Source organism: Tessaracoccus zhenghani, from assembly GCF_055326325.1.
The window spans coordinates 764,838-822,508 of sequence record NZ_JBUZNQ010000001.1; the positions used below are offsets into that span (position 1 = coordinate 764,838).

General features: G+C 69.0%; 48 protein-coding genes (1 of these 48 only partly in view). 35 read left to right on the forward strand and 13 right to left on the reverse strand.

Annotated features, from left to right (window positions below; genetic code table 11):
• The 5 genes from uxaC to ACZK4S_RS03480 all read left to right on the forward strand — a co-directional run.
• Window positions 1–912 carry the 3' portion of a glucuronate isomerase gene (uxaC, locus tag ACZK4S_RS03460; protein WP_463643361.1) on the forward strand. It extends 510 nt beyond the left edge of the window, so 912 of the gene's 1,422 nt are visible here — the last part of the coding sequence; its start codon lies off the left edge, out of view; its stop codon occupies window positions 910–912.
• Complete coding sequence (locus ACZK4S_RS03465) at window positions 909–2,309, forward strand: mannitol dehydrogenase family protein (protein ID WP_076061244.1); 1,401 nt, start codon at window positions 909–911, stop codon at window positions 2,307–2,309. The genes uxaC and ACZK4S_RS03465 overlap by 4 nt, the downstream gene beginning before the upstream one ends.
• Before the next feature lie 9 nt (window positions 2,310–2,318).
• Window positions 2,319–4,259, forward strand: a complete 1,941-nt coding sequence (locus tag ACZK4S_RS03470; protein WP_463643362.1) for a glycosyltransferase — start codon at window positions 2,319–2,321, stop codon at window positions 4,257–4,259.
• A gap of 48 nt (window positions 4,260–4,307) precedes the next feature.
• Window positions 4,308–4,907: a histidine phosphatase family protein gene (locus ACZK4S_RS03475; RefSeq protein WP_083665481.1), complete on the forward strand. Its 600-nt coding sequence runs from the start codon at window positions 4,308–4,310 to the stop codon at window positions 4,905–4,907.
• Between the two features lie 165 nt (window positions 4,908–5,072).
• Window positions 5,073–5,819, forward strand: a complete 747-nt coding sequence (locus ACZK4S_RS03480; RefSeq protein ID WP_076061250.1) for a GntR family transcriptional regulator — start codon at window positions 5,073–5,075, stop codon at window positions 5,817–5,819.
• On the opposite strand, the gene ACZK4S_RS03485 is transcribed toward ACZK4S_RS03480, so the two are convergent.
• On the reverse strand, window positions 5,816–6,331 hold the full coding sequence (locus ACZK4S_RS03485; protein WP_076061252.1) for a DUF6328 family protein: 516 nt from the start codon (window positions 6,329–6,331) through the stop codon (window positions 5,816–5,818). The two genes, ACZK4S_RS03480 and ACZK4S_RS03485, sit on opposite strands and share 4 nt — an antisense overlap.
• A gap of 95 nt (window positions 6,332–6,426) precedes the next feature.
• Here ACZK4S_RS03485 and ACZK4S_RS03490 point away from each other — a divergent pair, with 95 nt between their 5' ends.
• Entirely contained in the window at window positions 6,427–6,852 is a 426-nt protein-coding gene (locus tag ACZK4S_RS03490) for a hypothetical protein (protein ID WP_143570939.1), read from the forward strand.
• 45 nt (window positions 6,853–6,897) lie between these two features.
• Here the strand turns inward: ACZK4S_RS03490 and ACZK4S_RS03495 are convergent, their stop codons facing one another.
• Entirely contained in the window at window positions 6,898–8,067 is a 1,170-nt protein-coding gene (locus ACZK4S_RS03495; protein WP_233120760.1) for an MFS transporter, read from the reverse strand.
• A 116-nt stretch (window positions 8,068–8,183) separates the two neighbouring features.
• Between ACZK4S_RS03495 and ACZK4S_RS03500 the strand changes: the two genes are divergently transcribed.
• From ACZK4S_RS03500 to scpA, 4 genes are all read left to right on the forward strand, one after another.
• Window positions 8,184–9,611: an alpha-amylase family glycosyl hydrolase gene (locus tag ACZK4S_RS03500; protein ID WP_463643363.1), complete on the forward strand. Its 1,428-nt coding sequence runs from the start codon at window positions 8,184–8,186 to the stop codon at window positions 9,609–9,611.
• 10 nt (window positions 9,612–9,621) lie between these two features.
• Complete coding sequence (gene folP, locus ACZK4S_RS03505) at window positions 9,622–10,500, forward strand: dihydropteroate synthase (protein WP_076061260.1); 879 nt, start codon at window positions 9,622–9,624, stop codon at window positions 10,498–10,500.
• A gap of 185 nt (window positions 10,501–10,685) precedes the next feature.
• Window positions 10,686–12,563 (forward strand): methylmalonyl-CoA mutase small subunit, encoded by a 1,878-nt coding sequence (gene mutA / locus ACZK4S_RS03510; RefSeq protein WP_463643364.1) that lies wholly within the window; start codon window positions 10,686–10,688, stop codon window positions 12,561–12,563.
• Window positions 12,560–14,740 (forward strand): methylmalonyl-CoA mutase, encoded by a 2,181-nt coding sequence (gene scpA / locus ACZK4S_RS03515; protein WP_463643365.1) that lies wholly within the window; start codon window positions 12,560–12,562, stop codon window positions 14,738–14,740. The genes mutA and scpA overlap by 4 nt, the downstream gene beginning before the upstream one ends.
• A gap of 97 nt (window positions 14,741–14,837) precedes the next feature.
• On the opposite strand, the gene ACZK4S_RS03520 is transcribed toward scpA, so the two are convergent.
• Window positions 14,838–15,494, reverse strand: coding sequence for a ThuA domain-containing protein (locus ACZK4S_RS03520; protein WP_463643366.1), 657 nt, complete (start codon window positions 15,492–15,494; stop codon window positions 14,838–14,840).
• Window positions 15,495–15,593: 99 nt separating this feature from the next.
• Here ACZK4S_RS03520 and rfbB point away from each other — a divergent pair, with 99 nt between their 5' ends.
• On the forward strand, window positions 15,594–16,592 hold the full coding sequence (gene rfbB / locus ACZK4S_RS03525; RefSeq protein ID WP_463643367.1) for a dTDP-glucose 4,6-dehydratase: 999 nt from the start codon (window positions 15,594–15,596) through the stop codon (window positions 16,590–16,592).
• 7 nt (window positions 16,593–16,599) lie between these two features.
• Here the strand turns inward: rfbB and ACZK4S_RS03530 are convergent, their stop codons facing one another.
• On the reverse strand, window positions 16,600–19,017 hold the full coding sequence (locus tag ACZK4S_RS03530) for a DUF2207 domain-containing protein (RefSeq protein WP_463643368.1): 2,418 nt from the start codon (window positions 19,015–19,017) through the stop codon (window positions 16,600–16,602).
• Between the two features lie 103 nt (window positions 19,018–19,120).
• On the opposite strand from ACZK4S_RS03530, the gene meaB reads away from it, so the two are divergent.
• From meaB to ACZK4S_RS03570, 8 genes are all read left to right on the forward strand, one after another.
• Window positions 19,121–20,143, forward strand: coding sequence for a methylmalonyl Co-A mutase-associated GTPase MeaB (gene meaB / locus ACZK4S_RS03535; RefSeq protein WP_463643369.1), 1,023 nt, complete (start codon window positions 19,121–19,123; stop codon window positions 20,141–20,143).
• Window positions 20,144–20,283: 140 nt separating this feature from the next.
• Window positions 20,284–20,979 carry an FHA domain-containing protein gene (locus tag ACZK4S_RS03540; protein ID WP_076061280.1) on the forward strand — a complete coding sequence of 232 codons (696 nt, stop codon included), beginning with the start codon at window positions 20,284–20,286 and terminating at the stop codon, window positions 20,977–20,979.
• Entirely contained in the window at window positions 20,980–21,441 is a 462-nt protein-coding gene (locus tag ACZK4S_RS03545; protein ID WP_076061282.1) for an FHA domain-containing protein FhaB/FipA, read from the forward strand.
• Window positions 21,441–22,964, forward strand: a complete 1,524-nt coding sequence (locus ACZK4S_RS03550) for a PP2C family protein-serine/threonine phosphatase (protein WP_076061284.1) — start codon at window positions 21,441–21,443, stop codon at window positions 22,962–22,964. Before ACZK4S_RS03545 ends, ACZK4S_RS03550 begins: the two co-directional genes overlap by 1 nt.
• Window positions 22,964–24,379 (forward strand): FtsW/RodA/SpoVE family cell cycle protein, encoded by a 1,416-nt coding sequence (locus ACZK4S_RS03555; protein ID WP_463643370.1) that lies wholly within the window; start codon window positions 22,964–22,966, stop codon window positions 24,377–24,379. Before ACZK4S_RS03550 ends, ACZK4S_RS03555 begins: the two co-directional genes overlap by 1 nt.
• Entirely contained in the window at window positions 24,376–25,803 is a 1,428-nt protein-coding gene (locus tag ACZK4S_RS03560; protein ID WP_463643371.1) for a peptidoglycan D,D-transpeptidase FtsI family protein, read from the forward strand. The genes ACZK4S_RS03555 and ACZK4S_RS03560 overlap by 4 nt, the downstream gene beginning before the upstream one ends.
• A 67-nt stretch (window positions 25,804–25,870) precedes the next feature.
• Window positions 25,871–27,781, forward strand: coding sequence for a Stk1 family PASTA domain-containing Ser/Thr kinase (gene pknB / locus ACZK4S_RS03565; RefSeq protein ID WP_463643372.1), 1,911 nt, complete (start codon window positions 25,871–25,873; stop codon window positions 27,779–27,781).
• Between the two features lie 150 nt (window positions 27,782–27,931).
• A complete protein-coding gene (locus ACZK4S_RS03570) occupies window positions 27,932–28,573 on the forward strand; it encodes an aminodeoxychorismate/anthranilate synthase component II (RefSeq protein WP_076061290.1) in 642 nt (213 codons plus the stop codon).
• 99 nt (window positions 28,574–28,672) lie between these two features.
• Here ACZK4S_RS03570 and ACZK4S_RS03575 read toward each other — a convergent pair whose 3' ends face one another.
• The 3 genes from ACZK4S_RS03575 to mmsA all read right to left on the reverse strand — a co-directional run bounded on the left by ACZK4S_RS03575 (window position 28,673) and on the right by mmsA (window position 32,836).
• Entirely contained in the window at window positions 28,673–29,818 is a 1,146-nt protein-coding gene (locus tag ACZK4S_RS03575; RefSeq protein ID WP_463643373.1) for a substrate-binding domain-containing protein, read from the reverse strand.
• A 101-nt stretch (window positions 29,819–29,919) separates the two neighbouring features.
• The gene (locus ACZK4S_RS03580) at window positions 29,920–31,242 is read right to left on the reverse strand and encodes a sugar ABC transporter permease (RefSeq protein WP_076061294.1); all 1,323 of its coding nucleotides are present in this window, start codon (window positions 31,240–31,242) and stop codon (window positions 29,920–29,922) included.
• 31 nt (window positions 31,243–31,273) lie between these two features.
• Window positions 31,274–32,836 carry a multiple monosaccharide ABC transporter ATP-binding protein gene (gene mmsA, locus ACZK4S_RS03585; protein ID WP_463643374.1) on the reverse strand — a complete coding sequence of 521 codons (1,563 nt, stop codon included), beginning with the start codon at window positions 32,834–32,836 and terminating at the stop codon, window positions 31,274–31,276.
• A gap of 147 nt (window positions 32,837–32,983) precedes the next feature.
• Here mmsA and ACZK4S_RS03590 point away from each other — a divergent pair, with 147 nt between their 5' ends.
• On the forward strand, window positions 32,984–34,168 hold the full coding sequence (locus tag ACZK4S_RS03590; RefSeq protein ID WP_463643375.1) for an ROK family transcriptional regulator: 1,185 nt from the start codon (window positions 32,984–32,986) through the stop codon (window positions 34,166–34,168).
• Entirely contained in the window at window positions 34,161–34,919 is a 759-nt protein-coding gene (locus ACZK4S_RS03595) for an ATP-binding cassette domain-containing protein (protein ID WP_463643376.1), read from the forward strand. The genes ACZK4S_RS03590 and ACZK4S_RS03595 overlap by 8 nt, the downstream gene beginning before the upstream one ends.
• Window positions 34,920–34,949: 30 nt before the next feature.
• On the opposite strand, the gene ACZK4S_RS03600 is transcribed toward ACZK4S_RS03595, so the two are convergent.
• The gene (locus tag ACZK4S_RS03600; protein WP_463643377.1) at window positions 34,950–35,966 is read right to left on the reverse strand and encodes a LacI family DNA-binding transcriptional regulator; all 1,017 of its coding nucleotides are present in this window, start codon (window positions 35,964–35,966) and stop codon (window positions 34,950–34,952) included.
• A 110-nt stretch (window positions 35,967–36,076) separates the two neighbouring features.
• Between ACZK4S_RS03600 and ACZK4S_RS03605 the strand changes: the two genes are divergently transcribed.
• Window positions 36,077–38,956, forward strand: a complete 2,880-nt coding sequence (locus ACZK4S_RS03605; RefSeq protein ID WP_463643378.1) for a GH32 C-terminal domain-containing protein — start codon at window positions 36,077–36,079, stop codon at window positions 38,954–38,956.
• 60 nt (window positions 38,957–39,016) lie between these two features.
• On the opposite strand, the gene ACZK4S_RS03610 is transcribed toward ACZK4S_RS03605, so the two are convergent.
• Window positions 39,017–39,790 (reverse strand): DUF881 domain-containing protein, encoded by a 774-nt coding sequence (locus ACZK4S_RS03610; RefSeq protein WP_463643379.1) that lies wholly within the window; start codon window positions 39,788–39,790, stop codon window positions 39,017–39,019.
• A 128-nt stretch (window positions 39,791–39,918) separates the two neighbouring features.
• On the opposite strand from ACZK4S_RS03610, the gene ACZK4S_RS03615 reads away from it, so the two are divergent.
• Both ACZK4S_RS03615 and ACZK4S_RS03620 read left to right on the forward strand, forming a co-directional pair.
• Complete coding sequence (locus ACZK4S_RS03615; RefSeq protein WP_076061306.1) at window positions 39,919–40,203, forward strand: cell division protein CrgA; 285 nt, start codon at window positions 39,919–39,921, stop codon at window positions 40,201–40,203.
• Window positions 40,200–40,847 (forward strand): HAD family hydrolase, encoded by a 648-nt coding sequence (locus ACZK4S_RS03620; RefSeq protein ID WP_463643380.1) that lies wholly within the window; start codon window positions 40,200–40,202, stop codon window positions 40,845–40,847. Before ACZK4S_RS03615 ends, ACZK4S_RS03620 begins: the two co-directional genes overlap by 4 nt.
• 5 nt (window positions 40,848–40,852) lie before the next feature.
• Here ACZK4S_RS03620 and ACZK4S_RS03625 read toward each other — a convergent pair whose 3' ends face one another.
• Window positions 40,853–41,365 (reverse strand): YbjQ family protein, encoded by a 513-nt coding sequence (locus ACZK4S_RS03625; RefSeq protein ID WP_463643381.1) that lies wholly within the window; start codon window positions 41,363–41,365, stop codon window positions 40,853–40,855.
• Between the two features lie 58 nt (window positions 41,366–41,423).
• On the opposite strand from ACZK4S_RS03625, the gene lysS reads away from it, so the two are divergent.
• From lysS to ACZK4S_RS03660, 7 genes are all read left to right on the forward strand, one after another.
• On the forward strand, window positions 41,424–42,947 hold the full coding sequence (lysS, locus tag ACZK4S_RS03630; protein WP_076063993.1) for a lysine--tRNA ligase: 1,524 nt from the start codon (window positions 41,424–41,426) through the stop codon (window positions 42,945–42,947).
• A gap of 107 nt (window positions 42,948–43,054) precedes the next feature.
• On the forward strand, window positions 43,055–44,041 hold the full coding sequence (locus tag ACZK4S_RS03635; RefSeq protein ID WP_463643382.1) for a DMT family transporter: 987 nt from the start codon (window positions 43,055–43,057) through the stop codon (window positions 44,039–44,041).
• A complete protein-coding gene (locus tag ACZK4S_RS03640; protein ID WP_463643383.1) occupies window positions 44,038–45,330 on the forward strand; it encodes an ABC transporter substrate-binding protein in 1,293 nt (430 codons plus the stop codon). The genes ACZK4S_RS03635 and ACZK4S_RS03640 overlap by 4 nt, the downstream gene beginning before the upstream one ends.
• Window positions 45,327–46,250 (forward strand): carbohydrate ABC transporter permease, encoded by a 924-nt coding sequence (locus ACZK4S_RS03645; RefSeq protein ID WP_463643384.1) that lies wholly within the window; start codon window positions 45,327–45,329, stop codon window positions 46,248–46,250. Before ACZK4S_RS03640 ends, ACZK4S_RS03645 begins: the two co-directional genes overlap by 4 nt.
• 3 nt (window positions 46,251–46,253) lie before the next feature.
• A complete protein-coding gene (locus ACZK4S_RS03650) occupies window positions 46,254–47,147 on the forward strand; it encodes a carbohydrate ABC transporter permease (RefSeq protein ID WP_463643385.1) in 894 nt (297 codons plus the stop codon).
• A gap of 25 nt (window positions 47,148–47,172) precedes the next feature.
• Window positions 47,173–48,744 (forward strand): MGH1-like glycoside hydrolase domain-containing protein, encoded by a 1,572-nt coding sequence (locus ACZK4S_RS03655; protein ID WP_463643386.1) that lies wholly within the window; start codon window positions 47,173–47,175, stop codon window positions 48,742–48,744.
• A 190-nt stretch (window positions 48,745–48,934) separates the two neighbouring features.
• Window positions 48,935–49,816 carry a hypothetical protein gene (locus tag ACZK4S_RS03660; protein WP_463643387.1) on the forward strand — a complete coding sequence of 294 codons (882 nt, stop codon included), beginning with the start codon at window positions 48,935–48,937 and terminating at the stop codon, window positions 49,814–49,816.
• 58 nt (window positions 49,817–49,874) lie between these two features.
• Here the strand turns inward: ACZK4S_RS03660 and ACZK4S_RS03665 are convergent, their stop codons facing one another.
• From ACZK4S_RS03665 to ACZK4S_RS03675, 3 genes are read right to left on the reverse strand one after another with little or no spacing between them, the layout of a single operon-like run.
• Entirely contained in the window at window positions 49,875–51,386 is a 1,512-nt protein-coding gene (locus ACZK4S_RS03665) for an amino acid permease (RefSeq protein ID WP_463643388.1), read from the reverse strand.
• Window positions 51,387–51,409: 23 nt separating this feature from the next.
• A complete protein-coding gene (locus ACZK4S_RS03670) occupies window positions 51,410–51,862 on the reverse strand; it encodes a NanQ anomerase/TabA/YiaL family protein (RefSeq protein WP_463643389.1) in 453 nt (150 codons plus the stop codon).
• 1 nt (window position 51,863) lies between these two features.
• On the reverse strand, window positions 51,864–54,839 hold the full coding sequence (locus ACZK4S_RS03675) for a glycoside hydrolase family 2 TIM barrel-domain containing protein (protein WP_463643390.1): 2,976 nt from the start codon (window positions 54,837–54,839) through the stop codon (window positions 51,864–51,866).
• 190 nt (window positions 54,840–55,029) lie between these two features.
• On the opposite strand from ACZK4S_RS03675, the gene ACZK4S_RS03680 reads away from it, so the two are divergent.
• From ACZK4S_RS03680 to ACZK4S_RS03695, 4 genes are read left to right on the forward strand one after another with little or no spacing between them, the layout of a single operon-like run.
• The gene (locus ACZK4S_RS03680) at window positions 55,030–56,040 is read left to right on the forward strand and encodes a LacI family DNA-binding transcriptional regulator (RefSeq protein WP_463643391.1); all 1,011 of its coding nucleotides are present in this window, start codon (window positions 55,030–55,032) and stop codon (window positions 56,038–56,040) included.
• 15 nt (window positions 56,041–56,055) lie between these two features.
• Window positions 56,056–56,439 (forward strand): DUF2218 domain-containing protein, encoded by a 384-nt coding sequence (locus tag ACZK4S_RS03685; protein ID WP_463643392.1) that lies wholly within the window; start codon window positions 56,056–56,058, stop codon window positions 56,437–56,439.
• Window positions 56,440–56,441: 2 nt separating this feature from the next.
• Entirely contained in the window at window positions 56,442–56,996 is a 555-nt protein-coding gene (locus tag ACZK4S_RS03690; RefSeq protein ID WP_463643393.1) for a dihydrofolate reductase family protein, read from the forward strand.
• 26 nt (window positions 56,997–57,022) lie between these two features.
• Window positions 57,023–57,670, forward strand: coding sequence for an alpha/beta hydrolase (locus ACZK4S_RS03695; protein WP_463643394.1), 648 nt, complete (start codon window positions 57,023–57,025; stop codon window positions 57,668–57,670).
• Window position 57,671: the final 1 nt, after the last annotated feature.

Sequence of the window (57,671 nt, forward strand, 5' to 3'; positions counted from 1 at the left end):
ACCGACGACCCCTGCAGCCCGCTCGACGCGCACCAGCGCCTGGCGGCTGACCCCACGTGGGACGGCCGCGTCGTGCCGACCTTCCGGCCGGACCAGTACCTCGAGCCGGCCCGCCCCACCTGGCGCACGCTGACGCAGAACCTGGCGGCCGTGACCGACGTGGAGATCGACGGGTACGCCGCCCACGTCGAGGCCATGCGGGTGCGCCGCCAGTTCTTCAAGGACAACGGAGCGGTCTCCACCGACCACTCGCACGCCGACGCCGGCACCCAGCGCCTCTCTGACGCCGAGGCCGAGCGGCTTTTCCGCGAGGCGCTGGCCGGGACGATCACCCCGCCCGATGGTGACGCCCTGCGGCGCCACATGATCAACGACCAGGCCAGGCTCGCCGTCGACGACGGGCTCGTCATGACGCTGCACCCGGCCGTCCACCGCAACCACGACTCGGCGACCTTCGAGCGCTTCGGAGCCGACGTCGGCGGGGATGTCCCGCACGCCGTCGAATTCACCCGTGCGCTGCAGCCCATGCTCGATGCCTACGGCAATGCCGAGGGCTTCCATCTGGTGGTCTTCACCATGGACGAGACCGCGTTCTCGCGCGAACTCGCGCCGCTGGCCGGCTGGTACCGCGGCCTGTTCGTCGGCGCCCCCTGGTGGTTCATCGACGAGGCCGACGCCATCATGCGGTTCCGCCGCTCCGTCACCGGCTACGCCGGCTTCGCCAAGACCTCCGGCTTCATCGACGACACCCGCGCGTTCTGCTCCATCCCCGCCCGGCACGACGTCTCGCGCCGCGTCGACTCCGCCTTCCTCGCCAGCCTCGTCGCCGAACACCGGCTGGCGATGGACGAGGCCCTCGAAACCATCGTCGACCTCACCTCGACCCAGCCCAAGAAGGTGTTCAAGCTGTGACCACGCTCACCCGCGCCGATTTCGGCCGCCCCGCCGCCCCCGTCCGCATGGTCCACCTCGGCCTCGGCAACTTCACCCGCGCCCACCAGGCCTGGTACACCGAACACGCCTCGGACGCGGCCGAATGGGGGATCGCGGCCTTCACCGGGCGTCGGCCCACGATGTCGGACCTGCTCACCCCGCAGGACGGGCTCTACACGCTCATCACCCAGGGCGCAGACGGCGACCACTTCGAGGTCATCTCGTCGGTCGTGGCCGTGCACCCGGCGTCGGAGTTCCGGGCGCTGATGGACTACTTCGCCTCCCCCGCACTCGCCGTCGTGACCTCGACGGTGACCGAGGCCGGCTACTACCGGCTCCCGTCCGGGGCCCTCGATGTCGCCGATGAGGCGGTGGCCTCCGACCTCGCAGCGCTGAAGACGCTGGTGGAGGAGAGCCGGGTGACCGTCGACTCCATCGCGGATCTGGCCATCTCCACTCCCCCGGCGCGCATCCTGGCCGGTCTGCTGGGCCGCCGCGCCGCCGGCTCGGGCGCGCTCACCGTGCTGCCGTGCGACAACATCCCGGACAACGGCACCGCCTTCGGGCAGGTCGTGCGGGACGCCGCCCAGCAGGTGGACCCCACCCTCGTGGGGTGGATGGACGAGAACGTGGCATGGGCCACCTGCATGGTGGACCGCATCACGCCGGCTACCACGGAGGCCGAGGTGCGGCTCGTGGCGGAGACGCAGGGCTACTCCGACGCCTCCCCCGTGCCCACCGAGCCGTTCTCCGAATGGGTCATCTCGGGCGAGTTCCCCGCGGGCCGCCCCGACTGGGAGTCGGCCGGCGCGCAGCTCGTGACCGACGTGGAACCCTACGAGCAGCGCAAGCTGTGGATGCTGAACGGTTCGCACTCGCTGCTGGCGTACGCGGGCCCCATCCTGGGCGTCGAGACCGTCGCCGAGGGCATCGCACACCCCGTCCTGCGCGAATGGGTGCTGACGTGGTGGAACGAAGCCGGCCCCGGCCTCCAGGTGCCGTGGGAGGACTACGCCCGGGCCCTCGTCGAGCGCTACCAGAACCCCAACATCCGGCATCTGCTGGCGCAGATCGCCTCCGACGGTTCGCTGAAGCTGCCGGTGCGGATCGCCCCGACGCTGCGCGCCTGGCGCGGCCGCGGTGAGATGCCGGTGGCCGCGGTGAAGGCCGTCGCCGCGTGGCTGCTGCACCTGCGTGGCCTGGGCGCCCCGGTGAAGGACGCCCAGGCGGACGTGGTGCTCTCCCTGGCCGCCGGTGAGCTCCCCGAGGCCGCATCCCGCGTCGTCGGCTTCGTGGCGCCGGATCTGGCCCAGGACCGCGCGCTCATCGACGCGGTGGTCGCCGCTGCGGAGGACCTGGGGGCGCGCCGGCAGTAGGCTCGCTCCATGCGGGTCGCCTTCATCTCCATGCACACCTCACCGGCCGAGCGGGCGGGCACCGCGGACGCCGGGGGGATGAACGTGCTCATCCGCGCCCTCGCCACCGCCCTGCAGAAGACGGCGGGCGTCGACGTCGAGTTCTTCACCCGCCGCTCGTCGGCGGAGCAGCCCGACGTCGACACGCTGGACGACGGCATCATCCTGCACCACGTGACGGCGGGCCCGGCGCGGCCGCTGCCGAAGAGCGAGATCGACCAGTACATCGACTCATTCCGCAGCAACCTGGAACCCCTCCTGGCCGCAGGACGCTTCGACCTGGTCCACTCACACCACTGGATGTCCGGCGTCGCGGCCATCCCTCTGGCCCGGGCGGCCGGCATCCCCCACGTGATGACCTACCACTCCGTCGCCGCGCACCCGAACTCCCCGCTGCGCGACGGCGAGCCGCCGGAGTCGCCGGCGCGGCTCGACGGCGAGGTCCAGTGCGCGCGGGAATCCGACCTGATCCTGGCCGTCTCACACCACGAGGCCGCCGTCGTGATCGGGCGTTGCCAGGCTGACCCGGAGCGCGTCGCGATCGTGCAGCCCGGCGTCGACATCAGCCTCTTCCACCCCGCCACCCCCGGCGACACCTGGACGCCCGCCCCTGGCGTGGATCCCGGTTACCTCCTCTTCGCCGCCCGGCTTCAGCCCCTCAAGGCGCCGGACATCGCCATCCGCACGCTGGCGCTCCTGCCGGCCGACGAGCGGCCCAGCCTGGTCGTCGTGGGCCAGGTGTCGGCTGATTTCGCCGTCTACGAGGCCGAACTCCACTCACTGGTGTCGGAACTCGGGCTGGAGGGCAGGGTCACCTTCCTGCCCGGCCAGGACCGCGAGTCCTTCGCGCAGATCATGCGCCACGCCTCCGTGCTGCTCGTCCCGTCGCACTCCGAGACGTTCGGCCTGGTCGCGCTGGAGGCGTCGGCCTCCGGCATCCCTGTCCTCGCCGCGGCTGCGGGCGGCCTGACCGAGGCCATTTGCAACACCCACACCGGCCTGCTGCTGCCCACCCACAATCCGCACGACTGGGCCGCGGCCCTCCGCCCGCTGCTGCGTGACGCGGCCGGGCGCGACAAGCTCGGCCGCACCGGCCGCGAACGCGCGGAGACGATGACGTGGGCGCACACGGCCCAGCACACCGTCGACAACTACCGCCGGGTGCTGGCGGAACGGTGCGTCAAGCGGGTCACCTTCGTGCACGCGCATCCCGACGACGAGACGCTGGCCTCCGGTGCCCTCATCGCCCACCTGGCCGACGAAGGGGTGAAGGTCTCCCTGCTCACCGCCACGCGCGGCGAGATGGGCGGCGTGGTGCCCGGCCCCCTGTCCGTCCTGGCCGGCACGCCGGAACTCGAACGGCGCCGTGAGGCGGAGCTCGCTGGCGCGATCGACGAGCTCGGTGTGGCGGCGCACGCGTATCTCGGGATGCCCCCGGCCCGCGCGGCGGGGGAAGAGCCGCGCCGCTACCTCGATTCGGGGATGCAGTGGATCAACGACACGGTGGCGGGCCCGGGCGACACCGCGGACGCTCGCTCACTCTTCGCCGCGGACGAGGCCGAGGCGGTGGCCGACATCGCCGCGTTCCTGCGCCGCTCCAACGCCGACCTTGCCGTCAGCTACGACGCCGACGGCGGCTACGGCCACCCGGACCACGTCCGCCTGCACCACCTGACCAGGGCGGCGGCCGACGAGCTCGGGATCCCCTACGCCTCCCTGACGGCCGACCGTTCGAAGGCCGACGTCTGGGTGGAACTCGAGCGCTACCGCCCCCGCGTCGCCACGGCCCTGCGGCACCACCGCACGCAACTGACGGTGCACGACGAGCACAACATCACCCACAGCGGCGGCCAGGCCGACACCATCGTGACCTCCACCGGTCTTCGGGGCGACGTCCCCCGGTTGCCCTGACCCCTCCGCAATTTCAGGGTCGCTGCCCGGCTGGCTAGGCTTCGGCTCATGCGCCTGATCCTGATTCGTCACGGGGAGACCGATTCCAACGTCAACCGTCAGCTCGACACCGCCCACCCCGGCGCCCCGCTCAACGAGACCGGTCTGGCGCAGGCTGAGGCCCTCGTCGAGGCGATTGCGGACGAGAAGATCGACGTGCTGTACGCCTCCACGCTGATCCGCGCGCAGCAGACCGCCGCACCCTTGGCGGAGGCCAGGGGCCTGGAGCCCATCATCGTCGACGGCATCCACGAGATTGCGGCCGGCGTCGAGGAGATGAACACCGACTGGACCGCGTACGTGGGGATCCTCAACACGTGGCACCCGGAGAACATGGACATCGGCCTGGAGGGTGGCGAGACCGCCCGCGAGTTCATGACCCGCTTCAGCAACGCCGTCGCGGCGATGGAGCAGGCGGGCGATGACCACGTCGCGCTCGTCAGCCACGGTGCCGCCCTGCGCGTGTGGGCGATCTGGCAGGACCCGGAGTTCGGCTTCGACAACGCACCGCCGCTGAAGAACACCCAATGGATCGTGCTGAACGGTTCGACGGCGGACGGCTGGCGGATCGAACGCTGGGGCGACTTCACCGTGGCTGCCACCAACTGACAATGACGCCCCTGAGCGGTGGACGCAGCCGCGTGGACGCTCATGTCACCGGACAAAGATCAGCACATATCCGCGTCTTAATACGTCGCTGCATCTAGACTGTCATCAACCAGCCCAACGGCGGGCTGCCCCAGGGGAATCACGGGAAGCAGGGTCGGACGCACCATGCCGAGCACCAAACCATACGTAGTGGACATCACGATCGACCGCGACAGCACGGTCCCACTGCACGCGCAGATCGCCGAACCCCTCGCCAGCCTCATCGAGACGGGCGAGATCGCGCCGGGCACCCGCCTGGAGGACGAGGTCTCCATGGCCGCACGCCTCCGCGTCTCGCGGCCCACCGCCCGGCGCGCGATGGAGACCCTCACCAACCGGGGTCTCATCGTGCGTCGACGGGGCGCCGGCACCCAGGTCACCCCCATGCGCGTGCACCGCCCCATGTCGCTGACCTCCCTCAACGACGACCTCGAGAAGTCCGGCGTGGACCCCAGCACCACCGTGCTGTCGTGGCTGCAGGAATCGTCGACGCCCGGGGTCGCGGCCGCGCTCAACCTCGATCCCGGCACGGAGGTGGTCTACTTCAAGCGCCTGCGCATGCTCCGCGACGAGCCGCTCGCCGTGATGCAGAACTGGTTGCCCGCCACCATCGCCCCCAACCGCGAGGAACTCGAGGAGAAGGGCTTCTACGCCTGCCTGAGGGAGCGCGACATCAAGGTGACCGTCGGCTACCAGCAGATCGGCGCCAGGCTGGCCACCGCGGAGGAGGGCCGGCTGTTGAACGAACCTGCGGGCAGCGCGCTCCTGACGATGCAGCGCACGGCCTACGACGAGCAGCACCGCGCCGTCGAATTCGGCATGCACGTGTACCGGGCGTCGATGTACTCCTACGACCAGACGGTGCTGGCCTAGACCTTCGGCTCGCCCTCCTTCTCGGGCGAACCCCTGGACCAGCCCAGCGGCAATGCCAACCACACCACCGAGAAGAAGAGGACGGCGACCCCGCCGCTGACGGCCGCGGCCACCCAGCCCGCCACCACACTGAACACCAGCACCGACACCAGGGTCAGCGACAGCGCGAGCAGCGCCAGGCCCAGCTTGGTGACGGTGGCGGAGACCCGGATGAGGTTCTGCCGGAGCCGACGGCGGAACAGCGCCCGGTGGAAGGCCACCGGCGCGATCAGCAGCGCAGCGCTCAGCGTGGCGAACGACACGGCCCCGAGGTAGACCCAGCGTTGCGCCTGGTCGACGGCCTCGAACCGGGCCTGGAACGGCAGCGTGTAGAGCAGGCCGGCGAGAATCTGCACGCCCCCCTGCGTGACCCGCAACTCCTGGAGAAGCTCGTTCCAGTGCCGGTCCAGCCGCTTGTGGGGCGGTTCCTGGTCGCGCCCGATGTCGTCGGGCCTGGGCTGCTCGTTCGCCATCCGAGAAGCGTACTTCGCGCTGGGTCGATGAGGGCCGAGCGCGCGTCCACAAGATCCGGAACCGGCAGTTGGGGCGCCACCGTAAAATGTCCGGCATGAGCAAAATCCGCCTCATCGTGACCACGGCCTCCGGCGTCATCGCCGCGACAGCCACGCTGCTGTCCGCGCTGCGCGACAACCCCCAGATCTCCGAGAGCATCGACGGTGCCGTGGCCAAGCTGAAGGAGGCCACGAACTCGGAGAACCCGAAGCTCCGCTTCGAGGCCAAGCTCAACGCGATCGAGGTGGCCGCCGAGGCCGTCTCCGAGACCTTCCCCCAAGCTGTGGAGCCCACCGGTTGGCGACGACAGGCCCAGGCGCTGCGGATGCGCGGTGAACTGGCGTGGCACGCCAACAGCGGCGCCACCCGCCGCAAGGCGATGAAGTCGCTGAACGCGGAGACCGCCGAGGTGCTGGCCCAGGTCAACGAACGCCTGACGCAGTTGCAGACCTCCCCCACCGAGGTGACGGACGGCCTCTGAGCCGGCCGCCTCCAGAGAAACCGAAGACTTCGCCCGACGCGAAGCTCAGAGCCGCGACTCCGCCGAGACGAGCGTGAGCGCCCCGCCCACTGCGGCGATCCCGGTGCCCACCAGCAACATCAGCGGCACCCCGCTCGCATCCAGCAGCAGGCCGCCCAGCAGCGAGCCCACCACCGAGCCAGCGGTCGCCGTCATGGTCATGTAGGCCTGGCCCTTGATCCGGTCGCGCGCCGGCAGCATCCGCTCCACGTAGTACACCGAGGCCATCACCATCGCCGCGAAGGCGCCGATCTGAAGCGTCTGTGCCCCGTAGATGCCCAGCACGCTGGGCGCGAGCCAGGTCAGCGCCGTCTTCACCACGAAGAAGACGCCGGACAACTGCAGGAGGCGTCCCGGCGACCAGCGGCCCATCACCCTGCCCCAGAGCACCATCACGGGCAGTTCCATCAGCGCCGCGATCATCACGGCGGTGCCCATCTCGCCGGTGTCACCGCCGTGGTGGCGCATGACCTGCAGCATGTAGTTGTTGATCATCGCGTGGGAGGTCATGAGCACCGTGATGCCCGCCAGCAGGACGAAGAAGCGCTGCCACCGGGCGCGCGTCATCGGCTGGGTGGGCGCCGCCACCGGTGCGTCGGGGGCTCCCGACACGACGGCGATCCCGCCCCGGTGCACGAAGGTCACCGTCGCCACGAGGAAGGCGATCTGGAACGCGATGATCAGGAGCGGCACCATCACGCTTCCGGCCACGGCCACGACCCAGCCGGCCCCCACCGACACGAGCGCGAAGACGCCGGAGCCCGCCGCCCGCGCCACCCCGAAGTTCAGCCTCACGCCGCGCGCCATCGCCGCGATCCCCAGGGCGTTGACCAGGGGCTGCAACAGCTGCACGGTGAGCACCAACAGGCCGAAGAACACGGCGGTGAGCAACCAGTGCAGCCCGGGGATGAGGAGGATCGCCCCCACGGCCACCAGCAACGCCGAGAGGGCAGCGGCCCACATGCGGAGCGGCACGCGTCGCGACCTGTCCGCAGCCCCGGCCACGACGGGCTGCAGCACCGCTGACAGCGCGCCTCCGGCGGCGATCACCAAGCCGATCTGGGAGTTGGTCAGCCCCGCGTCGAGGAGGTAGGCGCTGGCGAAGAGCAGCACCATGCAGAAGCCGCTCCAGTAGGCGGCCTGGATCACGCCGTAGCGGGTGGTGGGGGCGTGCATCACCCTCGCATCCTACGGCCGCCGCTCGCCTGAGCTCGCCGTCGCTGCCTGGGACCGGGGTTCGGCGCCCGTTCCATGAGCAATTGGATGGGGTCAGGGTGAGCGATAATCGACGCATGCGACGCGTCCTCGGCATCCTCCTCACGGCGACTCTTGCGTTCAGCGCCTGTTCGCCTGCCTCCGAAGCGCCCTCTGACACCACACCGTCGACGACGACCTCGGTGGCTCCGGCGCCCGCCACGCCCCACGTCGGGGTGCAGCTGTTCCAGTGGAACTGGAAGTCGGTCGCCCGCGAGTGCACCGACGTGCTGGGGCCCGGCAAGTTCAGCTTCGTGCTCCTCTCCCCCGCCCAGGAACACATCGAGGGTGAGCAGTGGTGGACCTCCTACCAGCCGGTGAGCTACCGGATCGAGTCCAAGCTGGGCACCCGCACCGAGTTCCACCAGATGGTGAAGGACTGCCACGAAGTCGGGGTCAAGGTGATCGCCGATGCCGTCATCAACCACATGGCCGGCATCGACGGCGGCACCGGCGTCGCCGGCAGCGCGTTCACCCACTACGACTACCCCGGCCTCTACACCGAGGCGGACTTCCACCAGTGCGCCACGCCCTCGGGCGACATCGAGAACTACCTCGACCAGCAGGAGATCCAGGAGTGCGAACTCAGTAACCTCGCGGACCTCCGGACGGGAGAGCCCGCGGTCCAGCAGAGGATCTCGGCCTACCTCGACGACCTCCTGAGCCTCGACGTCGACGGCTTCCGCATCGACGCCGCCAAGCACCTTCCCGCCCGCGACGTACAGGGCATCGTCGATTCCCTCGACGGCGACCCCCTCATCATCTCGGAGGTCATCCGCGGCTCCGGCGAGCCCATCCAACCGGAGGACTACCTCGACGCCGGCTCGGTGTTCGCGTTCCAGTTCGCCAAGGACATCGCCGGCATCGTCCCCGGCGGCGCCGTCCACCGGGCCCTCGAGATCCGCGACGGCGAGGTGCCGTCCGAGCAGGCGTACACGTTCGTCACCAACCACGACACCGAACGCAACCGCCAGACGCTGTCGTACAAGGACCCGGAGCAGTACCACCTGGCCAACATCCTGCTGCTGGCGGTGCCGTACGGCACCCCGGTCCTCTACAGCGGGTACGCCTTCACCGACCGCGACGCCGGCGCGCCCCAGTCCGACGGCGTGGTCACCGACACCGAGTGCGCCCAGCCGACGCCCACGGACAAGCCCGAACCGGGCACCTGGCTCTGCCTCCACCGCAGCTACGCGGGGCTGGTGGAGTGGGCCGCCATCGTGGGCGATGCCGAGCCGGAGAACCTGTGGCAGGAGGGCTACGCCGTCGCCTTCGACCGCGGTGACCTCGGCCTGATCGCGATCAACGGGAACTCCACCAAGGCCATCGAGCCGGAGCTGACCACCAACCTCCCTGACGGCACGTACTGCGACGCCCTGGTTCCCGAGGACTGCACCTTCGAGGTGAAGGGCGGGAAGGTGAAGGTCACCGTGGAACCCATGACCGCCGTCGCGCTGCACGCCTAGACTCGGCGCCATGTTCTCCTCGCCTGCGCCCCTCGTCCTCGGAGGCCGGCGCTTCGATGCGTCCCGCCCAGCCGTCATGGGCATCATCAACCGCAACAGCGACTCCTTCTACACCGCAGCCCGCTACGCCGACACCACCGCAGCCGTCGAACGCGCCAAGCAGATGATCGACGAGGGCGTGGACATCATCGACATCGGCGGCGTCCGCGCGGGTCAGGAAGGCGAGTGGGTCAGCGGCACCGAGGAGATCCAGCGCGTGCTGCCGGTGCTAGAGGCCCTGCGTGAACTGCCGGTGCTCACCTCCGTCGACACCTGGCGCACCGAGGTCGCCCAGGCGTGCGCCGGCCTGGTGGACCTCATCAACGACACCTGGGCGGGGGCCGACGCCGACCTCGTCCACGTCGCCGCCGAGACCGGCGCCGGTTACGTCATCTCCCATACGGGCGGGCTCCCGCCGCGCACAGATCCCACCAGCATCGACTACGGCCCGGGCGACGCCGTCGTCGAGCACGTGTTGGACGGGCTGCAGGAGGGCGCCCGCCGCGCCGAGGAAGCGGGGCTCCCCCGGGAGCGCATCCTCATCGACCCCACCCTCGACTTCGGCAAGACCACGCTGAACTCGCTGGCGCTGGTGGCCAACACCCACCGCATCGTCGCCCTGGGCTACCCCGTCCTCCAAGCGATCTCCCGGAAGGACTTCGTGGGCGAGACCCTCGACCTGCCCACCGACGAACGCCTGGAAGGCACGCTGGCGGCCACCGCGATCTCAGCCTGGCAAGGGGCGACGGTGTTCCGCGCGCACGACGTTCGGGCCACCCGGCGGGTGCTGGACATGGTGGCCTCCATCCGCGGGGACCGCGCGCCGGTCCGCGCCGACCGGGGACGCTGAGCCCTGGCGCCACATCCGGAGGGAGAATTCTGCCGCATCCCTCCGCAGCTGCGCCGATCCGGCAGAAAAGTCCCTGCAATTTTAGCCGCACCGATTTTCGTTCAATCTCTGGCCTCGGGTTATGAGCGAAAAGCGCTGGTCTAGGGTTGAAACGTGGGTTTCACCCCCTAGAAAGACGGAGAGCTATGAGCGATCAAGCCACCAGTGCGGCCGATCTCAGCCTGGCCGCGGACTTCGATACTCCTTCCCAGGCGGACTGGGAGAAGGAGGTCCTGAAGGTCCTCAACCGCAGGCGCCCCGAAGGGACGGAGCTGAACATTGAACAGGCGTACAAGCGTCTGACCAGCACCACCGTCGACGGCCTGACCATCAAGCCGCTGTACGTGAAGAGCGACGGCACGGACGACCTGGGCTTCCCCGGCGTCGCCCCGTTCGTGCGCGGCACGACCGTGCGCGACGGAAGCATGGATGCCTGGCACGTCGCCCAGCTCCACGAGGACCCTGACGCGACGGAGACCCGCCGCTTCATCCTGCAGGACCTGGAGCGCGGTGGCACCGCCGTCTACCTCCGCGTCGACCCCGACGCCATCCAGGCCGAAGACCTCCCCACCGTGCTCGCCGACGTCCTCCTGGACCTCGCGCCGGTCTACCTCACCTCGAAGACCCGGCAGCTGGAGGCGGCCAAGGCGCTGGCCGCCGTGTTCGAGGCGTCGGACAAGGACAACTCCTCCTTCACCGGCAACTTCGGCATCGATCCCATCGGCGCGGCCGCCCTGGCCGGCACCGAGCCCGACCTCAGCGTCCTCAAGGATGCCGTCGAGCTGGCCAAGCCGTTCCCGGGCGTGCGCCCGGTGGTCGTGGACGCCACCATCTACCACAACGCCGGCGCCGGCGACGTGCACGAGCTGGCCTACGCCGCCGCGGTGGGCGTCGAGTACGTCCGCGCGCTGACCGACGCCGGGCTCAGCGTCGACGATGCCTTCGACGCCATCCTCTTCCGCGTCTCCGCCACCACGGACCAGTTCGCGACCATCTCGCGGCTGCGTGCCCTCCGCGGGGTGTGGAACCGCGTCGGCGAGGTGCTCGGCGTGACCGACACCAAGCGCGGCGCCGTCCAGCACGCCGTCACGTCGGAGCGTCAACTCTCCCGCGACGACGCCTACGTCAACCTGCTGCGCGGCACCATGTCGTCGTTCGCGGCGGCTGTCGGTGGCGCCGAGGTGCAGACGGTCCAGCCCTTCGACACCGCATGGGGTCTCCCGTCGGAGTTCTCCCGCCGGACCGCCCGCAACACGCAGATCCTCCTCGCCGAGGAATCCAACGTGGGCCGCGTCAACGACCCGGCCGGCGGCGCCTGGTTCGTCGAGTCGATGACCCGCCAGATGAGCGAGAAGGCGTGGGCCGTCTTCCAGACGCTCGAGGCCGACGGCTTCTCCAAGGCCCTGGCCGACGGCACGGTGGCGGCGCGGCTCGATGAGCTCAACGCGTCCCGCAAGAAGCTGCTCGCCACCCGCAAGCTGCCGCTGACCGGTGTGTCGATGTTCCCCAACCACACGGAGAAGCCGGTCGAGGCCAAGCCCCGCCCTGCCGCCCCCGAGTTGGGCGGCCTGAAGCTGGTGCGCGACTCGCAGGACTTCGAGAACCTCCGCGACCGCGCCAACAAGGCCCGCGCAGCGGGCAACGCCCCGAAGGTCCTGCTGGCCTGCCTGGGCCAGCGTCGCGACTTCGGGGCCCGCGAGGGCTTCACCGGCAACCTGTTCCACGTCGGCGGCATCGACACGCCGCTGGCCGAGGGCACCTCGCCGGAGGACTTCGCACGTCAGTTGAAGGAGCAGGGCACCACCGTTGCGGTGCTGTGTTCCTCCGGCAAGGTCTACGCCGATCAGGGTGTCGCCGTCGCTGAGGCCCTCCGGGCCGCCGGCGCGCAGACGGTGCTCGTCGCAGGACAGATCAAGGAGCTGGGCGAGGGCGGGGAGACCGCCGTCGACGGCAACGTGTTCGACGGCATGAACGTGGTCGAGCTGCTCACCACCACCCTCGACCAGTTGGGAGCTGAGAAGTGACTATCCCCCGCTTTACCGATATCGACTTCGCGTCGGCCGTACCGGCCAACGCGGAGGAGACCTTTGACGCGATCAACCACGAGGTCGGCCACTCCGCCGGATGGCAGACGCCGGAGCACATCCTGGTGCCGCCGCTGTTCCGCGGTGCAGACCTGGACAAGCTCGACTTCCTCGAGACCGCGCCGGGCATCCCACCGTTCCTGCGCGGCCCGTACGCCACGATGTACGTCAACCAGCCCTGGACCGTGCGCCAGTACGCGGGCTTCTCCACCGCTGAGGAGTCGAACGCCTTCTACCGCCGCAACCTCGCGGCCGGCCAGAAGGGCCTGTCCATCGCGTTCGACCTCGCCACGCACCGTGGCTACGACTCCGACCACCCGCGCGTGGCCGGCGACGTGGGCATGGCTGGTGTCGCCGTCGACTCGATCCTCGACATGCGGCAGCTGTTCGACGGCATCCCGCTGGACCAGATGTCTGTGTCGATGACGATGAACGGTGCGGTGCTTCCGGTGCTGGCCCTGTACGTCGTCGCCGCCGAGGAGCAGGGCGTCAAACCCGAGCAGTTGGCCGGAACCATTCAGAACGACATTCTGAAGGAGTTCATGGTCCGCAACACCTACATCTACCCGCCGTCGCCGTCGATGCAGATCATCGCCGACATTTTCGCCTACACCTCCAACAACATGCCGCGGTTCAACTCGATCTCCATTTCGGGTTACCACATGCAGGAGGCCGGCGCGACGGCCGACATCGAGATGGCCTACACCCTGGCCGACGGCGTGGAGTACATCCGCGCCGGCGAATCGGTGGGCCTCAACGTGGACCAGTTCGCACCCCGTCTGTCCTTCTTCTGGGCGGTGGGCATGAACTTCTTCATGGAGGTCGCCAAGATGCGCGCCGCCCGCATGCTGTGGGCGCGTCTGGTGCGCGATTTCGGCCCGAAGAACCCGAAGTCGATGTCGCTGCGGACGCACTCGCAGACCTCCGGCTGGTCGCTGACCGCGCAGGACGTGTACAACAACGTGGGCCGCACCTGTATCGAGGCGATGGCCGCGACGCAGGGCCACACCCAGTCGCTGCACACCAACGCGCTCGACGAGGCCATCGCGTTGCCGACGGACTTCTCCGCCCGCATCGCCCGCAACACCCAGCTGTTCATCCAGCAGGAATCCAAGACCACCCAGACGGTCGACCCGTGGGCCGGCTCCGCCTACGTCGAGAAGCTCACCGAGCAGCTCGCGCGTCGCGCCTGGGAGCGGATCCAGGAGGTGGAGCAGGCCGGCGGTATGGCCAAGGCCATCGAGCAGGGCATCCCGAAGATGCGCATCGAGGAGGCGGCTGCCCGCACCCAGGCGCGCATCGACTCCGGCCGCCAGCCGGTCATCGGCGTCAACAAGTACAACCTCGACAGCGAGGACGCGCTCGACGTGCTGAAGGTCGACAACCGCGCGGTGCGTGGGGCGCAGATCGCCAAGCTCGAACAGCTACGCGCCGAGCGCGACGAGACTGTCACGCAGGAGATGCTGGAGCGCCTCACCTGGGTCGCAGCCAACCCGGATTCGACGGACCCTGATCGCAACCTGCTGAAGGTGGCGATCGACGCGGCCCGCGCCAAGGCGTCGCTGGGCGAGATCTCCGACGCGTTGGAAAAGGTCTACGGGCGCTACACCGCGCAGATCCGTACGATCTCTGGTGTGTACAGCAAGGAGACCGGCAACAACGAGGCCGTGGACAAGGCACGCGCCCTGGTCGAGGAGTTCGAGACCAAGGAAGGCCGACGCCCGCGCATCCTCATCGCGAAGATGGGTCAGGACGGGCACGACCGTGGCCAGAAGGTCATCGCCACCGCCTACGCCGACCTCGGCATGGACGTCGACGTAGGCCCGCTGTTCCAGACCCCCGAGGAGACCGCACGTCAGGCCGTCGAATCCGACGTCCACGTCGTGGGCGCCTCCTCGCTGGCAGCCGGCCACCTCACCCTGGTGCCTGAGCTGCGCAAGGAGCTGGACAAGCTCGGCCGCAGCGACATCATGGTGGTCGTCGGTGGCGTGATCCCCGCGCAGGACTTCGACGAGCTCCGCGAAAGCGGCGCCGACGCGATCTACCCGCCCGGCACGATCATTCCCGAGGCCGCGATCGACCTGCTGACGAAGCTGAACGAGCGCCTCGCCGACTGACGGTTCCTGAGGCGCGTACGAGGTACGAGACTCCAAGGACCACGCGGAACCCCCGAGCAGCACGCTCGGGGGTTCCTCGTTTGTGTGGGGAGCGCTCCTACCGCAGCAGCCAGGCGACCTCGTTGAGCAACAACTGGCGACGCGACGCAGACTCATAGGACAACTCGTCGTGCCCGAGTCCGTCGAAGACCACCTGGTCCCCGACCGCCCAGCCCATCACCTCGTCGCGTCCCTCCAGCGTGTGCTGGACCAACGGCGTGACACCCTCGTCGATGTCGAGGCGTGAGTACTTCTCGTCGAACACCTCGACGGCGTCCAGACCCGCCCACACCGGGTGCTTCTCGGCGCCGGCGGCCGGTTCGAACGTCGCGTCGGAGATCTCAGGGTGCCACGACTCGGCTCCCCAGTTCCCGCCGACGGCCGCCCGCCACTTCGGCTGCTGCCGGAAGGCTCCGTTGGAGGTGTGGATGCTGAGCGCCCGGCCGCCTGCGTCCAGGTAATCCCCCAGAGCGCGGAGGTCGGCCTCGAACCCGACCGACGGCGACTCCGGCTCGTCGGCGATCCCACCGCCGGCGTTGACCACCAGCAGGTCGAAGGCGGCCAGGTCGAGCATCGAGCCGGCGACGGTCTCACGTACCTCGACCTCGTGGCCGGCGTCCCGCAGCACCTCCGCGATCCGTGGGGTCGTCCGCTCGAACGGGTGCCAGGGGTCCGCGTAGGAACCCACGCCGCTCAGCACCAGAATCCTGCCCATTGAGATCCCCTCCCGCTATTGTTCGACGCCGCCACATTATCGCCGCGCTCTTCACCGCAACGCAGAACCCGGCCGAACGGTGGCCGCTACGCTGAGGCCATGACCACAGTGCTCGTCACCGGCGGCGCGGGCTTCATCGGCAGCAACTTCGTGCACTGGGTCATCCAGCACACAGATGCCTCCGTCGTGGTCCTCGATGCCCTCACCTACGCCGGAAATCCTGCCAGCCTCGCCGGGTTGCCCCCGCGCCGGTTCGAGCTGGTCACGGGGTCCATCACCACCCCAGGGCTGGTCAACGACCTGGTCGAGGCCAGTGACGCCGTCGTCCATTTCGCAGCGGAATCCCACAACGACAACTCGTTGGAGGGACCCGGCGCGTTCATCGACACCAACATCGTGGGCACCTTTCACGTGCTGCAGGCCGTGCGGCTGTTCAACAAGCGGCTGCACCACATCTCCACCGACGAGGTGTTCGGAGACCTGCCCCTGGGATCAGCCGAGCGGTTCACTCCGGAGAGCGCGTACCGGCCGTCGTCGCCCTATTCGGCCTCCAAGGCCGCCAGCGACCACCTGGTTCGCGCCTGGGCGCGCTCCTTCGGCGTCGAGGCGACGGTGTCCACGTCGTCGAACAACTACGGCCCCCGCCAGCACGTCGAGAAATTCATCGCCCGCCAGGTCACCAACCTCATCACCGGCCACCGGCCCAAGCTCTACGGGTCCGGCGACCACGTGCGCGACTGGCTGCACGTCGACGACCACAACTCGGCCGTCTGGGCCGTCCTGACGAAGGGCCGGGTGGGCGAGACGTACCTCATCGGTGCCAACAACGAGAAGAGCAACCGCGAAGTGGTGGAGCTCATCCTGCAACTCATGGGCCATGCTCCCGACTGGTACGACCACGTGGCAGACCGCCCCGGCCACGATCTGCGCTACGCGATCGACGCAGGCAAGCTCCGCGACGAACTGGGTTGGGAGCCGCGGTACACGGACTTCACCGAGGGGCTCGACGACACCATCACCTGGTACGAGGACAACGAAGCGTGGTGGCGACCGATGAAAGAGGCCACCGAAGAGCGCTACGCCGCCCGCAACCAGTAGCGGCGCCTCACCAACTGCTGCCGCTGGTGCCGCCGCCTCCGCCGCCGCCACTGCTGCCCGACGAGAAGCCGGAGGAGCCGCCGGAGCCGCCACTCGACGCGGGCGGGGCGGAGGCGCTGGTGACCTCGCGGCTGAAGCGGCTCATCTCCCTGTCGAAGTCCGCGAACGACGCGGAGCCCACCCAGAACGACGTGTCGACCTCGTCGATCCTGCCCTGCGCGGCCCACTCGCGGCACGCGGCGGTCCACCTCTCCGTGAGTCCCAACACCACCGCCCAGGGCAGGTAGCGGCGGTAGATGTCGCGGTCCGCCTCGAAGTTGAGCTGCTGGGCCTCGGCGGTGTTGATGTACTTCCGGAAGCCCTCCACCTGGTCGCGGAGCGCGGTGCCGTCCGCCGACAGGATCGCCTTGGGCAGCAGCCTCTTCCCGAGGATCGCGCCCGCCACGCCGCCGATGAAGAGACCTAGGCCGATGCGGAGGCCGCCGTCGGGCAGCGGATTGTCCACGAGCAGTGCGTACGCGGTGAACAGCACCGCCGGCAACAACGGCAGGAAGAACACCAGCAGCCCCCGCTTGCTGGGTGAATAGGGCTGGAACCACCCCGACGTCGCGATCTCGTGCTCTGCGGCCTCCTCCACGATCTGGCGCATCTGCCGTGCGTTCTTGGCCGGCAACTTCTCCCGGCTGTCCGTCGCGTGAAGGAGCACCCGCCACTCCGTTCCCGAGGCTCCCTCCCCGGAGCCGTCGACGCGCTGCACCATGAGCGGCTTGGAGTCGAGCTGCACCAGGTTCCGCACCGCCAGCTGCACCAGGGTGGCGGCCAGGTGCACGGGCTTGAACTGGCGGTCCAGCAGCAGGCCCGCCTGGCGCGGCTGGATCTCCGGTGGGTGGAAGCGGACCGGGACGTCCTCGTTGCGTCGCACAGCGCGGACGACGCCGGGCGCGCCGATGATGCCGGGTGCCACCGTCGCGTACCTCTCATCGCGGCGTCGTCCGACCAGCGCGGCCGCAGCCCCCGCCGCGATCACCGCGCCCCCGCCGCCCAGGCCGAGCAGCGTGCCGGCGGTGCGGCGCTCGTTCCGGGCCGCGTCGAGGCTGGGCTCCAGCGGCACGGTCGAGGTGAAGGCAGCGGCCGGCAGCGCGAAGTCGGTGACCAGCGGCGGGTACTCGTTGCCCAGCAGGTCGAGGCCGGCTGTCACCGTGGCGCCGTCGACCTGCGCCGGGAACTCGCATGGCCGGCCGGGGCCCTCCCGGTAGTAGCTCAGATCCAGGCAGGCGGTCCCCGCGGGGGCGGCCGGGAGGCGCCACACGGCGGTGGCGCCGGTGAGGTCGTACGTGCCGGTGTGGACGATGGGCACGCGGAGGCGGGCGGTGTCGCCCTCGACGGCGACCGCCCCGGCGATCCGGTACGAGAGGTGGAAGGTCCTGAGCACCTGCTGGGCGCCCGGGTTGTCGGCCCGGAACGTGAGCCAGCCCACGAGCGTGCTCTGCGCCGATTCCGAGCGCCAGACCTCGGGGCGCACCTCCCCGCCCTGTTCGTCCCGGATGCGCACGTCGGAGATGTCGACGACCTGGTCGAAGTCCTCAGACCACGGCGCCCTGACCACGAAGTCCAGCTGGATCCGCTGCGACGCTTCGGCGGGGAACATGAACTCCAAGCTCTGCTGCACCTCGGCGGAACCGTCGGGGAGCACCTCCACGATGCTGTGCAGCCCACGCAGTTCGTGGGCGATCAGGCGCTTCGGCTCCAGCACCGGTTCCGCCCGGGTCACCGAGCCGGGCGGGAGCTCGGCGACCACGCTGGTCACGCCCGGCCCACCGTCGTGCGAGAAGCTGGCCACCCCGTCGTCGACGGCGGAGCGGCACTCCTCGCTACCGACGAGGCACCGCGCCCGCGCGACACCCTCCGGCCCGGTGACCGTCGCGGTGAACTTCCGCACCTGCGGGAGGTCTGGGCTGTTGACGTCCCAGAACAGTTGGGGCGCACCCTCGAAGGTGCGCAGCGCGCCGGCCATCGTGTACTCGACGACGTAGGTGGCGTCCCTGGTGCCGAGCTCGACGTCAGGGTCGCCGATGAGCAGCCTCACCGCCTCGGTGGAACCTGCGCCCCGCGTCGTCTCCGTGAAGCTGGCGGGCGCCCCGCTGGGGCTCGACACGGAGACGTCGGTGATGTCGTAGAGCACGTCCTGGCTGTAGTCCTGATCCCACGATTCGCGGGTGGCGAAGTCGAGGATGATGCCGTGGCGGTCCTTCTCCGGGAAGTGCCACTGCACCTCGTAGCGGACGTCGACGGTGCCGTCGCGCTGGATGTCGTAGGTGACGTCGAGATGGCTGATGTATTCGTCATCGGCCCAGGCCGGGGTCGCCCAGAGCATCGGGAGGCAGACGAGAGTCAGCACGGCCAGCATGCGTCCGAGGCGTTTCATGGGGGTGACGGTAACAAAGGGCGGGTTCGCGGCACAGCGACCTGGGCCCCGATCCCCGGAGGCCCCCGGAAGCGGGAAAACCCCACGCGATAGGGTCGGCACCATGCGCAAGGTGAGTGTCGAAGATCTGGCTCAGGGCATCGTCGAAGGGTCCCGCGGGCACATCGCGCGGGCGATCACGCTCGTCGAGTCACTCAAGCCCGCGCACCGCGAACAGGCCCATGAACTGCTGCAGAAGATCGCACCACTGACCGGCCGCGCGTTCCGCGTCGGCATCTCCGGGGTACCCGGAGCCGGGAAGTCGACGTTCATCAACGCCATGGGCGTCAAACTCATCGAGGAGCGTGAGCACAAGGTGGCGGTGTTGGCGGTGGACCCGTCGTCGTCGCGCACCGGCGGTTCCATCCTGGGCGACCGCACCCGGATGGCGGAGCTGGCCCAGCACGACAACACCTTCATCCGGCCCTCGCCCTCGGCCGGGCACCTGGGCGGCGTCGCGCGGGCCACCCGCGAATCGATGCTGGTGCTCGAGGCCGCCGGCTACGACGTGGTGCTGGTCGAGACGGTGGGCGTGGGGCAGAGCGAGGTCGCCGTGCACGGCATGGTCGACACCTTCCTCATGCTGCAGGTGGCGCGCACCGGAGACCAGTTGCAGGGCATCAAGCGCGGCATCCTGGAGCTGGCCGACGTGATCGCCATCACGAAGGCCGACGGCGACAACGAGCAGGCGGCGAGGGTCGCCGCGCGGGAACTCAGCATCGCGATGAAGCTCATCACCAGCGACAACGAGAAGCGCCGGGCTCCGGTGCTGACCTGTTCGTCGTACACCGGGGAAGGCCTGGACACGGTCTGGGACGCGGTGGTCGCGCACCGCAACGAACTGGAGGAGGAGGGCTCGCTGCAGGCGCGGCGCCTCGACCAACAGCGCGACTGGCTGTGGAACATGGTGCGCGACGAGCTGATGGAATCGCTGCGCACCTCGCCCGAGGTGCGGGCGGTGGCAGACCGCGTGGAATCGCGGATCGCCCACGAGTCGCTGTCCGCCCTGGAGGGGTCTGCGGCCATCTTGCGGGCCTTCAGCCAGCACATCGACACGTTCCACTGGGCCCGTCCCACCGGCTCGTGACCCGAACCACCGGCGGCCACCACCGCGGGGCAGGAATGAAGCGGGCGTCAGCAAACACCCTGCGCGAATCGAAGTGGCCTCATCCCTGAGGGTAGACTGCGCGGGTACCGTTGCGTCCGGACGACTCGGGAAGGAGGCGCATGGGAGTCTTCGACAAGGCTGAGAAGCGGATCGAATCCGCCGTTGGCAAGGTCTTCGCACGGGCCTTCAAGGGCTATGTGCACCCCGTCGAGATCGTCGCGGGGATCCAGCGTGAGCTGGACGCCGAAGCCAAGCTCCTCTCCCGCGAAAAGCGCCTGGTGCCCAACGCCTTCACCATCGGCCTGTCCCAGGGCGACTACGACAGGCTCGCGCCCTACTCCAAGACCCTCAACGCCGAGATCCTGCCCTCCATCCGCGACCACGCGGCAGACAGACAGTACGTCTTCAACGGCCCCATCTCCATCGACTACGAACTGGACACGTCCCTGCCGACGGGCCAGTTCACCGTCGCATCCGAAGCCATCGCGCCGGAGACCCGCAAGGAATCGCCGCGCCCCGGCCGCCTCGTGCTGGAGGTCAACGGCGTGCGCCACCCCCTGATCGCCCCCGGCATCCTCATCGGCCGCGGGAACGAGGCGGACCTGCGCCTCAACGACCCAGGAGTCTCCCGCCGCCACGCGCTCATCAGCGTCGCCGGGGACCCGCAGCACCCCGTCATCACCATCGAAGACCTGGGTTCCACCAACGGCGTGCACGTCAACGGCAGCCGCATCAGTAAGACGAGGATCGGAGAAGGCACCCGCATCGAGATCGGGAACACCAGAATGTTGGTCCACACGCCTTCGGAGACCTGAGTGTCGGATCTCGTGATCGCGGCGATCAAGATCGCCTTCCTCGGCCTGCTCTGGCTGTTCATCCTCTTCGTGGCCAACGTGGTGCGCACGGACATGTTCGGCCGTCGCGTGCCCGTGTCCTCGCTGAGCGCCATCCCCGCAGACCGGGGCCGCGGCAAGAACCGCTCCAAGCTGCCCACCCGCTTTGCGGTCACGGCCGGCCCGCAGCAGGGCACCTCCGTGCCGGTGGAGCCCACGATCAACCTCGGGCGGGCCGCGGATTCCACGCTGCTGCTCGACGACGACTACGCCTCCGCCCGGCACGCGCAACTGGTGCAGAAGGACGCCACCACGTGGGTGATCTCGGATCTGCAGTCCACCAACGGCACCTATGTCAATGGCAAGCTCGTCACTGAGCCCACCAGGGTCACCGTCGGCGATGTGGTGCGCATCGGCAAGACCCTCATGCGACTGGAGATCTAGTGACCTTCAGCCTCCGCTTCACCGCCCACTCAGAGGTCGGCCGCATCCGGAAGAACAACCAGGACGCCGGCTACGCCTCCCCCACCATGCTGCTGGTGGCAGACGGCATGGGCGGCGCGGCAGCAGGGGACCTGGCTTCCGCCGTGGCCTCCACGGAGGCGGCCCGCTCAGACGTGCACGACGAGGTGCGCGCGGCGGACGGCGAGGAGCTCCTCTCGCGGATCGCCGGCATGATCGCCCGGTCCAACACCAAACTCACAGACCTCATCGAATCCAACCTCGAACTCGACGGCATGGGCACCACTTTCTGCGGCGCCCTGTTCAACGGGACAGAGTTCGGACTGGCCCACATCGGCGACTCCCGCGGCTACCTCCTCCGCGAAGGCACCCTCTCCCAGTTGACGCACGACCACTCGTGGGTGCAGTCGCTGATCGACGAGGGCAAGATCACGCCCGAACAGGCGGCCACCCACCCCCACCGCTCGCTCATCCTCAAGGTGCTCAACGGGCAGGTCCACTTCGAACCGGACCTCATGGTGCACGAGGCGCAACTGGGCGACCGCCTCATGTTCTGTTCCGACGGCCTCAGCGGCCTCGTCGACGACGACGTCATCGAGGAGGTACTGCGGGGCCAGGACCTCGACGACGCGGTGGCCACGCTGGCCCGTTTCGCCAACGACAACGGCGGCCACGACAACATCACCATCGTCCTGGGCGAGGTCGTCGAGGCTGATCCCGAGCTCGACGCCACCCCTGCCCTGCTGGTGGGCTCCGCCGTCGAGGTGGAGATCCCCCGCACCGGCGGCCCCGCGGCGCTGCCCACTGGTCACGGCTATCCCACCACGCCGTCGGACGTGCAGGTGGAGCACGACGCCGAAGAGGCCGCCCGCTACGCGCCCACGGAGGACAAGCCCCGCTGGCCGGGCATCATCGCGACCTTCCTCGCGATCGCGCTGGTGGTGGCCGGCGGCTGGTGGGCCACCTCCTCGTACGTCTCCAGCCGGTACTTCGTCTCGGCCGACGACGGGCAGGTCGCCGTCTTCAACGGCGTGCCCGGCAACGTGTTGGGCGTCGAGCTGCACAACCTGGTGGAACGCACCGACATCCCGGTGGACAACCTGCCGCGCTTCTTCCGCGGCGAGGTCGAGGCGTCCATCACGGTGGGCTCCGTCGAGGCCGCGGAACGCACCGTCGGGACCCTGCGGGAACTGGCGGACAACTGCGTCGCCATCCGCGAGGAGCGTCGCCAGGAGCGCGAGAACCCTCCCGCGTCCCCATCTCCTGAGCCGCAGGAATCGGCATCGCCGGGGCCGGCCGATGAGTCGCCTGAGCCGGTCGAAGAGGGGCCGGGACTGCCCGGGGACCCGCTGCAGACCACTTCGCCCGGGTCGCCGATCACCGCGCACGTCCCCCCGCTGCTGGCGCCCCACACCCCTGAACCCTTGGAGACGCCCACCCTCGGCGAGGAGTTGGCCACGCTGGAGCCGGCCCCGGGCGAAGAGGCCGACCTGGAGGACTGCTGATGTCCGCGCAGGCGCAGGTGATGCCCCAGGTGGCGGATGAGGTCATCGTCTACAAGAAGCGGCGCAACGTCGAGCTGCTGCTGCTCGTGCTGGCGCAGAGCTTCGGGTTCGCCGGCTGGGTCATCACCAACCTCAACCTCTACGGCGAACTGCCCACCACCATGCCGTTGACGGCCGCGCTCTGGTACGGCCTCGGGCTGGCGACGCACCTGGTGGTGCGCTTCAAGCTGCCCTACGCAGACCCCGTGATCCTGCCCACGGTCTTCCTCCTCAACGGCCTCGGCCTGGCCATGATCTACCGCATCGACCAGATCCCCGAGCCGGTCCGCACGGATTCGACGATGCAGCTCGTCTGGACGACGCTGGGCCTGGTGCTGTTCGCGCTGGTGGTGTTCCTGCTGCGCGACCACCGCCGCCTCCAGCGCTACCCGTACCTGCTGTTCTTCGGCGGCCTGATCCTGCTGCTGCTGCCGCTGGCGCCGTTCATCGGCCACGCGTCGGGCGGGGCGCGCATCTGGATCCGAGTGTTCGGCTACTCGTTCCAGCCCGCCGAGATCGCCAAGATCATGCTCGCCATCGCGTTCGCCGCCTACTTCTACGAGAAGCGCGACCTCCTGGCCCTGGCCGGCAAGCGCTTCCTCGGCATCGACTTCCCCCGCGCCAGGGACCTCGGCCCCATCGCCGTCATGTGGCTCGCGTCGCTGGCGGTCATGGTGTTCCAGAACGACCTGGGCACCTCGCTGCTGTTCTTCGGCCTGTTCACCGTGATGATCTACATCGCGACGGAGCGGCCGGCGTGGCCGATCATCGCCGGGCTCGCGTTCGTCGCCGCCGGCATCGCGGCCTACAACTTCACCAGCCACGTGCCGCGCCGCGTCAACGCCTGGCTGGACCCGTTCTCGGACTACGACCGCAACCTGCAGATCATCTCCGCCCAGTTCGGGCTGGGCTGGGGCGGGCTGTTCGGCCGCGGCTGGGGGCTCGGCCGCCCCGGGCTCACTCCCCTGGCGAAGTCGGACATGATCGCAGCAGCCATCGGCGAGGAACTGGGCGTGCTCGGCCTGATGGCCGTCATCCTGGCCTACGCCCTGCTGATCGCCCGCGGCTTCAAGACCGCCGTGACCTCGCCGGACGGGTTCGGGAAGATGCTCGCAGCCGGCCTCAGCTTCGTGTTCGCGCTGCAGGTCTTCGTGATCATCGGCGGTGTCACGCGCCTACTGCCGCTGACCGGTCTCACCACGCCGTTCATGTCCCAAGGCGGCTCGTCGCTGATCGCCAACTGGATCATCATCGGCATCCTGATGGTCATCTCGCACCGGAGCCGGCAGCCCCAGGCCGCCACTGCGGCGCCGCAGGATGTCGCCCAGCTCGAGGCCTCGTCGCTCGACGACGCGACGGCGGTGATCAACCGGTGAACGGACCCATTCGCAGGGTCGCCTCCTTCGTGGCCCTCCTGCTGGCCGCGCTGCTGGTCAACCTCACCTGGATCTCCGTGGTGCGGACGGACTCGCTCAATGAGGACGGCCGCAACCGCCGCGTCCGCGACGCCGAGTTCTCCCGCAACCGCGGCACCATCCTGGTGGGCAACACCCCCATCGCGCAGTCGGTGGAGCGCAGCGGCCGGTTCCCCTACGTGCGCACCTACCCCGCCCCGGAGCTGTGGAGCTCGGTGACCGGGTGGTACTCCTACGACTACGCCCGTTCCGGGCTCGAGCAGAGCTACAACCAGCAACTCGCCGGCACCTCGTCGTCGCAGGCGGCCAGCCGGGTGGTCGACATCCTCAGCGGCAGGCAGGGGCGCGGCGCGAACCTGTCCACCACGCTCAACCCCGCCGCCCAGGCCGCAGCGGTGGCCGCGCTCGGCAACCAGCGCGGCGCCGTCGTCGCCATGGACTACACCACCGGCGCCATCCTGGCCCTGGTCTCCACGCCCACCTACGACCCCAACCGCCTCGCGACGGTGGACCTGGCCGCGGAGCGCGACGCCTGGTCCGAACTGCTCAACGCCCCGGAGGAACCGCTGAAGAACCGGGCCACGCGCGAGGTCTACCCCCCCGGGTCGACCTTCAAGCTGATCACCGCGGCGGCCGCACTCGAGGACGGCATGGTGCCCTCCACCGAGGTCGACGCCCCCGCGTCGCTGCGGCTTCCCAACTCCTCGCGGTCGATGGGCAACTCCACCAACTGCGGCGGCACCAGGGTCACCCTCGAACAGGCCATGAAGACGTCGTGCAACACCGCCTTCGGCAACATCGGGCTGGAGCTGGGCGCCGAGAAGATGATCGAGATGGCGGAGAAGTTCGGGTTCAACCAGGACCAGACCATCGACATCTCCGCCGCCACCTCCCGCTTCCCCACGGAGATCGACGAGGCCCAGACCGCGCTAACCGCCATCGGCCAGTTCGACGTGGCCGCTTCTCCGCTACAGATCGTGCAGGTGGCATCCGCCATCGCCAACGGCGGCGAGATGATGCGCCCCCACCTGGTCTCCACCGTCACCAACCGCGACCTCACCGTGCTCACCGCCACCCAGCCGTCGTCGCTGGGTCGCCCCATCTCTGAGTCCACGGCGCAGCACCTGCGCGACATGATGGTGGCCACCGTGGAGGACGGCACCGGGCGGCCCGCGCAGATCGACGGCGTCGTCGTGGGCGGCAAGACGGGCACGGCCCAGACGTCGCCGGACCGCCCGCCGTACGCGTGGTTCGTGGGGTACGCCGAAGACCCGACGGTCGCCGTCGTGTCGTTCATCGAGAACGCCGACGTGGAGCGCGACGACATCTCCGGCGGCCGCCTGGCCGCCCCCATCTTCAAGGCTGTTGTGGAGGCCCTGCGGTGAACTTCTCAGACTTCTCTCATGTGCATGCTTCAAGATGGTGCGTGACCAACCGAAAGGACCGGGTGCGATGACAGAGCGAGGAGCCCTGCTCGGCAACCGCTACGAACTCGACCAAGTCATTGGTCGAGGTGGCATGGCCGAGGTGTGGCGCGCGCGGGACGTGCGGCTGGAACGTGACGTCGCGATCAAGCGGCTGCGCGTCGACCTGGCCAGCGACCCGACGTTCCAGGCCCGGTTCCGCCGGGAGGCCCAGTCGGCCGCGGGGCTGAACCACCCCAACATCGTGGCCGTCTACGACACGGGCGAGCAGCTCGACACCGTCTCGAACGTGTCCGTGCCCTACATCGTGATGGAACTCGTCGAGGGCGTCACGCTGCGTGACGTGCTGCGCGGCGGGCGCAAGCTCGTGCCCGAGCGCGCGCTGGAGTTCACCGCAGGCGTGCTGGACGCCCTGGCGTATTCGCACCGCGCCGGCATCATCCACCGCGACATCAAGCCCGCCAACGTCATGATGACGTCCAACGGCACCGTCAAGGTGATGGACTTCGGCATCGCGCGCGCCGTGGCGGACACGTCCGCCACCATGACGCAGACCGCCGCCGTGATCGGCACCGCCCAGTACCTGTCACCAGAGCAGGCGCGCGGCGAGAAGGTCGACAACCGCTCGGACATCTACTCCGTCGGCTGCCTGCTCTACGAACTGCTGACGTCGCAGCCGCTGTTCAAGGGCGACTCGCCGGTGAGCGTCGCCTACCAGCACGTGCGCGAACAGCCCGTGCCGCCGTCGCAGATCGACCCCGAGGTCACGCCGGAGATGGACGCCATCGTCCTGAAGTCGCTGTCGAAGGACCCGAGGGACCGGTACCAGGACGCCTCGGAGATGCGCGAGGACATCCTGCGGTCCCTCAGCGGCCAGCCGGTGCTGGCCGCCGCTCCGGCGGACGTCCCGACGCAGGTGATTCCGTCTGACCCCATGACGACGACCGCCCGCCGCGGCGTGATGCCCGCAGACCCCACCGTCGCCTCCACGAACTCGCCGGTGGTGCCACCGCCGATGGTGCCCGTCGAGCACCTCGCCGACGAAGAGGAGGAGCCCCGCTCCCGCACCGGCATGATCGTGCTGGCCGTGGTGGGTGGGCTCGTGGTCATCGGCCTCATCATCGGCCTCCTGATGCTGCTCAACCCGCCCGGCCCCACGGAGACCACTCCGTCGCCCACGCCGTCGGCGTCACCCACGCCGTCGCCGTCGCCCAGCACGGAGTCGCCCACGCCCAGCCCGTCGCCCTCGCCGTCGCAGAGCCCGACGGTGGAACTGGTGCTCATGCCGGACGTGATCGGCATGAACCGCGCCCAGGCTGAGAACGTGGTGCGCAACGCCGAACTCCAGGCTGTCGTCGAGGAGCGCCCCGGCACGGCTGACGACCGGGGGCAGGTCGTCGAGACCAACCCTGTCGCCGATGTGGAACTGGAGCCCGGCTCCGAGGTGACGCTGTACGTGTCCACCGGCGTCGAGACCCGCACCATCCCGGAGACGGTCACGGGCATCAACTACGACGCAGCCGTGGACCTGCTGACCGCCAGCGGTTTCACCAACATCCAGGAGGCCGTGCAGGCCGAGCCGAAGGATGAAGGCCCCAACGCGAACCTCGGCGATGTGATCATGACGGACCCGGCTCCGGGTGCAACCGTTGCCATCGACACGCCCATCACGCTGTACGTCGCGACGGGCAACTCGATCGTGCCGCGTCTGACCGGCCTGAACCAGGCCGACGCCACCGCCGCCGCCGCGGAACGCGGCTTCACCATCACCGTGGTGGAGGAGGAGTCGACTGCGCAGGTGCCCGGAGTCGTCTTCGAACAGGAGGCGATGTGGGATGAGCCGTGGCCGCGGAACCAGCCCTTCCAGGTGAAGGTCGCGAAGGCCCCGGCCTCCGAGTCCCCGGCACCCTCCACCCCGGCGGCATCACCGACACCGTAGCCTCGTCACGACCCGATAGACGTCCACCAGGCGGAGGGCCCCCGCGAACTGAGGGGGTACCCCACCTGGTGGACGTTTACCGTTGTCCTGCCGTGGGGACGCCGATGGAGCGGCGGGGCCGCACCGCGCCCGCGGTGGCACAATGGCTCCGTGGCCCGCATCCTCGTCATCGACAATTACGACTCGTTCGTCTACAACATCGTGTCCTACCTCGCCCAGATCGGCGCGGAGGTCGAGGTGTGGCGCAACGACGACCCCCGCTTCGCGGACGAGCGCTGGCACGAGAGCTTCGACGGCATCCTGATCTCCCCCGGCCCCGGCACGCCTGAAGCCGCCGGCGTCTGCATCGACGTGGTGCGCACCCTCAGCGGCGTGAAGCCCATCTTCGGGGTCTGCCTGGGCCTGCAGGCCATCGGCGTCGCGTTCGGCGGCGTCGTGGACCGGGCGCCCGAGCAGCTCCACGGCAAGACTTCACCCGTGTTCCATGAGGGCACGGGCGTGTTCAAGGGGCTGCCCTCACCCGTCACCACCACCCGCTACCACTCGCTGGCCATCATGGAGGACTCGGTTCCAGAGGTCCTGGAGGTCACCGCCCGCACGGAGAGCGGCGTCATCATGGCGGTGCGGCACCGCGAGCTCGCCGTCGAGGCCGTGCAGTTCCACCCGGAGTCGGTCCTCACCGAGGGCGGTTACCAGATGCTGGCCAACTGGCTCACGGAGTGCGGCGACACCGACGCCCCCGCCCGCGCCGCGGGGCTCTCGCCCCTGGTCACGGCGGACCTGAGCCACTGACCAAGAGCACGCGGAAGCCGCCCGGATCCTGACGGATCCGGGCGGCTTCTCCCATTCAGTCGAGCGGCCACGCGGCGCGGGAGGCTCTCACGAGTCTGGTCAGGCCAGGTTGTCCTCGAAGAGCTTCATGCGGTCAGCGTCGTTGGCGAAGACCTCGGCGGCGTTGGCCTTGGTGACGACGACGGGGTCGAGCTGGTAGATGTCGACGTCCTTGGTGCCGTTGTTCTCCTGGGTATCGGCGGCAGGGAGGCCTGCCCCCGACTGGAGGGCCTTGATCAGCTCGACCGTCTTGGCGACCAACGCGTCGGTCGGCTTGGCGACGGTGGAGTACTGCTCGCCCTTGGCGATGGAGACGATCGACTCGTTCTCGGCGTCCAGGCCGTCGACCACCGGGATCCTCGACTGACCGGCCTGCTTCACCGACGTCAGGATGGCGCGGGCGATGCCGTCGTTGGGCGAGAGGACGCCGTGGATCTCCTTGTCGGAGTAGAAGCCCGAGAGCAGGGAGTCCATGCGCGACTGCGCCTTGGCGTTGTCCCAGTCCTGCGTGGCGACCTGGGTGAAGTCGGTCTGGCCGGACACCACGACGAGGGTCCCGTCGTCGATCTTGGGCTGCAGCACGCTCATGGCGCCCTTGAAGAAGTTCGGGGCGTTGGGATCGGCCGGACCGCCACCGAAGAGTTCGATGTTGTAGGGGCCGGGGCCAGTGGCCTCGAGTCCCTCGAGGAGCGACTCGCCCTGGAGTTCACCGGTGCGGACGGAGCCGAACTGCACGACCGCGTCGACGGCGTCGGTGTTCTCGATCAGGCGGTCGTAGCCGATGACTGCGACTCCCGCGTCGTGCGCCGTGGTCAGCACGGAGCCCAGCTGGGTGCCGTCGACCGGGCCGACGACGATGACCTTGGCGCCCTGCTCAATGAGCGCCTCGATCTGCTGCTGCTGTTGCGGCACCTTCTGGTCGGCGCTCTGGATGAGGGGCGTGAACCCGGCCTCCGTGAGCTGCGCCTCGAACATGGTCTCGGCTTCCTTCCAGTTCTGGGTGCCGAGCCACGGGAGGGCCACGCCGATGGTGGCGTCGGCGGGGAACCCGCCCTCGCTGCCCGCGGTGGTGGCCTCGCCGGCAGCCGGGGTGGTGCCGTCGCCGGACGGGGACGCGTCGCCGCCCCGTCCGCCGCCGCAGGCCGTCAGGCTGAGGGAGGAGATCAGAAGTGCTGCCACGACTGCGGCTGTGCGCTTCAACTTCATGGTGGTGTTCCTTTCGGAGTTTTTGGGCAGCGTCGCCCAGGGGTGGGGTGGCGGAATGCCGGTAAAGGGGGTGTGACGAGGGGCGCCGGTGTGGGCCGGGATCAGGACGGAATGGTGGCCTTGTTGTCGGCCGCCGGGCCTTCGACGGGGACCTCGGGGGTACCTGCCAGGTGCTGGGCCTCGGGCGTCCCTGCGGGGACCTCCGCGACGTCGGGCTTCTTTCCGACGTTGCGCATCAGCGTGCCGATGATCGACGGCTTGCCCTGGTTCTTGTTGTGCACGTCGAAGGCGACGGCGGCCAGCAGGACGAGGCCCTTGATGACCTGCGTCTGGTCCGCGCCCACGCCCATGAGCATGAGCCCCGAGTTCAGGACGGCCATGACCAGGCCACCCACCATCGAGCCGACGACGGTGCCGATGCCGCCGGAGACCGCGGCGCCGCCGATGAAGACTGCTGCGATGGCGTCGAGCTCCCACATGGTTCCGTCGGAGGGGCCCGCGGCGGTGGAGCGACCAATGAAGAGGATGCCCGCGACGGCCGCGAGGAAGCTCATGTTGGTCATGACGAGGAAGTAGGTGCGCTGGGTGTTGACGCCCGAGAGCGCGGCCGCGGCCCTGTTGCCGCCGACGGCGTAGATGTGGCGGCCGAAGCGGGTGCGCTGCGTGATGGTGTGGTAGACGATCACGAGCACGACGAGGATCAGGCCGGGGATGGGGAACGACGTGCCGGGGCGGCCGCTGCCGAACAGCCAGGTGACGTAGCCGATGACGGCTGCGATCAGGACCACGCGGGTGCCGGTGACCCACAGCGGGATCTCGGAGCCGCGGGCCTTGGCGTGGCGGCGTCGGTTGACCTCGCTGTACGCGAACCAGGCCAGCGCGAGGAGCCCGAGCAGCAGCGTCGAGTTGTTCAGACCGGTCCAGGCGGGCCCCCACTCGGGCAGGTAGCCGGCGCCGAGGTAGGAGAACTGCGCGGGCACGGGCACGGAGATGGAGTGCGACATCCAGATCACCAGACCGCGGAAGATCATCATGCCCGCCAAGGTGGTGATGAACCCCGGGATGCCCATCTTGGCCAACCAGAAGCCGTGCCACATGCCCACGAGCACGCCGAGGACGAGGCCGAGCAGGAGGCCCGCCCACCAGGGGAAGCCGTACTGGGCGATGGAGATGGCCACGCTCATCCCGACGAAGCCGGCCACCGAGCCGACCGAGAGGTCGATCTGTCCGATGACGATGACCATGACCATGCCGATGGCCAGGATCAGCACGTAGGCGTTGCCCGAGATGAGGTTCTGGAAGTTGGACGAGGTCAGCATCCGGCCGCCGGAGATGACGTTGAAGACGACGACGAGCGCGATCAGCGCCAATGCCATCGTGTACTGCTGGAGCTTGCCTCCAAAGACCTGCTTGAGAGCTTTCATGATGGTTCGATCTTCCATGGTGACTGCGCCGTCAGGCGGAGAGAGCCGGGGCCGCCGGCGCGGTGGACGTGGTGGTCATCCGGCGCATCAGGGTTTCCTGATCCGCCTCGGATGCCGGGAGGTCGCCGGTGATCCGGCCTTCGCAGATCGTGTAGATCCGGTCGCAGATGCCGAGCAGTTCGGGCAGCTCCGAGGAGATGACGATCACGCCCTTGCCTTCATCGGCGAGTTGATGGATGAGTTTGTAGATCTCGTACTTGGCACCGACGTCGATGCCCCGCGTCGGTTCGTCGAGGATGAGCAGCTCAGGTGAGGAGTACATCCACTTGCTGAGCACCACCTTCTGCTGGTTGCCGCCCGAAAGCGTGGCCACGCCGACGTCGACCGAAGAGCTCTTGATCCGCAGCTCGCGCCGGTACCGTTCAGCCACCTCGGCCTCGAGGCGCGGCTGCAGCAGGAACCGTCGCACGATGCCGTTGAGGTTGGCCGAGACGACGGTGGCCTTGATGTCGTCGATGAGGTTGAGGCCCAGGTTCTTGCGGTCCTCGGTGACGTAGGCGATGCCGGCGGCGATGGCCTTCTGGACGGTGTTCGCGTGCACCGGCCTGCCGCCGATGAGCAGTTCGCCGGAGCGGTAGGTGCCGTACGAGTGGCCGAAGATGCTGCGCGCCAGTTCGGTGCGCCCGGCGCCCATGAGGCCGGCGAAGCCCACCACCTCGCCACGGGCCACCGTGAAGTTGGCGTCCTTGACGACGAGGCGGCCGGGGACGCTGGGGTGTTCGACGTTCCAGCCGCGCACCTCGGCGAGGGTCTCACCGATCTTCGGGGTCCGGTGCGGGTAGCGGTTCTCGAGCGAGCGGCCCACCATGGCGCGGATGATGCGGTCCTCGTCGACCTGGCCGGCCACCACGTCGTAGGTCTCGACGGTGCGGCCGTCACGGATGACGGTGACGGCGTCGGCGACCGCGGCGATCTCGTTGAGCTTGTGGGAGATCATCAGGCAGGTGATGCCGCGGGCTTTGAGCCCGCACATGAGGTCCAGAAGGTGCGCGGAGTCGTCCTCGTTGAGCGCCGAGGTGGGCTCATCGAGGATGAGGACCCGGACGTTCTTGGAGAGGGCCTTGGCGATCTCCACCAGCTGCTGCTGGCCGACGCCGAGCGTCTTGACCTGGGTGTCGGGGCTGATGTCCAGACCGACACGCGCCAGGAGGTCGACGGCCTGCCTGCGGGCCGCCTCCCAGTCGATCAGCCCTCCGCGCATCACCTCTGAGCCGAGGAAGATGTTCTCCGTGATGGACAGTTCCGGGATGAGGGCCAGCTCCTGGTGGATGATCACGACGCCGTGCTCCTCGGAGGACTTGATGCCGTTGAAGTGCATCTCCTCCCCCTCGAGCAGGATCTCGCCCTCGTACGTGCCATGCGGGTAGACCCCGGACAGCACCTTCATGAGGGTGGACTTACCGGCACCGTTCTCCCCGCAGATGGCGTGGATGTCGGCGCGACGCACGGACATGGTGACGTCGTCGAGCGCCTTCACGCCAGGGAACACCTTCGTGATGTGGCGCATGTCGAGCAGCAGTTGCCCAGCAGTCATCTACGTCTCCTTCGACTGTCGCTGTCCTCTATGTCAACGATGTCATAAATCTACGAGTCTCCAACCTTGTCGTCAAGTCTTGAACTCAACCGTTACCGTTTCGTGATGCTGCGTTCAAGCCTTAATGCTCGCTGGTAGGGTTGCCGCATGAGGGAAAGCAGCGGAGCGCCCGGCTCACAGGCCTCGCTGCGCGAGGCGAACAGCGCCCGCATCCTCGAGGCGGTGAAGCTCTACGGCCAGCTCACACAGGTCGAGCTCGCCGCCGCAACGGGCCTCTCCCCCGCCACCGTCTCCAACATCGTGAAGCAACTGCTGGCGGCCGGCACCGTCGAGACGTCGGCGACGACGCGCTCCGGACGCCGCGCCCAACTCGTCACACTGGCGCGCGTCACCTCCCTCGCCCTGGGCATCCACATCCGCCCACGCGCGCTCGAGATGTCGCTGGTCGACGCCGGCTACACCCAGGTGGCCCGGCAGCACCTGCCGCTGCCGCCGGAGCATCGCTTCGACACCACCCTGGACCGCGCCGCGATGCTGGCCGCGGAACTCGCCGATCAACGCGGGCTCGCGCTGGCGGACCTGGTGGGGATCGGCGTCGCGATGCCGTCGGCCAACCGCGGCGGTGCAGTCGTCGGGCTGCCGACATGGGACGACGTCGACGTGGCCGACATCATCGAGCGGCGACTGCACCGGCCCGTCCTGGTGGAGCGCGAGACCGACGCCGCCGCCCTCGCAGAGGCCCGCATCGGGGCCTTGCGCGGCGCGGCGTGCGGCGTGTACGTGCGCGTGGGTGAGGTGACGGATTCCACGATCGTGCTCGGGGGTGCCGTGCTGCGCCCGGGTTCGGCTCCCGCGGCGGGGCTCGGTCACGTCCGGGTCGCTCCGGACGGGGCCATCTGCCGTTGCGGTGCCCGCGGCTGCCTGAACACCGTCGTGTCGATCGGGGCCCTGCGCGAGTTGGTCCGGATCAGCCACGGTCCCCTGTCGCTGCGCGACATGGTGGCGGCGGCGAACTCGGGCGACAGGGGCTGCCGGCAGGTCGTCGCCGACGCGGGGGCCGCGATCGGTGCCGCGCTCGCAGACATGGCCACCACCGTCGGGCCGGACCGCATCGCCGTGGGCGGGCCGCTGGCCCAGGCCGGCGACGTGCTGCTGGGGCCCATGCTCGACGCCCTGGGCGCCAGACCACTCCTCGCCGACGCGGGCTCCCTCCTGGTGCCGGGGCAGCTCGGGCAAGAAGCGGAAACCCTCGGCGTCGTCGCCCGCGTCTTCGACATGATGTCCTTGACGTCTGTGCTGGAAACATCTTCGGGAGGGGAACAACGTGGCTGAACCGCTGTTGGAGCTCAGATCCGTGCACAAGACCTTCGGCGGCGTGCAGGCGTTGGTCGACGTGGACCTCACGGTCCGCGCGGGCGAGGTGGTCGGCCTCGTCGGCGACAACGCGGCCGGCAAGTCCACCCTCGCCCGCATCATCGCGGGCGTCTACCAGCCCGACGCGGGGCAGGTCCGGCTGGCAGGCCGGCCGGTGGCCATCGCATCGGCCAAGACTGCCATCGCGCTCGGCATCGCGACGGTGTTCCAGGAGTTCGCCCTGGTGGAGAGCCTGGACGTGCCGTCGAACATCTTCCTCGGCCGCGAACTGACCCGCGGCGACGGGCTGCTGGACGAGTCACGCATGGAGCTCCTAGCCCGCCAGTACCTGGACCAGCTCAGCAGCCGCATCCCGGACTTGAGCGTCCCCCTCCACCAGCTCTCGGCCGGGCAGAGGCAGTGCGTGGCCATCGCGCGCACCCTCGTCACAGACCCGCGGCTGGTGATCCTGGACGAGCCCACGGCGTCGCTGTCGGTGGGCCAGACGGCAGAGGTGTTGAGCCACGTGGAGCGACTCCGGGAGCTGAACCTCGGCGTCATCCTCATCAGCCACAACCTGGCGGACGTGCGCTCCGTGGCGGACCGCATCGAGGTGCTGCGCCACGGCCGCAACAACGGCTCGTTCGCGGTGGACGAGGCAACCTACGAGAACGTGCTCTCTGCCATCACCGGCGCCACGCGCCACACGAAGCCCGCCGCGCGCCTCTGAGCCGACGGCTCGACGGCGCGGAGCCCATGGTCAGGAACGCCCGGCTGTGATCTCGCCGGAGCCCCGCACGATCAGGCGTGTCGGCACCACCACCTGCTCCGGGCTCAGGCTCTCCCCCCGGACGCGGGTGATCAGCCGGGTGGCCGCCAGCTCTCCCAGCGCGTCGGGGTCCTGCGCGATGACCGTGATGCCCGGCCGCACCAGGTCGGCCAGCGGGATATCGTCGAAACCCACCAGCGCGACGGAGCGTTCCAGCCCCAACCGCTGCAGCGCCCGGACGGTGCCGATCGTGATGTCGTTGCGGCCGGACAGGATGGCTGTCGGCGGCGCGTCGGATCCCATGAGTCGCTCGATGGCGGCGATCACGGCCGCCTCATCTCCCAGGTCCGTCGTCACGGTGCAGTCCGGAAGGTCACGGGTGGCCTCGCGGAAGCACGCGGTGCGTTCCCTCGAGGTGCTGATCACCTGCAGGTTGGACAGGAAGGCGATCCTGGTGTGCCCGTACCCGCGCACGTGCTGGACGGCCGCCCGGACGCCGCCGGCGTTGTCGGAGGTCACGGAATCACAGTCGACGTCGGGAGCCGGGCGGTCAGCGAAGACGACGGGCCAGCCGCGCTCGAGTTCACGGGCCAGCAGCGAGTGGTCCTCGCGCACGGTGAGCACGATCAGCCCGTCGAGCCGGCGCGCCACGAAACCGCGCAGGCGCGCGAGTTCGACGTCCGGGTCGTCCTCGGTGCTGGCCGCCAGCGTCATCATCCCGTGGTCGTTGGCAACCCGCTCCACCGCTCGGTGCAGGTGCGAGTCGAAGGCGTTGCCCACACTCGACAGCAGCAACCCGATCGCCCCCACGCCCCCGTCGCGGCGACGCAGGTCCGAGGCCTGCTGGTGCATCACGTAGCCCATCTCGTCCGCCGCGCGGAGCACGCGCTCCGCCGTGGCGGACGCGACGTTCGGCTCGCCGTTCATGACGCGGGAGACGGTCTTGATGGCCACTCCTGACGCGCGGGCGACGTCACGCATCGTGGGGCGGGAGGAGTTGGGGAACATGCGAGTCATTTTGCCGTCAAATCTCATGGACGGCGAACTAACGATCAAGGTGACCCCACCCTTTGTTACCCTCTGCCATGACAACGTTGTCACCAGAAGGGAAACAACCAATGGAACGACTGACCAGGGCAGGAATCGCCCTAACGGTGGCGCTCGGCGCCGCCGTCGGGCTCCCTGCTGCAGCCGACGACACGGCCGGGCAGGAGCCCTACCGCCCGGCCTACCACTACACGCCGGAACGCAACTGGATGAACGACCCGAACGGGCTCGTCCACCACGACGGCGTGTGGCACCTCTACTACCAGCACAACCCCTCCGCGGACACGTGGGGCAACATGTCGTGGGGCCACGCCACCAGCCCGGACCTCCTGCACTGGAGCGAGCAGCCGCTGGCCATCGCCCAGACGTTCAACGGCGAGGGGCAGTCGGTCGAGGACATCTTCTCCGGCTCCATCGTGGTCGACACGGAGAACACCAGCGGCCTCGGCACCACCGACAACCCGCCGCTGGTGGCGCACTACACCAGCGCCTACACCGGCGCACATCCCACGCTGGCGGGCATCCAGGCACAATCGGTGGCCTACTCGCTCGACGGCGGCTACACCTGGGAGAAGTATGCGGGCAACCCCGTGCTGGACCGGGGCTCGCAGAACTTCCGCGACCCGAAGGTGAGCCGCTACACATCGCCGGAGACCGGCGAGTCGTACTGGGTGATGGTCGCCGTCGAGGCGCTCGACCACCAGGTGGTGCTCTACCGCTCCGACGACCTGCTCGAGTGGACCTACCTCTCCACCTTCGGCCCGGCCAATGCCACCGGCGGCATCTGGGAGGTGCCAGACCTGTTCCCGCTGACGGTCGACGGCACCGACGAGACCAAATGGGTCATGGTGGTCAACCTCAACCCTGGATCCCCCGCGGGCGGCTCAGGTGCCCAGTACTTCGTCGGCGACTTCGACGGCGTGACCTACACCGCCCAGAACGTCGTCCCGGGTGACGAGGTGGTGCCCGGCACCGTCGTCGAGGACTTCGAGTTCGGGACGTGGGCGGATTCCGGGTGGACCGTCGCCAACGACCCGGGCAACGAGTTCAACGGCCCCTTCGGCGACGGCCCCCAGCCCGGCGCCTGGCGGGACCAGCAGGCCATCAACGGGCACCGCGGCGACCGGCTGGTCAACAGCTTCGTCGGCTGGGACTGGCCGGTCGGCACGATGACCTCAGCGCCGTTCAGGGTCGAGGAACCCTGGCTCAACCTGTTGGTGGGCGGCGGCAACCACCCGCGCGTCGACGGTGGCCAGCTCGGCAATGAGCCCCCCGCCGGCACAGTGCTCTGGAACGGCTTCGAAGGCCTGCGCGACGGCGGCAGCCTGGCCGACCTGGGCTGGGTGGGCACCGGCGATCTCGCGGCCACCGACAGCCCGGCCTACGCCGGCGGTGACTACTACCTGGGCGACGCCCGCATCAACACGTGGGAGGGTGGCCCCAAGGGCGACGACAACACCGGCACCCTGACCTCGCCGTCGTTCCCGATCGACGACGACCACCTCTCCTTCCTGGTCGGCGGCGGTCGCGAGCGGCCGGGCCTGGCCGTACAGCTCATCGTCGACGGCGAGGTGGTGCGCACCGCGGGAGGCCAGGACGCCGGCGCGCTGCAGTGGACCAGCTGGGACATCGCGGAGTTCCGCGGCCGCGACGCCGCGTTGCGCATCGTCGACGAGGTCGGCGGCGGCTGGGGCCACCTGACGCTCGATCACGTGGTCATCGGCGACGAGCCGGCCGTACCCCGTTCCTCCGAGACCACCGTCAACCTCGTGGTCGACGGCGAGGTCGTGCGCACCGCGACCGGGCGCGATTCGGAGCTGCTCGACTGGGTGGCGTGGGACGTCGCCGAGTTCGCCGGCCAGGAGGCCCAGCTCCTCATCGTGGACAACAACCGGTTCGGGTGGGGCCACATCCTGGTCGACGACATCGTGGCCGCGGACGCCCCGCAGCCCCGCCGCGTCGAGACCTACGACTGGCTGGACTGGGGCCCGGACCACTACGCGGCCATCTCCTTCGCCAACGTCCAGGACGGACGCCGCATCATGATCGGATGGATGAACGACTGGCGCTACGCCAACGCCATCCCCACGGCCCCGTGGCGCAGCGCCAACACGCTGCCGCGCGAGGTCACGCTCGAGCTCGTCGACGGTTCCTACGCGCTGCGCCAGGTGCCGGTGCGCGAAGCGTCCTCGCTCGAGGTGCCTTCTGAACGGTTGCGGCGCACGAACGTGGCGGTGGACGATTCGGTCGTCGCGCTGCCGTGGGCGTCGGATGCGTTCAAGCTTGACGTGACCGTCGAGCCGCAGGACGCCTCGTTCGCGGGGGTCGCCGTTCGCACCGACACCGCCTTCGGCACCGACAGCGGCGAAGGCACGCTGGTGGGCATCGACGCGAGGAGCGGCCGGCTGGTGGTGGACCGGACCCGCTCCGGCGTCACGGGCTTCCACTCGCAGTTCGCCGCCGTCGACTCGGCACCGTTGGTCAACCCGGACGGCACCGTGACGTTCACGGTCTACGTCGACCGGGCATCGGTCGAGGCGTTCGCCGAGGGTGGCCTCCGGACGATCACCAGCCAGGTCTTCCCAGATCCCGGATCACTCGGCCTGTCGCTGGTGAGCGAGGGTGGCACGGCACGATTCGTCTCCGTGGTCGCCACTCCCCTCACCCCCAGCGTCCACACCGGCGCACAGCCGGTGGACGCCTCGGTGGTGTCGGCGAACTGCGAATCCGGTGTCGTCGTCGAGGTGTCGAACCCGACGGACGAGCGGCAGGCAGTGCGGCTCTCGTCGGTCTCCGGGGTCCGGGACGTGACGTTGGCAGCCGGTCAGACGACCAGGGTCACGCTGGAGGGGCAGCCGTCACTGGCCGCCGGCTCCCTGTCTGTGGCGGCGACGGCGAAGCCGAGCCAGACCGCCAGCTGGACGTCGGTGAGCATGCCGGCCTGCAGCTGACCTTCTGTGAAACGGCTCGGGCCGTGGCGGTGGCCGCGGCCCGAGCCGTTCGCTGTGCCATCAGTTGGGGCGGGCGAACCGCACGCCCGTGGACCCGCTGAACGACGGCAGTTCCAGCGTGCCCACGCCCTCCACCGAGTAGCCCAGCCGGTAGGCCTCCACGTACTGCCGGTACACCGACACCGCGGGAGACTCGTCAAGCGCGGCCTGCATCTGGGTGCGGTCGCCGATGGCCTCGATCACGTACGGCGGGGCGTAGGGGATGCCGTGCAGCACGACCGTGTTCCCCACGCACTTGATCCCGGTGGTGGAGATCACCCGCTGGCCCTGGATGCTCATCGCCTCCGCGCCGCCCGCCCACAGCGCGTTGACCACCGCCTGGATGTCCTGCTGATGCACCACGAGCGCGTCGTCGTCCACTCCGGGGGGCCGCACGTCGGCGGGTGCGTCCGTGAGCGTCACCCGGATGCCGGGGCCCGTGACGGCGACCATGCTCGCCTCGCGCTCCGCGAAGACCAGCTCCGAGGAGAAGTCACCGGAACCCTGCCCTCTGGTGAGCTCGTTCACCTCGGCCTGGAGCGCGTCGACCTGCGTGCGGAGCTCCTCGTTGCGCCGGCTCTGGCTGATGATCAGGTCGCGCATGTCGGCGGTGCGGTCGCTGCGCAGGTCCGTGCCGCGCGCGGCGATGGCCGCCACGGTCATCATCAGGCCAGCGATGACACACACCAGGATGGTGGTGGTGCGGCCCCGCGGCGACCGGGAACGCAGCTGGTTGCGCGCCATGACGGTGCGCATGGCGGAGACCCGCTCCCTCAGCACCGGCCACAGTTTCATGGGCCCAGAGTACGTGGCGCGGGGGCATCGACGAGGGCGTGAGCCCGCCGTCGTCCATCATGAGCGCGCAGATGTGGGCATTGTCGCCGGCGTCAATTAGGCTAGGCGAGATCTTAGAAGGAGACATCGTGGCGGAATCCAAGGTTCGCAAGCAGGCTGCTGACAAGCAGAAGCGCAAGCGCCTGTCTGAACTCGCTGAGCAGCGCGCCGAAACCGCGCGTCTCGCCCCCGGCGGGCGCAACTGGGTGCCGGGCGTGTTCATCCCCATCGGGCTCCTGGGCGTCGCGTGGATGGTTGTCTACAACCTCGCGGGCCAGGACATCGGCTTCATGCGCTCCATCGGTGACTGGAACGTCGCCATCGGGCTCATCCTGATCGTCGTCGGCTTCTCCGGCATGACGCTCTGGAAGTGACCCGCACCCTCGGCGTCTTCGACGCCGTCATCTTCGATTTCGACGGCACCCTCGCAGATTCCACCGCCGCCATCGTGCGCGCCGCCGCCGCATGGGCCAGTGAATTCGGCGTGGAACCCCGCCACCACAGCCAGTACACCGGCCTCCCCAGCGACGTCATGGTGCGCGCCCTCCTCCCCGCCGACAGGTTCGACGAGGGGCACGCACGCATCGAGCAGTTGGAGATCGAGGACGTCGCGGATGTCATCGCCCTGCCCGGCGCCCTCGAGGCGCTACAGGCGGTGCCCGCCCAGCGATCCGCCATCGCCACGTCCTGTTCGGCGCCGTTGCTCGATTCCCGCATGGTCGCCACCGCGCTGCCCCGTCCGTCGGTGGTGGTGACACGTGACGAGGTGGTGCTGGGCAAGCCGGCGCCGGAGTCCTTCGAGCTCGCCGCCCGGCGCCTGGGGTTCCCCGCTGAGCGTTGCCTCGTGGTGGAGGACGCCCCCGCCGGCGTGGTGGGTGGCCGTGCGGCCGGTTGCTCCGTGCTGGGCGTGCTGACGCACCACACGGAGGACGAACTCGGTGCAGACTGGCACGTGACAGACCTGTCGCAGGTGGTCTTCGAGGCCCGGGCCGACGGTGTCGCCGTCGTGTGGGCCTGACCCCTTTACTCCTGACGCAGCCGCACCGCGGTGCCGTAGGCCGCCAACTCGCTCACGGTGTCGCTGATCTTGCCGCCGTCGAAGCGCACTCCCACCACCGCGTCCGCCCCGGCCTCCTGCGCCTGTTGCACCAGGGCGCCGATGGCATCCTGCCGCGCGGAGGTGTTGATGAAGGCCATCTCGGGGTTGTGCGCCAGGTCCCGCGGGCGGGTGGCGATGCCGATGACAATCCCGAGGCTCGCCACGATCTCCCGGCCCGGCAGCGAATCCGTGGTGGACAGCGGCAGGTCATAGGTGACGAAACGCGGCCGCCGCGGGTCTGTGTCCCGCTGCGCCACCGGCGAAATCGGCTCCGGCGGCACCGGCACCGCGCTTCCGGAGGCAGGCACGACAGGCTGCGGGCTCACCGGGCGGGGACGGGGGCCGGGCACGACGCGGGGTAGGGCGCGGGTGGGCTCGCCTGAGGGGAGCGGAGCAGGCATCTGCGGCTGTCCGTGGCCTTGCGGGGGCTGGCTCATTCCGCCAGCCTAGCCGCGGCCCCCGGCGAAAGTGGCGTCCCGCACCCGCGACGGTAGGATGACCCGCGTGACTGAGACCCCTGACGTGCAGCCCACCGACTCCGAGCAGACCGTCGTCCGCAAGGAGAAGCGCGCCCGCCTGCTGGAACAGGGGATCGAGGCCTACCCCGCAGATCTGACCCGGAGCCACACCCTGCGTGACATCCGCGCCCAGTGGGGCCATCTGGAGGCCGGCGAGGAGACCCAGGACGTCGTGACCACCGGCGGCCGCGTCGTGTTCATCCGCAACACCGGCAAGCTGGCGTTCGCCACGCTGCAGGACGGCTTCACGCCGGAGGAGAACGGCGAGCGGCTCCAGATCATGCTGTCGCTGGCGGAGGTGGGCGAAGAGGCGCTCGCGGAGTGGAAGCACACCGCAGACCTCGGCGACTTCGTCTGGGTCACCGGCCGCGTCATCGTCTCGAAGCGCGGCGAGTTGTCGATCATGGTCAGCGAGTGGCGGATGGCCGCCAAAGCGCTGCGCCCGTTGCCCGTCATGCACAAGGACCTGTCCGAGGAGTCGCGGGTCCGCCGTCGCTACGTGGACCTCATCGTCCGCGACGATGCGCGTGAGATGGTGCGCAAGCGCTCGGCCATCACGCGGGCCATCCGGGAGACGCTGTACGGGCAGGGCTACATGGAGGTCGAGACCCCCATCCTGCAGCTCATTCACGGCGGCGCCGCGGCGCGTCCCTTCGAGACCCACATCAACGCGTTCGACATCCGCATGACCATGCGCATCGCGCTGGAACTCCACCTGAAGCGGACCATGGTTGGCGGTGCGGACAGGGTGTTCGAGATCGGCCGTGTGTTCCGCAACGAGGGCATCGACTCAACGCACTCAGCGGAGTTCACCATGCTCGAGGCGTACCAGGCCTGGGGGGACCAAGGCACCATCGCACTACTCATCCAAGACATCATCCTGGCCTCGGCAGACGCCGTCGGCTCGCGGCAGTTCGAGACGCCGAAGGGCGTCATCGACCTCGACGGCGAGTGGAGCTGGCTGTCGGTCTTCCCCGCGCTCTCCGAGCGGCTGGGCGAGGAGATCACTGTTGAGACCCCGGCCGAGGTGCTGCACAGGTTCGCCGACGCCCATGAGGTCGAGTACGACAAGGCGTGGGCCGCGGACAAGATGGTGATGGAGCTGTTCGGCGAACTCGTCGAACCCGGCCTGCTGCAGCCCACCTTCGTCTACGACTACCCCTCGATCGCCCAACCGTTGGCCCGCCGACACCGCAGCGACGCGGGCAAGGTCGAAGCCTGGGACCTGATCATCGGCGGCGTCGAACTGGGCACCGGTTACACCGAGCTGGTGGACCCGGTCATCCAGCGCGATGTGCTGATGACGCAGTCGAAGCTGGCCGCCGCGGGCGACCATGAAGCCATGGAGTACGACCAGGACTTCATCGAGGCGCTCGAGTACGGCGTCCCGCCGATGGGCGGCCTCGGTCTGGGCGTGGACCGCCTGATCATGATGCTGACCGGCGTCGGGATCCGCGAGACCATCCTGTACCCGCTGCTGCGTCCCTCCTCCGAGCGCTAAGCCTTCCCGAAACCCGGCCCCGCCGGAGCACGCCGAAAATGAAACCGGTTGCATCGGCTCACGTCGTCGCCTAGCATGTAACCGGTTTCATTCGAGGAGGAACAACCGTGGGCACACGAGGGAGCAGGGCGTCGCTGGCCACTGTGGCCATCCTCGTCGTCACCGCGATCTGGGGCTCGACGTTCTTCATCATCAAGGACGCCGTCGACAGGATCGATCCCATCGATTTCCTGGCGGCCCGGTTCTCCATCGGCGCAGTCATCCCCGCCGTCGTGTTCTGGCGGCGACTCCGCAGGCTGACGGCCCAGCAATGGCAGATCGGCCTGGCGCTGGGTGGGTTGTACGGGCTCGCGCAGATCGTGCAGACCGTCGGCCTGCAACACACCGACGCGTCCGTCTCCGGCTTCATCACCGGCACCTACGTGGTCCTGACGCCCATCATCCTGTGGATCGCCTTCAAGGCGCGGCTCACCCGCATCACCTGGGTCGCCGTCGGCATCGCGGTGGTGGGGCTGGCGATCCTCAGCCTCTCCGGCGTGGGTTCCGGCGGCGTCGGCGAGTCCCTCACCCTCGTCGGGGCCACCCTGTACGCGCTCCACATCGTGATGCTGGACCGCTGGTCCCGCAGCATGGACGCCATCTCCCTCACGGTCGTGCAGCTCATCGGCATCGCCGTGACCTGCGCGTTCCTCGGGCTACCGGGCGCCTACCGGATCCCGGCCGACGCGACGGTGTGGGGCGCGATCCTCTACACCGCCCTCTTCGCGGGTGTCGTCACGATGCTCCTCCAGACGTGGGCCCAGCGCCACATCACACCCACCAGGGTGGCGCTGATGATGACGTTCGAGCCCGTCTTCGCCTCTGCCTTCGCCGTCGCCCTCGGCGGCGAAACCCTCACGGCCCGCCTCATCCTGGGCGGGTCCCTGATCCTGCTGGCCACCTTCGTCGGGTTGCGCGCAGGACAAGCCGACACCACCGATCCAGCGCTCCTCGAGCACATCACCCACAGTCCCCCGGAGCCGGCCGAACCGGTTCCGGACACCACCGCCATTGACACAGGGTCATCGCTGACCCGAGACAGGAGCACACCATGACCACCTTCACGCGCCGCCAGTTCGGCGGCTTCGCCGGCATCCTCGCAGCGGCGGCCGTCGCGGGCCCCACACTCACCGCCTGCTCCGGCACCGGCGGCCAGAAGGGCGCCGGCAAGGTCGTCTGGTCCACCTGGGGTTCGCCCGAGGACCTGAAGAGCTTCGACCGGTTCCAGGAGCAGTTCAAGGCGGACCACCCGGACATCGAACTGGTCTTCCAGCCCACGCCGTCGTACTCCGAGTACCACTCCAAGCTGCTGACCCAGCTGAGCTCTGGCACCGGGCCGGACGTGTTCTACATCGGCGACGACCGCGTCGCCTCCGTCATCCGCAACGACGTCCTGATGCCCGTCGACGGCGCCTCCGTCAAGGAGGGCGACTTCAGCGAGAACGTCCTCGACATCGCCCGCTGGGACGGCAAGCTCTACGCCCTGCCCAACGACGTCAACCCGGACACCCTCTGGTACGACAAGGAGGCGCTCAAGGCCGCCGGCATCACGGATGATCCCGCCACGCTGGCGGAGAACGACGAGTGGACCAACGAGGCCTTCTTCGACATGACCGCCAAGCTCGCCGCGGCGGGCCTCACCGGCGCCGTGTACTGGAACTACTGGGCCACCCACGACGGCTTCATGACCACCAACGGTGGCCAGGTCTACGACGGCGACGGCAACTACGTCGCCCACGAGGACCCCAAGTCGGTCGAAGCCATGGACAACTACGCCCGGCGCTTCCAGAGCGGCGAGATGAAGCTCGCCGACCTCCTCCCCGAGGGCGCAGGCTCCGAGACCCTGCTGGTCACCCACAAGCTGGGCTTCCTGGCCGCGGGCCGCTACACCATCGGCGCCATTCGCGGCGCGGGCGTCGACGAGAGCCTCTACGACATCGTCCGCTGGCCCACCCACGACGGCAAGGCCGCCCCCACCGGCGTGGCCGCGTCGTACCTCGCGATCAACGCGAAGGCCGCCGACCCGGAGGCAGCGCTCACCTTTTTCTCCGCGTTCCTGGATGCCGAGGGCCAGAGCCTGCGCCTCGAGGGCCAGGGCAACGCCGTCCCGTCGATCAACGGGGCCGACGACATCGTCCTCAGCGGCGATTACCCGGCGCACGCCCAGACCATGCTCGACATGCGCGACATGGGCTACTCCAACTTCGCCACCGAGGCCGCCGTCCCGGACCTGAGCAACCAGATCTCGGTGGAATACATGCAGCCACTGTACGAGGGCAAGAAGGACGCGCAGACCGCGCTCAACGAGGTGGCCGCCCTGGTCGAGGAGAAGACCAAGTCATGACCTCCACAGCTGTGACCGGGGCGGGGCCCGCCCCGTCCCGGCGCGGCTGGCGGGAGAAGGACAAGTACTGGGGGATGTTCTTCGTGGCGCCGCAGGCGCTGGGCATGCTCCTGTTCACCCTCATCCCGTTTGCCGCGGCCTTCCTCCTCGCCTTCACCGACTGGAACGGCTTCGGGATGCCCGATTTCATCGGGTTCGAGAACTTCCGGGACCAGCTGAGCAGTCCACTGCTGGGCCGCGCCATCGTCAACACCCTGGTCATCGCGGTGGTCACGGTGCCGATCGGCCTGTTCCTGGCCATCGTCGGCGCCACCGTACTCAACAAGATCAGGGGGCGCGCATTCTACCTCGTGCTGTTCTTCGCGCCCGTGGTCACGAGTGCGGTGGCGATCGCCCTCATCTGGCAGCAACTGCTGCGGGCCGACGGCGTGATCAGCGGTTTCCTGACCGCCACGTTCGGCATCGAGCCGATCGACTGGCTGGGCCACCCCTGGTTGGCCCTGCTGGCCGTGTGCCTCGTGACGATCTGGTCCTCGCTGGGTCTCAACATCGTCATCTTCATGGCCGGCCTGCAGTCCATCTCACCGTCGGTCCTCGAAGCCGCCGCCATCGACGGCGCCGGCCCCGTGGCCCGCTTCTTCAAAATCACGTTGCCGCTGCTGAGCCCGATCGTCTTCTACCAGTCGGTCGTGGCCTTCATCTCGTCGCTGCAGACGTTCGACCTCGTCTTCGTCCTGGTCAACAACGCCGGCCCGGACAACGGCACCCGCACGATCGTCTACCACATCTACGACCTGGGCTTCGCCAAGTCGCAGTTCGGCCTGTCCAGCGCCGCCTCCATCGTCCTTCTGGCCCTCACCCTGGTGATCACCGCGATCCAGTTCGGCGCCCAGAAGAAGTTCGTCCACTACGAGGGCTGAGCCATGACCGCCTCCACCGTTCCCACCGCCACCGCCCCCACCGCCGATCCGACGCCGGCAACCCCTCGTCGACGGGTCTGGCTCGGCTGGCTCAAGCACCCGTTGGTGTTCGCGATCGCCCTGCTGATGGTCGCCCCGTTCATCTGGATGTTGCTGACCTCGTTCAAGGGCCTGCCGCAGTTGCTGCAGGACCCGTTGTCGCTGATCCCGGACCCGTGGGTCTGGACCAACTTCGCCGACGCCTGGAACGCGTTGCCGTTCGGCCGCGCGTACGCGAACTCGATCTACATCACCGTCCTGGTGGTGTTCGGCACGCTCCTCACCGCGTCGATGGCCGCCTACGGCTTCGCGCGGATCCCGTTCAAGGGCTCCAAGACACTCTTCTGGGTGTTCCTGGCGATGCAGATGGTGCCCAAGCAGGTCACGCTGGTGCCCTTCTACTTCCTGATGGCGCAGTTCGGCTGGGTGGATTCGCACCTCGCGCTGATCATCCCGGCCATCATGGTCAATCCTTTCGGCGTGTTCCTCGCGCGCCAGTTCATCCAGTCGGTCCCCATCGAGCTCGAGGAGGCCGCGATGATCGACGGCGCCTCGCGCTGGCGCATCTACTGGACGGTCATCCTGCCGGCCATCCGCCCGGGCCTGGGCGCGCTGGCGATCATCGTGGCACTGGACGCCTGGAACAACTTCCTGCTGCCGCTCGTGCTGTTGAACTCCACCGAGCTGTTCACCGTGCCCCTGCTGCTGTCGCAGTTCCAGGGCCAGTACGGCGGCATGAACTACGGCCTGGTGATGGCGGCCACCGCGTTCTCGACGGTGCCGATGCTGATCGCCTTCGTGATCGGCCAGCGCCAGATCATCGAGTCGCTCGCCACCTCCGGCCTCGGCGGCCGCTGAGGCCGCAGACCACAAGGAGAAGCACATGCAGGATCTGGGGCTCGACCTCGCCCACTGGTTCGACCTGGACCACGTGCCGTACACCGTGCGCGGCTCGCGGCTCTTCGTGCGTCGCGCCGACGACGGGCTCACCGTGTACCGGGCGGCCTATGAGCGGGCGCTCGCCGACAGCATCGCCGTGAGCGGCCTCCGCGTCGTCGACGGCGAAGGTGGCCCCGCAGACGTCGAACTGGTGGACCCCTTGCGCATCACCTTCCGGGGCGGGGCCCACCTCTACGTCACCGCCGACGACGAGGTGGTGGTGGAGCTCCCGCCCGGGTTCCGGGTGGAAGGTGCGGTCAACCGCGCCGAGACCAGGCTGCGGATCGCGCGGCCGCCAGAGGACGGGCCGTCCCAAGTGGCTGGTGAGCTCGCCCGCTGGATGGCGAAGTGCCCCACCGTCGACGAGCGGTGGCGCGACATCACCCGCTTCTGCTGGTGGGTGCTGGGCGCCAACACCCTCATGCTCGACGCCCCGGACGGGCTGCGGCGCGCCGTCGTGCCGTCGAAGATCGGGTATGTCGGGCTGTGGCAGTGGGACGCCTACTTCATGGCGATCGGGCTGCGCCACGGCGACATCGGGCTGGCCGCCGAGCAGCTCCGCATCGCGTTGGCCTACCCCGGCGACGACGGCCAACTGCCCGACGTCGTGCACGAGCACGGCATCCTGGCCTCCTCCGACGACCTGCCACCCGGCGACCTCGAGAACCTCCGCCGCATGGGTTCCCCCAGCCTGGCGCACGCCCGCGTCCCGCTCACGAAGCCGCCGCTCACCGCGCTGGCGGTGGCGTTGCTGGCCGAGCAGGCCGGGCCCGAGGTGATCGACGAGTTCCTCCCCACCATGCTGGCCGCGCAGGACTGGTGGTACTCCACGTCCGCCCCCGCCGGGCACCCGGCGTACCTGCATCCCTATTCGTCGGGCCTGGATGACTCGCCGGTCTTCGACCACGACGCCATCCTGGTGTCCCCGGATCTCACGAGCTACCTGGTCCTCGCCGACCGCCTGTTGGCGGGCTGGCTCGAGGAGCGCGGCGAGGTGGGGGCGGCCGAGAGGTGCCGCGCCCGTGCCGACAGCTCCGTCGCGGCGCTGGCCGGCACGTGGGATGAGCGGCGGGCGTTCTTCCCGAGCATCGGCGAGCACGGCGACCCCGTCGCCTCCGAGACCATCGTCTCCCTCATGCCGGTGCTGGTCGACGGGCTGCCAGAGCGCCTGCTCGACGGCCTGCTGGCGGCGCTCAACGATCCGCAGCGGTTCGCCACCGCCCACCCGCTGCCCACCGTCGCGGTGCGCGATCAGGATTTCTCCCCCACCCGCATGTGGCGCGGCCCGGTGTGGGTGAACACGAACTGGCTGGTGGCCACCGGACTGCGCGCCCGCGGCCGCACTGCCGAGGCGGAGCGCATCGAGCGCTCCACCCTCGAACTCGTGGCCGAGCACGGGCCCAACGAGTACTTCCGGCCGGACACCGGCGCGAAGCCGCCCCGTGCCACCACCGTCTTCGGTTGGTCGGCCGCCCTGACGGTGGACCTCGCGGTGCGCCTCAGCCGCCGTAGCTAGGCTCCGACTGATCCGGGCGGCAATATCTCACGCAGCGTTCTGGCTGGATAGGTCGAGAACTCACCAGTCTCTTCCCTGGCATTGACACAGATATCGCGCAACTTTTCCGACGTGTTTCCGGGCTTGTCAACCGGTCGCTGAGATGCTGCGTTCTCGTAGGGAGACCAGGATCTGCTCGAAGGAGAGACGAATGAAGAAGATCAGAGCGACGATGACAGCGCTGGCCGCGGGGGCGCTGCTCGCCACCGGACTGGTGGCGCCGTCGGCCCACGCCGACATAGCTCCAGTGGCCCGCGTTTCCTGCATCACGTCGGCGGAGGCCTCCGCCGCTTGGGGCAGCACCATCACCCTGGCGAGAGCCACGCCCTCCTCCTGCGAGTACCAGGACGCATCCGGGCAGCGCGTCTTCAGCGTCGCCGTCAACGTGGGGACCCCACTAGAACTGAAGGAACGGCTGCGCGCCAACTGGCCAGAGGACTACGGCTACGACTTCGAGACCGCGGTCACTCCCGTGCCGGCGCTCGGTCCTGAGGCGTTTGCTTTCGCTGATGCCAGCCCCGCGTCCTACTCCTGGACGATGACCCCCGGCGTCGTCGCCTCGATGGGCACCAGCTTCGGCCCTGAAACCGAGGCCATCCACGTCCGCACGGCGAAACTGTTCCGCCCCATGATGGAGGTCTACACCGTCGACGGTGAGCGCACCGTCAACGGCCGCCAATGGCGCACCCGCTGCGAGCCCTACTCAGCCACGGCACGCTGCTTCACCGAGATCAGGGCTACCGTCATCGAACGCAACTATGGCCGCTACGTCCGCACCGAGGGCTGGGCGTTCAACTCCCTGACCTACCGCTGGTCGCCGCGGAGTCTGTGGCAGAACAACCCACTCGGTGAGACCAACGCCGGCTGGACCGCCGCCGACGGCCGGAGGTGGCGCACCGACTGCGACACCCCCACCACCGGCCGTGGCGCCTGCCGCTCCTACATCGAAGCCACCGTCGCCAGTTGGACCGGCAAGCAGTACCGCCAAGAAACCACGTGGATCTTCAACAACCAGGTCCTCTTCGCGTCCTGACCCGTCAACGACGAAACGGGCCCGGGAAGAAGACCTCCCGGACCCGTTTCCTGTCAGGTCAGCCGACGACCGTGGGGTCCGCCTGGTTGACCGGTGCCACGTAGTCGCCGCGCAGCATCTGCTCGGCCGTGGGCTCGAGCTCCGCTGCGGCAGCGGCGGGATCGGTGGCCCGGAGCCGCTTGATGTAACGCTCGTACCAGATGATGGCCAGGCCGAGGAACACGACCACGCCGCCCACGTTGTAGGTCAGTGTCAGCCACAGGGGCTGGCCGGTGGGGGTGGTGCCGGCGATGAACACGAAGGCGAACACGACCAGGAGGAACGTGGCCACGCCCAGGCCGAAGGCCTTCTTGCCCATGCGGAAGTCGCGGACGACGTGGTCGTACTTCCTACGCAGCACCCAGTACGCCAGCAGGATCAGCAGCGGTGGCAGCAGCGCGGTAGCCGCGGTCATGTTGATCACGATGCCGAGCAGGTCGTTGATGTTGCCGGAGCCGAGCGCCGGGATCACGAGGATCGGCACGACGATGGCGAACTGCAGCCAGGCGGCGCGGAACGGGATGCCCTCCTCGTTCAGCTCGACGAGCTTGCCGCCGAAGATCCCGGCCGGGATCTCCGAGAAGAAGATCTTCACCGGGGTGGAGGTCCACATCAGGAGCGAGCCGAGGGTGGCGGCCAGCAGGATGAGGCCCAGGCCGCGGTTGACCAGGTCGGCCGACAGGCCGAAGTGCTCGCCCACGGCCCCCATGACGACGAACAGGCCGTTGGAGTAGTCCAGCGTGCCCACGGGCACGAACACGTTCATCAGCAGCGAGGCGGCGGCGTACAGCAGACCGATCGCGATACCGGCGATGACGATGGTGCGGACGAAGGCCTTGACGCCGCCGCGGAGGTCGTTGAGGAACACGGCCGACGACTCGGCGCCGCCCACGCCCTGGATGATCCAGGCCAGGGTGCCGAAGAAGCCCCACGCCATGGCGAAGGTGGAGAGGTCGGGCGCCATGGTGGACACCGAGATGGGGGTCGCCGGCTCCACACCACCGAAGAGCGAGGCGACCGACAGCAGGATGAACGCGACGGTCAGCACCAGCACCAGCGTGGCGCCGATCGAGGTGACGGACCCGATCCACTTGGCGCCCTTGGTGGACACGAAGGTGGCGATCGCGAAGATGATGATGGACAGCACGGTGATCCACACCTGCGACAGCTGCTTCTCCTCGCCGTAGAACAGGTAGGAGGAGAACACGAGGATGAGCGGCAGGAGCGACGCGAAGTAGAACAGGTTCACGAACCAGTAGGTGAACGCTGTGAGGTAGGCCCAGCGGCCGCCCATCGACGTCTTGACCCACTGGTACACGCCGGATTCGGAGTTCTTGTTCAGCGCCACGAATTCGGCGATGACCAGGGTGAACGGAATGAAGTAGAGCAGCGTTGCGAAGAAGAACGCCGGTGCCGACGCCAGCCCGATCGCCACGTTGTTGTTGATGACGTTACGGATGTTGAACACCGCCGCCACCGTCATGGTGAGCAGGGCGAACATGCCGATCCGCCCGCGGTTGGTAATGGTCATGGTGTGACTCTCTCCCTGAGCGTCTATTTATTGTGGAAGGTGGCACCCTCGACCGAAACGTGCAACAGCACCGCTTCGGAGTCGGGCGTGGGAAGGACGCGGAACGCCTCGTCGATGTCGACGACGAGCACCCCGTTCTTCGGGACGGTGACGACCTCGGCTTCCCCGCGGAACGGCTGGCGGTCGGTCAGATCTGAGTAGGCGCCGACCTCGACGAGGTCGGCTTTGGGGGCGACGGCGACGTCAACATCGCCGTCCAGCGCCGCGACCACACCGTGGTACCGGCGCCGACCTACGAGCTCATCGGTGGCGAGCTCGGCGGCACGGTCCTTGCGGTAGGTGAGCGAGTCGACGATGGAGTAGGCCACCCCGCTCTGCAGCGACGGCGCGTTCTCCAGGGCCTGGAGGGTGCGGCGCCACTTCTTGTGGCCGCCCATCACCTCGTGCATCGTGGCCCGGTCTGTGAAGAGTCGCATGTCAGTTCTCCTCGGTGGGTCGCAGGGTGAACTCGAAGTCGAAGGCCTCGAAGCGGGTGCGGTAGGCGTCGAGCACCTCGGAGCCCCAGGAGTTGGAGCCGAGGCCCATCACCTGGTCGTTGAAGTTGAGCGTGACGTTGTCGCGGCGCACCAGGTCGGTGCGGTGCTGCGCGTCGTCGATGTCCTGGCACGTGTGGTTCCACGCGGAGAAGTGGAACGGCGCCTGGTCCGCGGGGCGGCTCACGTGGAGGCCCTTGCCGGTCTCGTCGGTGACGGTCACCCAGCGCACGTCGCCGCGGTTGCCGTAGTCCTGGGGGTAGACGTACGGCGTCTCCATGGCGTCGACGGTGGTCTCCCAGAAGCCGATGGTGTTGGCGGCCTTCGAATCCGGGTAGTTCTCCCCCGGCCCGCGGCCGAACCAGGTCACCTGCTGCAGTTCGCCCGGCACCTCGAGGCTCACGCCGATGCGCGGGATGATGTCGCGGTAGTCGCCGTAGGGCTCGCCGATGACCGCGACGGTGGCGACACCGTCGGCCCCGACGTGCCAGGTGACGCGGCACTGCATGCCGAAGTCCAGCACCGGCGGGGCGACCCGCACCTCGTGCTCGACGACGACGGCCTCGCCGTCACGGCGCCAGGTCACGTTGCGGGCCGAGTTCTGCATGATCTCGATGTGCCGGGGGGTCCAGTGCTCGTCGGCCTCCTGCTGGTGGTTGTCGATGAGCGGCTTCCAGAACCCCACGCGGAGCGGCGCGGCGACGAGGCTGCGGCCACCCGCGCGCCAGGAGAGGAGGTCGCCGTTCACGGTGTCGAACACGAGTTCGCCGTTGCCGGTGCTCACGGTGAGGGTGAACTCGTCCTCGGCCGTGTCCAGGTGCGGGGCCACGGTGGGCGCTGCGGGCAGGGCGTCGACGACGGCGAGCTGGTGGACACCGAGCTCGCGGCCGGCGTCGGCCCAGGTGTGGGCCTGGGTCGAGAACACGCGGGCGACCGCGGCGGCGGGGGCGCCGTCGCCGAGGTTCAGCGCGAGTTCGGTGGTCCAGGTCTCGCCCGGGCCGACAGACTGGGGCGTGAGGGTCACGGGCGCGGCGGGCACGCCGTCGACGGTGGTCTCGACGCGGATCTCGATGTCGCTGAGGTCGGTGAACCAGCGGCGGTTCCTCACGCTGAGCACGCCGTCGCTCCAGGTCACGAGGACGGGGCAGATGACCTGCTTGTACTCGGTGAGGCCGGGGCTGGGCTGCTGCCAGGGGAAGACGAGGCCGTCGATGCAGAAGTTCTTGTTGTTGGGGTAGTCGCCGTAGTCGCCACCGTAGGCGTAGAAGGCGTTCTCCCCCACCGCCCCGCCGCTACGGCTGCGGTCGAGCAGTCCGTGGTCCGCCCATTCCCAGATGAAGTGACCCTGGATGGAATCCCACTTGTTGAACACTTCCTGGTACTCGGACAGGCCGCCCGGGCCGTTGCCCATCGAGTGGCCGTACTCACAGTTGATGCGCGGCTTCGGGTGCGGGTGCTCGCCGAAGTCGTTCATCTGCTGCACGCGGGAGTACATCGTCGACACGATGTCGACGACCTCACCGTTGCGGTCCTCCTCGTAGTGCACGGGGCGGGTGGGGTCGAGCTCCTTGGCGCGGTGGTACATCGCGCGGATGTTGCAGCCGAACTCGGACTCGTTGCCGAGGCTCCAGATCAGCACCGACGCGTGGTTGCGCTGCGCGAGCACGTGGCGCTCGATACGGTCCACGTAGGGCGCCTCCCACGCGGGATCGTCGGTGACCCTGGCCAGGTCGTCGACGTTGGCGAAGCCGTGCGACTCCAGGTCGGTCTCCGCGATCAGCATCAGGCCGAGCTCGTCGCACATCTCGTAGAAGCGCGGGTCGTTGGGGTAGTGCGCGGTGCGCACGGCGTTGATGTTGTGACGCTTCATGAGCTCCAGGTCGCGGCGCGCGCGGTCCATCGAGATGGCGCGGCCCTTCTCCGGGTCGTGGTCGTGACGGTTGACGCCGTGCATCATGAAGTAGGCGCCGTTGAGGTGCATGAGGCCGTCGTCGATGGTGATCTCGCGGAGGCCGAGGCGGTGCGGGACGTGCTCGCTGACCCCGTCGTCGCCCATGACTGTGAGCGCCATGTCGTAGAGGTACGGCGTCTCGGGGTTCCAGAAGGTGGCGTTGTCGACGGTGACCGTGACGGTGTCGCCTGGGGTGAGCGTGGCGGTGGCGACGGTGGTGTCGCCGTCGGCGATTCTCCATTCGATGCTGCGGGCGCCGTCGGCCTCTGCGGTGAGGGTGACCTCGGCGGAGTCGCCTGCCTTGCGGGTGCGGACGAAGAAGTCCGTCAGCCGCGCCTGCGGGCGGGTGATGAGGTAGAGGTCGCGGAAGATGCCCGAGGCCCACCACATGTCCTGGTCCTCGATGTAGGTGGCGTCGCAGTACTGCAGCACCTTGACCGCGAAGAGGTTGTCGCCGTCGACGATGTGGGCGGTGATGTCGAACTCCGCGGTGAGGCGGGAGCCCTTCGTCATGCCGACGAAGTCGCCGTTGAGGTAGATCTCCGCGTAGGACTCGACGCCGTCCATCTTGAGGATGACCTGTTCACCGTCGGCGGGCCGGCTCAGCGGCACGACGCGCTGGTAGGCACCGGTGGGGGTGTCGGCCGGCACGCGGGGCTGCTCGATGGGGAACGGGTAGCCCTCATCGGTGTACTGGAGGTGGCCGTAGCCGTCGAGCTGCCACAGGTGGGGCACGGTGACGGTGTCCCACGCGTCCTGGTGCGCGGAGGTGAAGGCATCGGGCACGCGGAGCGGGTTGTCGAACAACCGGAACTGCCAGTCGCCAGACAGGGCGAGGAAGCCGCGCGACCGGCTGCGGTCGCGGGTGGCGGCGTCCTCTTCGCCGGCGTAGCCGAAGAAGTAGGCGCGGGCCGGGAGCCTGTTGCGCCCCGTGAGGGAGGGGTTCTCCCAGTCACGTGGGTCGGTCATGGACTCGATCTCCTTAAGTCGTTCACCGGTCACCTCTGAAATGTAACCGGTTTCATTGGCTCAATATACATAACCCCCACCGCGCTGTCACGCCGGGGGTGCCCAAAATGAAACCGGTTTCTTTCTGTGGCGCCGAGATGACTCCATGGATGCGAGAATAGGGCTGCACAAGCACAGGAAGGGGGCGGAGTTGGACTCGATCAAGCGCGCCACCATCGGCGACGTCGCCCGCGTGGCCGGAGTGTCGCGGGCCACGGCGTCCCGGGCGCTCAACGACTCCGCGCAGGTCACGGCCGCCACCAAGGAGCGGGTGCGCGAAGCGGTGCGCGAGACCGGCTTCGTGATGAACAAGATGGGCCGGGCCCTGGCCGTCGGCCGCTCGGAGACCATCGCGATCCTCGTCACCGAGCCCCTCGACGAGTTCTTCAGCGACCCGACGTTCCTCACCGTGCTGCGCGGGATCACCGAAGGCCTGGCAGAGACCTCCACCATGCCGGTGCTGCTGCAGGCCTGGTCCGACGCGGAGCACAAGCGCGCCCTGCGCCACTTCGAACGACGCGCGGTGGACGCCGTCATCTCCATCTCGCCGTACGTCGGCGGCGACATGCTCGAGGCGCTGCGCGAGGGCACGCTCCCAGTCGTGCTCTGCGGCCAGGTGGAGGGCCACCCCTACCTGGGGGTCTTCGCGAGCGTCTACGCGGATGATGTGGCGGGCGCCCAGCTCGCCGGGAACCGGATGATGGCCCGTGGCCGCCGTCGTGTCGCCGTCATCAACGGCCCGCAGGACAACCCCGCGGCAGTGGACCGCCTGCTGGGCTACCGGGCCGCGATGAGCGGGGCCTTCGACCCGGAACTCGCGGTATGGACAGGCTGGGACGAGGCCTCCGGCTTCGACAGCATGCGCACGCTCCTGGAGCGCGACCCTGCCATCGACGGCGTGCTCGCCGCCTCAGACCGCATCGCCGCCGGCGCGCTCCGGGCGCTCTCCCTGGCCGGCCGGTCCGTCCCCGGCGACGTGTCGGTGATCGGCTTCGACGACCACAGCCTGGCCGCTTCCACCGCTCCACCGTTGACCACCATCAGGCAGCCCATGAACCTGCAGGGCAGGCTGGCCACCCAGTTGGCCATGGAGATGATCGACGGCAAGAAGGCCCGCAGCGTCGTCCTCGACATGGAACTCGTGGAACGCGCTTCGGTCTGACGCTAGCCTGGGAGCATGAACTTAGGTGAACCTAACTCGGCCCCCGCGGGCATGAGCAGCGTCGCGTCCGTCACGACGGAGCGCCCCGCCCGGTACGGGAAGCAACTGGTCGGCCATCTGGGGCGCCGCGCAGGCGGCGAGTGGTCCGCGGAGACCGAATCCGGCTGGGTGCAACTGGGCGACATGGGCCGCGCGGAACTCACCGCGGAGACCGACACCCTCGTCCTGCAGGTCTTCGGCCCCGACGCCGAGACCATCGAACGGCTGGAGCAGGTCGTCGGCCGCCACCTCGTGCGCTTCGGCGCGAAAGACGAGCTTGCAGTCGCCTGGGTGCGCGACGACGGCACGCCCGGCACAGAACAGCGGTTCTCAGACCCCGAACCCATGCGCGCGGGCTGAGCATGGGCAGGATCCTCTTCGACACCGCCACCAGCATCAACGGCTGGATCGCCGACGAGCACAATTCGCTGGACTGGCTCTTTGCGGTCGACGGCGGCGACCACCCCGACGAGGGCCTGTTCCCGGACGGCGCCACCGTCCTGGTGGAAGGTTCCACCACGTACCAGTGGGTGCTCGACCATGACGACATCCTGCACCACCCAGAGAAGTGGCAGGACTTCCACGGGTCGCGGCCCGCCTTCGTCTTCACCACGCGCCGCCTGCCCCGGCCAGAGGGCGCGGACGTCCGCTTCGTTTCCGGTGCGGTGACCGACCACATCGGGGCAATCCGTGAGGCGGCCGGCGACGGCGACATCTGGGTGGTCGGCGGCGGCGACCTGGCCGGCCAGTTCCTCGACGCCGGGCTGCTGGACCAGATCGCGCTGTCGGTCGCCCCCGTCGCCCTCACCGGCGGCGCCCCGCTCCTACCGCGGCGCCTGGAGTCGGACCGCCTCCGGCTGGTCTCGGCGCAGGCGCACGGCCAGTTCGCCCGCCTCCTCTACGACGTCGTCCGCTGACTTTCCCCGCCTGACAGGATGAATCCATGACCGACCAGTTGATGATCGATCCCGCCCTCACACTGTGGTCCACGGAGCAGCGGGAGGGCCTTCCCCTGCTGGTACTCCTGCACGGCTTCGGCTCCAACGAGGAGGACCTGTTCAGCCTGGTCCCCTACCTCCCCGGCGGCATCGCGGTGGCCTCGCTGGCCGCTCCCGGCGCCCCGCCGGCGCCCATGCCCGGGCGCGCCTGGTTCCCGATGGGCACGCTGGGCAACACCCACGAGGTCATCGCCGACGCCGCCGCCGCGGTCCGGCGCTGGATCGACGCGGAGGCCGGCACCGCACCGTCGGTGGCCCTGCTCGGCTTCTCGCAGGGCGCCTCCGTCGCGCTGGAGGCGCTGCGTCAGGGCCCGGAGCGGTTCGACGCGGTGCTCGCCCTGAGCGGCGTGGTGTCGCCGTTCGGCTCCGACGGCGACGCCCGGTTGGGCGAACTGCGCCCGCCGGTCTTCTGGGGCCGGGGCTCGCTCGACACGGTCTTCGCAGAGGAGCTCATCGACCACACCGCGCAGTGGCTGCCGGAACACTCCACCCCCACCGTGCACCTGTACCCTGGCCTCGGCCACGGGATCGCGCAGGAGGAGTTGGGCGACATGGCCACCTTCATCGAGGCCTGGCGCGATTCGGCCTGCTGAG

Coding starts and splice junctions, on each gene's coding strand:
- ACZK4S_RS03470 (WP_463643362.1), top strand. CDS start 2,319: ATGCGGGTCGCCTTCATCTCCATGCACACCTCACCGGCCGAGCGGGCG.
- ACZK4S_RS03475 (WP_083665481.1), top strand. CDS start 4,308: ATGCGCCTGATCCTGATTCGTCACGGGGAGACCGATTCCAACGTCAAC.
- ACZK4S_RS03480 (WP_076061250.1), top strand. CDS start 5,073: ATGCCGAGCACCAAACCATACGTAGTGGACATCACGATCGACCGCGAC.
- ACZK4S_RS03485 (WP_076061252.1), bottom strand. CDS start 6,331: ATGGCGAACGAGCAGCCCAGGCCCGACGACATCGGGCGCGACCAGGAA.
- ACZK4S_RS03490 (WP_143570939.1), top strand. CDS start 6,427: ATGAGCAAAATCCGCCTCATCGTGACCACGGCCTCCGGCGTCATCGCC.
- ACZK4S_RS03495 (WP_233120760.1), bottom strand. CDS start 8,067: ATGCACGCCCCCACCACCCGCTACGGCGTGATCCAGGCCGCCTACTGG.
- ACZK4S_RS03500 (WP_463643363.1), top strand. CDS start 8,184: ATGCGACGCGTCCTCGGCATCCTCCTCACGGCGACTCTTGCGTTCAGC.
- folP (WP_076061260.1), top strand. CDS start 9,622: ATGTTCTCCTCGCCTGCGCCCCTCGTCCTCGGAGGCCGGCGCTTCGAT.
- mutA (WP_463643364.1), top strand. CDS start 10,686: ATGAGCGATCAAGCCACCAGTGCGGCCGATCTCAGCCTGGCCGCGGAC.
- ACZK4S_RS03520 (WP_463643366.1), bottom strand. CDS start 15,494: ATGGGCAGGATTCTGGTGCTGAGCGGCGTGGGTTCCTACGCGGACCCC.
- rfbB (WP_463643367.1), top strand. CDS start 15,594: ATGACCACAGTGCTCGTCACCGGCGGCGCGGGCTTCATCGGCAGCAAC.
- ACZK4S_RS03530 (WP_463643368.1), bottom strand. CDS start 19,017: ATGAAACGCCTCGGACGCATGCTGGCCGTGCTGACTCTCGTCTGCCTC.
- meaB (WP_463643369.1), top strand. CDS start 19,121: ATGCGCAAGGTGAGTGTCGAAGATCTGGCTCAGGGCATCGTCGAAGGG.
- ACZK4S_RS03540 (WP_076061280.1), top strand. CDS start 20,284: ATGGGAGTCTTCGACAAGGCTGAGAAGCGGATCGAATCCGCCGTTGGC.
- ACZK4S_RS03555 (WP_463643370.1), top strand. CDS start 22,964: ATGTCCGCGCAGGCGCAGGTGATGCCCCAGGTGGCGGATGAGGTCATC.
- pknB (WP_463643372.1), top strand. CDS start 25,871: ATGACAGAGCGAGGAGCCCTGCTCGGCAACCGCTACGAACTCGACCAA.
- ACZK4S_RS03575 (WP_463643373.1), bottom strand. CDS start 29,818: ATGAAGTTGAAGCGCACAGCCGCAGTCGTGGCAGCACTTCTGATCTCC.
- ACZK4S_RS03580 (WP_076061294.1), bottom strand. CDS start 31,242: ATGAAAGCTCTCAAGCAGGTCTTTGGAGGCAAGCTCCAGCAGTACACG.
- mmsA (WP_463643374.1), bottom strand. CDS start 32,836: ATGACTGCTGGGCAACTGCTGCTCGACATGCGCCACATCACGAAGGTG.
- ACZK4S_RS03590 (WP_463643375.1), top strand. CDS start 32,984: ATGAGGGAAAGCAGCGGAGCGCCCGGCTCACAGGCCTCGCTGCGCGAG.
- ACZK4S_RS03600 (WP_463643377.1), bottom strand. CDS start 35,966: ATGTTCCCCAACTCCTCCCGCCCCACGATGCGTGACGTCGCCCGCGCG.
- ACZK4S_RS03605 (WP_463643378.1), top strand. CDS start 36,077: ATGGAACGACTGACCAGGGCAGGAATCGCCCTAACGGTGGCGCTCGGC.
- ACZK4S_RS03610 (WP_463643379.1), bottom strand. CDS start 39,790: ATGAAACTGTGGCCGGTGCTGAGGGAGCGGGTCTCCGCCATGCGCACC.
- ACZK4S_RS03625 (WP_463643381.1), bottom strand. CDS start 41,365: ATGAGCCAGCCCCCGCAAGGCCACGGACAGCCGCAGATGCCTGCTCCG.
- lysS (WP_076063993.1), top strand. CDS start 41,424: ATGACCCGCGTGACTGAGACCCCTGACGTGCAGCCCACCGACTCCGAG.
- ACZK4S_RS03640 (WP_463643383.1), top strand. CDS start 44,038: ATGACCACCTTCACGCGCCGCCAGTTCGGCGGCTTCGCCGGCATCCTC.
- ACZK4S_RS03645 (WP_463643384.1), top strand. CDS start 45,327: ATGACCTCCACAGCTGTGACCGGGGCGGGGCCCGCCCCGTCCCGGCGC.
- ACZK4S_RS03650 (WP_463643385.1), top strand. CDS start 46,254: ATGACCGCCTCCACCGTTCCCACCGCCACCGCCCCCACCGCCGATCCG.
- ACZK4S_RS03655 (WP_463643386.1), top strand. CDS start 47,173: ATGCAGGATCTGGGGCTCGACCTCGCCCACTGGTTCGACCTGGACCAC.
- ACZK4S_RS03660 (WP_463643387.1), top strand. CDS start 48,935: ATGAAGAAGATCAGAGCGACGATGACAGCGCTGGCCGCGGGGGCGCTG.
- ACZK4S_RS03665 (WP_463643388.1), bottom strand. CDS start 51,386: ATGACCATTACCAACCGCGGGCGGATCGGCATGTTCGCCCTGCTCACC.
- ACZK4S_RS03670 (WP_463643389.1), bottom strand. CDS start 51,862: ATGCGACTCTTCACAGACCGGGCCACGATGCACGAGGTGATGGGCGGC.
- ACZK4S_RS03675 (WP_463643390.1), bottom strand. CDS start 54,839: ATGACCGACCCACGTGACTGGGAGAACCCCTCCCTCACGGGGCGCAAC.
- ACZK4S_RS03685 (WP_463643392.1), top strand. CDS start 56,056: ATGAACTTAGGTGAACCTAACTCGGCCCCCGCGGGCATGAGCAGCGTC.
- ACZK4S_RS03690 (WP_463643393.1), top strand. CDS start 56,442: ATGGGCAGGATCCTCTTCGACACCGCCACCAGCATCAACGGCTGGATC.
- ACZK4S_RS03695 (WP_463643394.1), top strand. CDS start 57,023: ATGACCGACCAGTTGATGATCGATCCCGCCCTCACACTGTGGTCCACG.